The organism is Bradyrhizobium sp. CCGUVB23, from assembly GCF_024199885.1.
In the GTDB taxonomy this organism is placed as follows: domain Bacteria; phylum Pseudomonadota; class Alphaproteobacteria; order Rhizobiales; family Xanthobacteraceae; genus Bradyrhizobium.
The window spans coordinates 1-57,671 of sequence record NZ_JANADQ010000002.1 but is presented as its reverse complement, the minus strand read 5'-3'; the positions used below and the strand labels follow the sequence as shown (position 1 = coordinate 57,671).

The following is a 57,671-nucleotide window of genomic DNA, read 5'->3' as shown; positions in this document are numbered from 1 at the left end:
TCTGTTTGCGCTCGAGCAGGCACCTGCGCTTTACGACGCCTACCACGAGAAGGCATCTGCCTGCGACGCCCGGATCGAAGCCGTGTTGAAGGAACTGAGCATCCATCGCGGTCATGGCCATGGATCAGCGCCGCGGGCCTCGCGGCGTCGGAACCGAACCGATCAGGCGAACGCTCTAGCTTTCGACGTCCGCGAGGCGCTGTTCGCGTTGCTCGGAAAGGACATCACCACGATCGACGGCCTCGGTCCTTACCTCTCGCTGAAGCTGATCGCTGAATGCGGCGACGACCTCTCCTCGTGGCCAAGTGCAAAGCATTTTACCTCCTGGCTGGGACTGGCGCCGAGTAACAAGGTCTCCGGCGGCAAAATGCTCTCGTCCCGAACGCACCGATCCGGCGGCCGGGCGACGGCACTTCTGCGCCTTGCTGCCGTGACCGTGGGTCGTACGGACACCGCGCTCGGCGCCTTTTATAGACGGCTGTCAGCGCGCATCGGCAAGGCCAAGGCCGTGACCGCCACGGCCCGCAAGATCGCAGTCCTGTTCTGCAATGCTGTGCGATACGGAATGGACTATGTCGATCCCGGGGCCTCGTCCTACGAGACGCGTTACCGAACGCGAGTAGTCAACAATTTGCATCGGCGTGCCAAGGCATTCGGCTTTGTTCTCCAGCCCTTGGAGCCGAAAGTCGGTGCTGCCGTTTCTTAGGAATCGTTCTCCAGCGTCAACTCGCCGATCTTGGCGTGCAGCGACTTCACGTCGATGGTGGGCTCGGCGAGCCGGCTCCCGCTGCCCGGACCGAACACATCTGCGGCGCCGGCCCTCGAGCTGCGCCTTCCACGATGTGATCTGATTGGGGTGAACGTCGAACTGCTCCGCCAGTTGCGCCAGCGTGCGGTCACCCTTGACGGCGGCCAGCGCCACCTTCGCCTTGAAAGCCGCAGTGTGGTTCCGCCGTACTCGTCTGCTCATCGTCTCTCCTGATTCGCGGGGCAATCTTGCCCGCCGTCAGGCAGAAACTCCACTTATCGCCCTGTTCAGATTTGCGGGGCCGGCTCAAGCACAGCGAGCCCGCTGCGCGTCACGATTGCCTGTACCACCTTCCGCGGGATGCACGATCATCTTGACGCCCCCCGAGCGAGTGCAGGAATAATCACCCTAGGCAGCCCGTCGATACCACAAGCCAAGCATCGGCCGTTCTGGCCAATCTAGACCGAACGTTGTCGAGATGTCCATCAACATGCAGTCTGGGCGCCTGAATCGCGAAGATCGCAGAAGGCAAGGCGTTCGCGATCTGGCGCGTTGATTCCCAGTATTTCGAACAGGATGGCGAAAGCGCGCTCCGCTTCATGTGGTGCTGTCCAGCTCTCCCCGGCATTGGCAACCATAAGCGCCAAATCGACGTAGCGGTCTGCGCCGCACCTGTGGAACTCGTCGGCTTCATGTAGAAGTGCGGACATCCGTGTCTGCAACTCTGCAACCAGCCACAGTAGAAGGTCCTAAATGACCATGATAGGCTCGAGCGCAATATGTTTGAACCGTTTGGAAAAGCTCCGAGGCCGAATGATGCCGGGGCAGACGGAAACGCTCACCGAGCGATCCAGGCCTGCCTCTGACCCCGCCACGTGGGGTTAACCTCCTTTAGCCGGTTCGCCGCGCGCTCAGCGTCCAAACTGGCTGCTTCGCCATGACGCTGTTTGATCTCCTCCATGAGCCTTGCCATCTCTTCGACGCGCTTTATTGTCATTCCGGTCCGCGGCGCCGCTGGAGACGCCCCTTCAACCGCCTTTTGGAATGCCTTTGTTGGCCCTTTTAGTTCTGTGATGGCCTCGCGAAGGACCTCAAGCTGGTCGCTCAAGCTAACCGCCTGGAATGTTTCCTTTTCAGTGTCCGAAATTTTGAGAAGATTCGGTGCAATGTCCTGAGTTACTGACTCGCTGAGTGGCGCAAAGAATGGAAAACTCAACCAAGAGAACCAATTTGGGTTGGTGTTTGACATCGATATCCTCTCCACCTATCGCCTTCACGCTGCACGAGGTTGGCAAATCGATCGAGCGGAAGGGCGTGATGCTGCAGGGTTGCATCGCGACGCGCTAACCAGAAAAACATGGCTTGCGGCAGGGGCCTTTGGCTGGGCGCAAGCTCAAGCAATCTCACCACCATCTGTGAGTGGCCCCTTTATTGCAGGGTTGTGCGGCAAGGCGCGGAGCGATTCCCGCCGAGGCAAATTTAATGGCTTCTCGATCTTAGGAACTGAAAAAGGAGATGATTATGCCACAGCTCAACACGAGCAACGAGGTGATAACCCGACGTGCTGACAACTGGGTGGAAGTTCGAGCCCACCAGCGAGGTCCGAGCATGAATGACAAGACTGCCGATTTGGCTAAGGAGTCACTGATCATCGCTCCCTTAGATCTTGACGCGATTATCATCGACAACCATGGCGAGATTTCAATCACCCATACCAACTTGCAAAAGGCTCTGATGACCTCCTTTCTGGCGACGCCAACATGCCACGAAGCCAATATTGGGTGGCGCGGAAGATTCCCGCTCTCAAGTTGCCGGTAGGCAACTCGTCGGGGTGCCGTCGTGAGGTTGGTAGGAATTTACGTTGGCGTAGTCTCCGGGGTGTTCAACCTCGAAACGCCCAGCGCTAGCTTCTGGGAACGTTTGTCCCGGTCGGGTTGGCCATGCCGCGCGATTGAACACCCCCGACGGCGCTACGGCCGAATGGAAGAGCAAGACGTTGAAGGCCTATGAGCACCGCGCTATCACAGCGGATGCGGTGATCGCCGCCACCTATCCGGCTGCGACCAGCACGCGGCGAGTTCGACGGGCTCTGACGGCGCTGTTTCGTGGTCTGGTGAGCAAGGATACGGCGAGCCGAACCTGGCGCAAGGTAAAGACCGACTGGGAACGCCCGCTCGCTCGCCGACGAGCCGATCGTACGGCTCATCCTCGATGGAACGGTGGTTCGCGTCAGGCTCGACCGCAAAGCCACTGCGATTTCGCTGTTTGTCGTCTTGAGGGTGCGCGCCGACGGACAAAAGTTCTGCTCGCGATCAGGAACATGGGCGATGAAAGCGCTGAGATCTGGCGCAGTGTGCTCGACGATCTCACCAGGCGCGGTTCAGCGGCCGGAGCGCCTCATCGTCGATTGCTGCCCTCCGCCGACACGGCAGCGATGTTGTTCTGGGCCTTGCTATCCTCCGGCCAGATCAACATACGCAAAGTCGACGGCTAGAAAATGCTCGCCGAAAAACCCATCGCCCAGTCGATCGACCTCGCTGCCTGACAAGCTATGCGTCAAATTTCCCGGGGGCTGCCACCGCCAATTCCAAACACTTTTCTGACGGCACCCCTGGTCAGCGTCTTCGGAGACTAAACTTGAGCGGACAATCAGAGATTCTGAGCGCGATCGATCCGCGCGTATTTGAGCTTTTTCTGCTACCTACCGAGAAATGTAACTTTAGATGCACCTACTGTTATGAGAACTTCTCGATAGGCAAAATGAAGAAGCCCGTAATTGACGGAATAAAGGCCCTACTCACGAGAAAGGCACAAAGGATAGAATTGTTGAAGGTGAGCTGGTTTGGTGGCGAGCCGCTTCTTGCTCCGGAAATCATCGAAGAAATCTCGCATCACATCACATCACTTACTCGAATTTCAACCAATTTTCAGTATTGTGGGAGCATGACTACAAATGGATATCTACTCGAACCGTTAGTGTTGAGACGACTCGTAGACATCGGGATCACTGGCTTCCAAATATCCCTCGATGGTGACGAAGATGCGCACAATTCAAGACGAAAAATGCTGAATGGGTGCAACAGCTTCGGCCAAATCTGGCAAAATCTCATGTCCATTCGCGAATCCGAATGCAACGTAGATGTCTTGCTAAGGATTCATCTTACGCCAGATAATCTAGTATCAGCGGAGATGCTGCTCGAAAAGATTCTCTCGGAATTTGGCAACGACAGGAGGTTTACGGTCTTCCTAAAGCCAATCGCGAAATTGGGTGGCGTGAATGACTCATCAACTGCTGTCATTGCCGACAAAAACCAATCGGAAGTTGTTCGACAGCTTGGACGAATGGTCGCAAAACATATGCATGTGTTAAATTGTTCGCGGAAGCTTGAAGATAGGATTTGCTCCGCTTCAAAGCTAAACTCTTTGGTTGTTCGGGCAGATGGCTCCCTCGCGAAGTGCACCATAGCGCTATATGATGCTCGCAACAATATCGGTCAGATAAGACAGGACGGCACCTTGCACCTGAGGCGTGAGCATCTCTTGCCGTGGCTACAGGGACTACAGTCGCTTGATGCCGGGCACCTAGCCTGTCCGTACCGCGCACTTGCAATGTCATAGCCAAAAGAGCAGCTTTTGTGTGCTTCTCGCCAAAAACGTGTAAGTGAAGGACGATTGCCTTGACGCGGGCAGTGCGGTTAGTCCTCCGTTCTTTAATCGCGGGCACGGTGTCAGCCCTGATAGACAAAAGTGATCCGCTACCGGGTTCATGGTTCTTTCAGCGGTGATCTCTCTATGCAGGAGCGCCGCATGATAGCGTTCAGAGGTGGAGTGCATCGGCAAAGGCAAGGCCCGGGCACCTTACGAGTTAATGGCAAAGTCTCGATTGCCACGCCTGCCACCGCGCCCAAAGGCGGGCAGTTTGTGCTGCATGCCAAGGCCCTGCACGGCAATCCCTATGACGGCCACACGCTCGGTCCCGTCATCGCCGACCTCGAAAAGCTCACAGGTGTTGCAGCGCGCCGCATCCACGGCGACAAGGGCTACCGCGGCCACAACTATCCCGACCGGTTCAAGGTCTGGATCAGCTCTATGACGTGAAGCTGACGGTTCGGAAAGGCCGCGGTGAGGCTGTTCATGAAATCGAGAAACTCGACGCGGCGACGGCGTTTTGAATGCCTTGCGATGATCTTTCCGGTGGCGACTTCGAGCGCTGCAAACAATGTTGTGGTGCCATGCCGCTTGTAATCGTGGCTCTGGCCGGTCAAGGCGCGGCCATTGGGCAACTTCAGATAACCCTGCGCTCGCTCCAAAGCCTGGATCGAAGGCTTCTCGTCCACGCAGAGCACAATAGCCTTCGCCGGCGGGGCGACGTAAAGGCCAACAACATCGGCGGCTTTGGCCGTAAAGTTCGGGTCGTTGCTCTCGCACCAGGACTTGCGAGCTGCGAGGTCAAGCTTGTGGCTGCGCAGGAAGCGCCGGACATATTGGACGTCAACATCGCCCAGCGCCTCGGCCAGCAGAGGACCGGTCCAGCGCGCAAACCCTTGCGGGGGCGGCTTATCCAGCAGCTTCAGAATCCGCTTGTCGGTCGTCTTCGTATAGATCGGCTGCTTGCCAGGCCGCGGCTTATCTCGCAGCCCTTCAAGGCCATGGTCGGCATAGCGATGCCGCCAAAGGCTGACAACCCGCGGCTGGACCCCAACTTCCTTGGCGATCGAGCGGGTGCTGCGCCCGGCCGCCGCCAATAGAACTATCCGTGCCCGCTTCAAATCGCGCTGCAATGTCACCGGTGAGCGACAACACGCCTCAAGCACCTTGCGATCTTTCCTCGAAAGGTGGACTTCTCTTGCTTCGGGTATCATCCATATCTTGAATCACGACTCACGATCTAAGAAAAGTGGGTACTAGCCCAGACCTCAACCTGTCGAAAACGGCTTTGCCAAACGGCGAACGGCAATCCGGCGCAAGCCGCGGCGCGTACAGTCGACAGGCTTGCGCCGCTATCGCGCGCGCTCATCAATCTCTTCCGCTCCGCACGAATGCCTCAACTGCTTCATGACTGCGGCTACTAGAATGCGCCCGTTATTTTCCGGTTTTCCGACGAAGGGCGACACTGCCTATCCTTGAGCCCTCGAAAAACTGAAACCGACCGGATGCTCAAATGATCCGATAAGGCGCGAATGCTGAATCCGTGGGAGTTCAGCCGCCCTGCGGAGTTTTCCAGAGCCCTTGAGGGTCACGGCGAACTGAATGCTGTAGGGCTATTCGCGTGCGCCTGGAACCCAAGATCATTAATGCTCTATGTCATTTTGCCAGATAGCAATGTAGGTGGGCGCTAACCGGGGAAGCAGAATTAAAACGAAATCAACTGGATGCCTCGTTTGATCAACGGAGAATAGATTTCCATTGACCCCCGCCGGAAGCGACTGTATTAGTTCAATAGAGTCTAATTGTATCTGTTGATCTATTTCAATCCGTCAACACATCGAGCCGTGAGCCTAGTAACTCTATGGCGATTGAGGGTTTGGCGCAGCGGCCTCGGGTGACTTGGCGTGGTCGGGAGATATCGCATGGTTGAACAACGTACCATCGCGGTTATCGGCGGGGGCGTGGTCGGCGTGAGTTGCGCGCTCATGCTGGCGCGGGAGGGGCACCGCGTCACCGTGGTCGAGGAGGGAGACGTCGGCCATGGCTGTTCCTGGGGCAATGGTGCGCAATACAATGCGGGGTCGGCTCTTCCCATGGCTCATCCCGGTGTCGTGTGGCGTGCGCTGCGCTGGTTCACTGACGCTAATGGACCAGTACGCCTGGCGCCGCGTGAGTTGCCCCGCACCCTCCCGTGGCTGGTCCGCTTCGTGCGTGCTGGACGCCCGCAGGCTTGGGAGGCGGCGTATGCGGCGTTGCACGCTCTCAATCAGCAGTGTGCCGATCTCTATCGCGGGATGCTTGGCGACGCCGAGTGGAAACGATTATTCCGACCGAGCGGCGCCCTCCATGTATGGCGCGACGTATCGCCTGGCGCACTCGATGAACAGGTAGACAGTCAGCGGACGAAGCATCGCGTAGCTTTTGAGAAGCTGAACGCTGAGCAGCTGCGCGAGTTGGAGCCGGCTATATCCCGCGACTACAAGCGCGGAGTATATTTTCCAGGCAGCGGCCATGTGACGTCACCTCCGGCGCTGGTACAGGGCCTCATGGAGAGAGCCGCTGCGCTTGGCGTCTTGCTTCGGACGGCGCGGGTTGAGGCTATAGAGCCAGGCACAGAAGGTGTAACGCTGCAGACGAGCACCGGGCCTTACCGCTGTAACGCAGTAATTATCTCAGCGGGCATCGCTAGCCGCGATCTGGCCCGCTCCCTGGGAATTTCCCTGCCACTGGCGAGCGAGCGCGGGTACCATATCACCATTCCCGGTGGTTCCAGTGCCCTCAGCCGCCCAGTCACCGACGCAGCTTCGGCCTTTGTTGCCACGCCGCTCGACGAAGGGCTGCGCATTGTGGGCATCGCCGAATTCGACACGCCCGATGCGCCGCGGGACCCGAACCAAAACAAGAAGCTGCAGGCATACGCCCGCGCAATGCTGCCGGACATATCCATCGGCCGTGTGACCGACTGGATGGGCGTGAGACCATCAACGCCGGACAGCCTCCCGATCATCGGCGCCCATCCTAAGCATCCGGCCATCTTTTTCGCCACTGGCCACGGCCACATGGGCATCAGCGGAGCCCCAATGACTGCGGCAATTATCTGCGACCTCATCGCGGGCCGGGCACCCCGAATTTCAGGCGTGCCTTACCGGCTTCGATAAAGCTGGTCCACGGCGCAAGTTTGAGGTTGCGCTGCTCGGCAAAAATGATATGGATCAATCGTAAATTGACCTAGTTCAATAAGAGGAGACCTCAATGAGCCGTTTGGTGGGTGTGATTATCGCTGCTGTTATTGGTGCGGCCGCGTTGTTCGGGCCGGGCTCCATGCCGGCCCGAGCCGAAAACCCCTCTTTGGTGCTCGATCGCATCAAGTCGAGTGGGAAGTTGAAATTTCCCGTGATGGTCGCGGAGGAGCCCGGCTACATCAAGGATCCGCGCACCGGCGAATGGTCGGGATTCTTCGTCGATTGGGGCAAGGATATCGCCAATCTGCTTGGCGTTCAGATCGAATATTACGAGACGACCTGGGGCAATCTTGCAGCCGACTTCCAGGCCGGCAAGGTGGATCTCGCGGTAGCGTTGAACCCCAATCCTCGCCGCGGGCTCGTCATCGACTATGTGCCAGGGGCGATCGTCGAGGGCATCTGGGCGCTCGTCGCACGTCCCGGCTTCGCGCCCAAGACCTGGCGCGAGATGGACAAGAAGGAAGTGCGCGTCGCCGTGCAGAAGGGCGGCACTATGCAGGTGATCGCCGAATCCGTAATCCCCAACTCGACCATCGTCGTAGTGCCCACGCGCGACCAGGCAGTGTTGGAAATGCAGTCAGGCAAGGTCGACGCGATGATCGTCGCCGACCAGGACGCCGCGCTTCTCGACTCGAAGGGGGTCGGCAAGGCCGTGGTGCCCACGCCGGTGCTGCGCAACCCGGCCACGATCGGCATTCGCCGCGAAGCCGGAAATGAGGGGTTCTCCAACTTCCTGGCCAATTGGATGTCGCAGCAGAATTCGCTCGGCCTCGCCTGCTCACGCATCACGCACTACATGCTCGAGCGCGGCATTGACATGAAAGTGGTTCCCCAGTCCGGCAAGTATTGCTGACGCCATGCGTACGAGCCGTCTCTTCACTGTCATCGACAGCCACACCGCAGGGCATCCCACCCGAACGGTCATGGCGGGCATCCCTCCGCTGCGCGGGCAGAGCGTGCGCGAGCAGCGAGATGATTTCCGCAACAACCATGACGGCTTGAGAACGCTGCTGCTCCATGAACCGCGCGGGCATGCCGCCATGGTGGCGGCGGTGCCCGTGCCCTCCCGCGAGGCGGACCAGGGGTTATTCTTCATCTTCTCCTACGTTTACGCCGACATGTGCGGCCATGCCACGATCGGTTACATCGCCAGTCTCGCGGCTACGGGAGCCCTCCCGCAGGGCTTTGAGCAAAACGGCATGTCCATAGAGACCCCGGCGGGGATCATCCATGTGACAGGCACGTTCGAGGCCGGGCGGCTAACGTCTGTCCTGTTACGCAACGTGCCCTCCGTCGTTCTCGCCTCCGACATCGTCTCGGAGGTCGAAGGTCTCGGCGCGGTGACCTGCGACATTGCTTATAGCGGGATCACATATGCGCTAATCGACGCTGACCAGGTCGATCTTCCATTCGACATCGACCATGCCAGCCGCTGGTGCCGCGCGGGCATGGCGATCAAGGAAGCGCTAAACGCCCGCAGCGGAGCGCCGCAGGTCGGCAGCGTGCTGTTCTATCACTCCATCGAGGGCGGCGCCCAACATCTGGTCATTTTGGCCAGCAACAAGTTCGACCGTTCGCCCTGTGGCACCGGTACCTCCGCCCGGTTGGCCCAACTCTACGCCCGCGGGCAGTTGGCGATAGGCGCCGCATACCGGGCCGAGAACATTCTCGGTGTCCCCTTCGAAGCCAAAATAGCGGAGTTGGCTAAGGCCAGCGACGGCAGGCCGGCAGTGATTCCGGAGGTGCGTGGCATGGCTCATATCACCGCATTTTCCACTCTCGTTCTGGAAACAGACGATCCGCTACCTGCCGGCTTTCTTCCGAACTGACGGAGAGCGCCATGAAATTCGATCCGTCCATCGTCTTTGCGAATTGGGACATCCTTGCCTACGGTCTGCTCGTCACTCTGAAATACACGATCTACACCTGCGCCATCGGACTCGCGATCGGCCTCCTCGTGGCGCTGCTTCAGCTCACTCCATGGCCACTGGTGCGATGGACCGGGCGAGTCTGGGTCGAGTTCTTCCGCAACATCCCGCTGCTGGTGTTGCTGATGTGGACCTATTATGCGCTGCCAATCTTTCTTCAGATCCAGATCGGCAAGGAAACGGCCGGTGTTCTGGGTCTCGGGTTCTACGCCAGCGGTTTCTATGCCGAGATCCTGCGCGCCGGCGTCCAATCGATCGACCGTGGCCAGACCGACGCCGCCATCGCTTTGGGCATGGGGTACGTGCAGCGCATGAGGCGCATCATCCTGCCGCAGGCACTCCGCCGCATGGTGCCGCCGCTGATGGGCCAGACCATCATGCAGCTCAAGAACACGACGCTTCTTTCGGTGCTGACCATCCCCGATCTGCTTTATCAGGCGGGCTACATCGCCAGTTTCACTTACCGGCCGATGGAGGTCTACACCGTCATCGGTGCCGTCTTCATCCTCTTGCTGTTCCCCCTCAGCGCTCTTTCTCGCCGATTCGAACGCAAGGAGGCCGCGTGATGACGGTAACATCCACCGAAGTCGTACTGAGCGTACGCGGCATCGAGAAGTCTTACGGGAAGAATCATGTCCTTCGTGGCGTCGATCTCGACGTCCATCGCGGAGAGGTGGTCTGCCTGATCGGTGCGAGCGGTTCGGGCAAGACCTCGCTGCTGCGCTGCATGAACCTGTTGATGGAGCCGGACCAAGGGGAGATTGTCATCGAGGGGGCGCCTCTGTTCCGCAGCATCGGTGACGAGCGGCTGAAGCTCTCCGGCAGACAGGTCAGTGCCGTGCGCACCAAGACCGGCATGGTGTTCCAGAGCTTCAACCTGTTCCCCCACCGCACCGCCCTGGAGAACATCATCGAAGCGCCGCTAGTGGTGAAGAAGGTGCCGCGCCCCGAAGCCGAAGCTCGAGCGCGCGAGCTCCTCGCCCGCATGGGCCTTCCCGACGCCGGGCACAAATACCCTTCGCAATTGTCGGGCGGCCAGCAGCAGCGCATCGCGATAGCCAGGGCGCTCGCCATGCAGCCCACCATCATGCTTTTCGACGAGCCGACTTCGGCGCTGGATCCGGAACTGGTGGGCGAAGTGCTCGCCGCTATCCGCCAGCTCGCCGCCGAAGGAATGACCATGGTCATCGTCACCCACGAGATCGGCTTCGCCTATGAGCTGGCCGACCGGGTGGTCTTCATGGACCAAGGAGTCGTCGCAGCCAGCGGAGCTCCACGCGAACTCCTGCTCTCGAGCGCAAACCCGAGGCTCGCGGCCTTCGTCGGACGGTTCACGGAACAGGCCCGTCTTCTCGGCCCCCTCACTTCGCCGGCGGCCGCACCTTCAACCGCATCTTCCAACAAAGGATAATTGATCATGACCAATATGAACTGGGGCGGCATCTTCCCCGTGCTCGTCACTCCTTTCGGAGCCGACGGCTCCATCAACGAGACCCGATACAAGGCACTCATCGACGACGCGATCGCCAATGGTGCGCAGGGCGTCGTCGCGGCCGGCAGCACCGGAGAATTCTATGCGCTCACCAAGGCCGAGCGCGCGCGCCTCTACAAGTTGACCGTCGACCATGTGGGCGGCCGAGTCCCCGTCCTGGCAGGCGTCGCCGACTTGCGTGTCGAGGATGTGCTGGAAGCGTGCCAGTCGGCCGTGGCGGCGGGCTGCGCGGGCGGCATGATCCTGCCGCCGATCTACGCCATGCCGAGCCCGCGCGAGATCGTGGCCTTCTTCGAGCACATCTCCCGGAACACGTCGCTGCCGCTGATGCTCTACAACAGCCCGCGTCGCGCCGGCATCGATATCACTCCGGCCCTCGTGGAGCAGCTCTCGGCGCTGCCGACCGTCGTCGCTATCAAGGATAGCTCCGGCGTGATCACTCAGGTGACAGAGCTCGTGCAGCGCGTGGGGAACAGACTTCGTGTCTTCGTCGGCTACGAGACCATGATCGTGCCGGCCCGCGCCGTTGGCGCTCACGGAGTGGTCGCGATGGCGCATCAAATCGCCGGGCCTTTGATCCGCGACTACTGGGACAAGGCCCTGAGTGGAGACAAGACATTGGATGACCTCGGCCGCGACGTCTTCGCCTTCTATCGTTGCTTCCAGTCCGGATCCTATTACGCGGCCATCAAGGAGACTATGAGCCAGCTCGGTCGGGGCGCGGGTGGCCCGCGCCTGCCGCTGCTGCCGTTGGCAGACGAACAGAAGGCGGCCATCGCGAAGATCATCGCTGAAGCCGGTCTTGCTCGCTGGGGGAAGGCTTAAGGGGAGGCATCAGTCATCCGCCATCAGAATCGGTCGCGTCCCCCACTAACTTGCGCGAGCAAAAATGGTTCTTCATCGGAGCCGCATCGACACAGGAACTCGATCCAATCGGGATCTCGTCCACTCGCGTCTAAGCGCATCATATCCGTCCAAGGAATAGAATATGTACACGAAACTGGCACTCCTCATCGATGGCGAATGGATCGAGGAAACCAATGCTGGAAGCGAAACCGTTCTCAACCCGGCCACGGAGCAGCCTCTCGGCAAGCTGCCGCACGCCGGAGCGGCAGAACTCGACCGCGCACTTGCGGCCGCCAGTCGAGCCTTCGAGAGCTGGAAGCGCACCTCGCCTTATGAGCGTGGGCAGATCTTGCGCCGCGCGGCCGGCCTGATGCGAGAGCGTCTGGACCACATCGCGACGGTACTGACCCTGGAGGAAGGTAAGACCCTCGCTGAAGCAAAGGGCGAGATCACCGCCGCGGCGGAGTTCTTCGACTGGTTCGCGGAAGAGGGGCGGCGCAGCTATGGGCGTGTCATCCCGGCGCGCCTGCCCGACATGCGCCAGACGGTCATGCAGGAGCCGGTTGGCCCCGTCGCCTGCTTCACGCCCTGGAACTTCCCGGCAGTCACGCCCGCGCGTAAAATCGCCCCCGCTCTTGCCGCCGGATGTACTTGCATCATCAAGCCGGCCGAAGAGACGCCGGGTACCACGCTGGAAATAGCGCGGGCACTCACCGACGCAGGGCTACCCAAAGGCGTGCTGAACGTGGTCTTCGGCGTACCGGCGAAAGTCTCCGAATATCTACTGCGCTCGCCGATCATCCGCAAAATCTCGTTCACGGGATCAACACCCGTGGGACGACACCTCGCTCGGCTCGCTGGAGAGACCCTGACCCTCGCCACCATGGAGCTGGGCGGCCATGCACCGGTGATCGTCGCGAAGGACGCCGACGTGCAGCGCGCCGCGGAGCTCTCCATGGCCATCAAGCTGCGCAACACTGGCCAGGTCTGCACTTCGCCGACACGCTTTTTCGTGGAGCAGCCGGTTTACGAAGAGTACCTCGAACACGCGCGTGCCTACGTCGAGAAGCAGGTGGTGGGCGACGGCCTGCAAACAGGCACCACGGTGGGGCCCGTCGCCAACACACGCCGCGTCGCAGCGATGGACGACCTGATCTCCGACGCCTTGTCCCATTCGGCGCGCCTTGTGGTCGGAGGTGAACGACTGAAGGGAACAGGTCTGATGTATCGGCCCACGATCCTGGCGGATATGCCCGACCGGGCCAGGGCTATGAAAGAGGAGCCGTTCGGCCCCCTTGCGCTAGTACAACCTGTTGATGATCTAGAACAGGCCATCGCACGGGCGAATGCATTGCCTTACGGTCTGGCCGGATATGCCTTCACTCGCTCTGCCGCAACGGCCAACCGGATAGCGGAGGAGATGGAGGTCGGCGTCATCGGCATCAACCAGATGGTGGTGACGATACCCGAAACGCCGTTCGGTGGAATCGGCGACAGTGGCTGGGGCCGCGAAGGCGGCATCGAGGGTCTGGAGTCCTACACTGTCAGAAAGTATGTCGGCCATCTTCATGTCTAGCAGGCGATGAGCCCGAAAGAAAAAGGAGCGCGGGACATGAGCCTGGATGGACCAATTTCGGGCTGGCGACCTCGGCAACTCGCCTCTGAGGGGCCGCGCTACCTCGCCCTGGTCAACGCTCTGGAGCAGGACATCGCCGATGGCCGGCTATCGGACGGCGATCGCCTGCCGCCTCACCGCGACCTGGCACGGGAGCTTGGTCTGTCCGTCGGGACCGTGAGCAAAGCCTATCAGGAGGCCGAACAGCGCGGCGTTGTCAGCGGCCATGTCGGGCAGGGCACCTTCGTCCGGCGCCGCTCCGCCGCCCGAGCCGAGCCGACGGCAAGACATGAACCGATCAATCTGGCGTTGAACGTACCCGTCGAGGGAGGCGAAACGCAAAGCCTGTCAGCGATGTTCGGTGAGGTGGTGCGCGAGTCTGATCTTGCGCCGTTGCTGCGCTACCACCCTCATGGGGGCATCTGGAAGCACCGCGAAATCATCGCTGCGTCGCTGTCTGACAACAGCTTCACCGTCGAGCCGGCAAGGGTCTTTCTTTGCAACGGCGCCCAGCACGCCATCGACATCGCCCTGCGCCTGGTGGCAAAGCCCGACAATAGCATCTTAGTCGACACCTTCACCTATTCCGGCTTCAAAGCTATCGCCGCTGCCGGCCATCTCAACTTGGTGCCTGTGGAGATGGACGACGAGGGAATAAATCCGGAGGCGCTAAGACAGGCGTGTCGCGCGTCCGGGGCGCGGGTGCTGTATTGCATGCCGACCTTGCAGAGTCCGACGGCCCGCACCATGGGCCTTGCTCGCCGGCGGCGCATCGCTGAACTGGCCGAGGAGCTTGATCTCGCCGTCGTAGAGGATGACGTTTACAGCTTCTTCTTCTCCGAGCGTCCGGCGCCAATCGCCTCGTTGGCGCCAAGCCGCACCTTCTACATCACGTCCTACTCCAAATGCCTTGCGCCAGCTTTCCGACTTGGCACGTTGTTTGTCCCGACAGACTACGTTGCTCAAGCGGAGCTTCTCCTGCACGCCTCCGCCTGGTTTGTGGCTCCAATGGTAAGCGAGGTGGTGGTGCGGCTGATCGAGAGCGGCAAGTTTGAAGAACTTCTGCGTGAGCGGCGCCTGCAGGCGCTCGAGCGTTACCGAGTGTTCCGGGACATCTTTCCCAAAGCCGCAAAGCTTCAGTTCCCGCCCTTCTACGGATGGTTGCCATTGCCACCAGAGTGGTCCGCAGATGAATTTGCCGCCGCCGCCCGAGGTCGCGGCATACTTGTGACCACACGCCTGGCATTCGCCGTTGGCGAGGCGGATCCCGGCGCAACCCGCATCTGCCTCGGCGCACCTAGAGATATTGTCGCGCTCTCTGATGTGCTCCAGACTCTGCGTGACATCCTTGCTCGCCACCCAATAAACGTCGTTTCTGTCGCCTAACCATCGCTGTGCTTTCGATGCGCTCAGCGTTGATCGCCACCACACACTAGGTCGTGTTGATGGTTTTTGACAGCGGAATCGAGTTTTGATTCAAGACTGCCTTTCTGTGATGGGGTGGACGCCCCTCTCGACGGCATCAATGTGCCAAGATGGTGGTGTTGAACAGCCACCGCAGAGAAAGGAGCGTCCGCCATGGAAGTTAGCACGATCGGACTGGATTTGGCGAAGAATGTATTTCAGGCGCATGGGGCGAATGCTGCAGGTGTCACTATTTTCCGCAAACAGCTGCGGCGTAACAAGGTGCTGGAGTTCTTCGCCAAGCAGCCGGCGTGCTTGGTCGCGATGGAAGCCTGTGCGGGCGCGCACCATTGGGCGCGCGAGATCGGCAAACTCGGCCACACAATTCACCTCATCCCGCCTGCCTACGTGAAACCTTTCGTGAAACGGCAGAAGAACGATACGGCCGATGCCGAAGCGATCTGTGAGGCCGCTCAACGGCCAACGATGCGCTTTGTCGCCGTCAAGAGTGCGGAGCAGCAGGCTAGCGCGGTCGTGTTTCGGGCGCGCGACCTCCTGGTGCGACAGCGCACGCAGGTGATCAATGCTCTACGCGGCCACCTTGCCGAGTACGGCGTGATCGTTCCCCAGGGGCCATCTCACGTCGTCAAGCTCATTGAACAGCTGGAGGATCCGAGCAGCGAGTTGCCAGAAGCCGCCCGACTGGCACTCGAGCTGCTGGTTGATACGCTGCGGTTGCTGGATCACAGGATCAAACATCTTGACGTCGAGATCGCACGCCGTGCCCGGGAAGACAAAACCGCGCGGCGGCTGGCAACCATACCAGGTGTGGGCCCGATAACAGCAACAGCATTCGTCGCTCTGGCCCCCGCGGCCACGACATTTAAGAAAGGCCGCGACTTCGCTGCCTGGCTGGGACTGACACCGCTGCAACGCTCGACCGGCGGAAAACAAAAGCTTGGCGCAACGTCGAAGATGGGTGAGCGAACCTTGCGGCGCTTGCTCATCATCGGTGCTTGCGCCGTCGTGCGGCATGCTCGCCGCCGCGGCACTTCTCCACAAGGATCGTGGTTGGCGAGGATGCTCTCCCGCAAGCCGCCCATGCTCGTGATCGTCGCCCTTGCCAACAAGATGGCCCGCACTGTCTGGGCGCTTTTGGCAAAAGGCGGCGTCTACCAAGCTCCGGCCGCAGCGGCATAGCCGTCCAGCCAGAGGTCGTCGAGAGTGTAGGAAGGTCAGACGGAAAGGTATGGCGCAACAGTCGATGAGACGGGATCGGGAAAGCCAGTTCCTCCCACAGTGCCCCAAGTTCGAGCACGCTTCTGTGATTTGGCCTCCGATCCGCGAACTCCCATACGGGCCCGCGAACGCATGACCGGTCGCATCAGAGGCCGGACAGATGTCAGCACCCGACTACGCGCAGCACCTCACGAAAGATTCTACTTGCACTCACGGGGGCGTCCACAGATGGGAGGCAGGATTGAGTCGGGCCGATCTGACGGAGACACAATGGCAAATACTCGATCCGCTATTGCCCGATCGCGGCGAGCGTGGCCCGCCAATTCTAGACAAGCGGCGTACGGTCAACGGCATTCTATGGATTCTGCGCACTGGCGCGCCGTGGCGCGACATGCCGGAACGATACGGCAAGTGGAACTCGGTCTTCATTCGCTTCACCCGCTGGAGCAAATCTGGTGTGTAGGATGCGGCATTCGAGACTTTGGCGAGTCTCGGGCCTCCCGCCGACGAGGAGCACGCCATCGATTCCACCATCATCCGGGCGCACCAGCATGCGGCTGGAGTAAAAGGGGGAATCAAAATCGGGAAGCGCTCGGCCGCTCGCGCGGTGGCTTCTCGACGAAGGTCCACGTCCGCACCAATGCCGAAGGCAACCCGCTGACCTTCGACGTCACTGGCGGCGAGGTCCACGAAGTTAATGCCTACGAAGCATTGATGGAGCTTCACGACGTCAATCCCAGAAAGCTTCTCGGCGATAAAGGCTACGACAGCGACGCTATTCGCGCTGACCTTGTAGAGCGTGGCATCGAGGCTGTGATCCCGCCGCGATCGAACCGCACGATCCAAATCAAATACGATCGTGAGGCCTATAAGCATCGCAATCGCGTCGAACGCTGTGTCAATCGCATCAAACAGTTCCGTCGCGTTGCTACCCGTTACGAAAAACTGCCAGAGCGTACCTGTCGATGCTAAGCATCGCCGCAGATCACTCTGGGTTAGAACCGTCAACACGACCTAGATGCCGTAATGGGCCGGCCTTCGTGAGCCTAGCCAAGTTAGGTGGCTGTCCCTCAGAATGATGATGTTGAAACGGAGTCCGAGTGATCGGCTCCAGGCATCAAGTGGGGAACAGCCATGGACTATTATGCGGGGATCGACGTGTCTTTGAAAGAGAGCAGCATCTGCGTTGTTGACGGAACTGGCAAGGTCGTCCGCGAGGTTAAGGTCGCCAGCGAACCTGAGGTGCTTATTGGCTATTTCGACGAGCTGGAATTACCTGTCAGCCGCATTGGGCTCGAGGCCGGGCCGTTGTCGCAGTGGCTGCATGCCGCCCTTGTGGCCGCCGGACGCGATGCGGTTTTGCTTGAGACACGGCATGTGAAAGCAGCACTCTCAGCCATGACCGTCAAGACCGACCGGAAGGATGCCCGCGGGATCGCTCAGTTGCTACGGATGGGCTGGTACCGTCCGGTTCACGCGAAATCGGTGCCTTGCAAGGATACCCGGGCTCTTCTTGTTGGACGAAAACTTCTGCAGGGCAAGCTTCTCGACGTCGAGCTGAGCATCCGCGGTATCTTGCGTGGCTACGGGCTGAAGGTCGGCGAAGTGAGCCGTGGACGGTTTGAAGCGCGCATTCGGGAATTGACAGCGGAGCATGTGACCCTGGAAATGGTGATTGGCGCGATGCTCGCTGCGAGGACGGCGTTGTGGAACGAGTTCACTAGGTTGCATCGTGAGATGCTGAAGATCGCGCGAGCCGACAAGGTTTTCCGGCGATTGATGAGCACGCCTGGCGTCGGCGCTTTAGTCGCCCTGACATATCGCTCGGCGGTGGATGACCCGACGCGGTTTGGAAAATCAAGTACGATCGGCGCCTACTTCGGGCTCACGCCGAAAAAATATCAGTCGGGTGAGACCGACCGGGACGGAGGCGTCAGCAAGGTCGGCGACGCCATGGTGCGGACCGCGCTCTTTGAAGCGGCGCATATCATGCTGACGCGTGCGACACGCTTCTCGAGCCTGAAGCGCTGGGCACTCGAGGTTGCGCGACGGCGGGGCATGAAGCGCGCCAAAGTGGCCCTTGCTCGCAAGTTGGGCGTTGTGCTGCATCGCATGTGGGTGGACGCGACCGAGTTCCGCTGGAGTCAGGCCGCGGCGACCGCATAGGAGGTAGAGCAGGTTTGGGGAGCGGGTCGAAAACGGCATCGCTTCTACAGAGGTCCCGTCGCCGGGACGAGGGCTTGGCAAGGTCGGGAGTAGTGCTGTGAATGCTGCGGCAGATCACGCGTCCTAGATTGACCTGCCGGCTCTGGATCTGATGGCATGGTGTGGCGGTCTTTGTGCTGACCACGGACAGAAGCATGATCCTGGCGATGAGATTTGTTCAGAGGGACTTGACGAACAAAGGCCCATTACAGAAGCATTACAGTTGGTGCGCCGGGAGACCGGCAAGGAGTAGGTGGTGGAAGTCCACTGCGATGAAGGAATAGCGATCCACATCGGCCCCGAGCCGTGCGCAGGCGTCCGCGAGGATGTCGGCGAAGCGTCGGCAGGGGAGCGCATAGGCCAGCCATGGAGCCGCGAAAGAATGTTTTCCCGAGAGCCGACGCTGTCAACTGAGCGGAAGGCAATACGAAAGGGTGCGATATCGCGAGCGCCCAGTCGCGGCGTGGTCACAGACCCTGGCATGTGCAGAAGCTTCTTGTACGGGAACCGGGAGGTCTCTTGGTCGGCCAGATGCTCATGGAAGCAGTCTGGTCCGCGGCGGGAAGGCGAGGAGCTGTAGCCGCCGATGAACGATCAGGAGAAGTCTGACTCCGCCATAGTAGCAATGAAGTCGCCGAACAAAGCCGGAGGTACGGTGGCGGAGGCGATGGAGCGAAGGGCGGGGACCAAGGGAAACGCGAGACAGCAAAGCACACTCCGGACACAGGGCCGGGATCGTGTGATCCAGGAGCTCGATCGCGTACGGCAAGCCGCAAGGCAGAGGAAGAAGGAGCGGTTCACAGCGCTTCTCCACCATATCAACACCGACACGCTCCGGATGGCTTTCTACGCGCTCAAGCGCAAAGCAGCCCCCGGCGTGGATGGCGTGACATGGCAGGACTTCGAGACAGATCTGGAGCCTCGGCTTGCGGATCTGCACCGACGGGTCCACGGAGGAGCGTATCGTCCCCAACCGTCACGCCGGACGTATATCCCGAAGGCTGACGGTCGGGAGAGAGCGTTGGCGATCGCGACCTTGGAAGACAAAATCGTCCAAGGCGCGACCTCATGGTGCTCAACGCCATCTACGAAGGCGACTTCGTCGGCTTCTCCTACGGGTTTCGACCCGGTAGGGGCCCACATGATGGGTTGGACGCCCTGGCGGTAGCGATCACCGCGCGGAAGGTGAACTGGATACTTGACGCCGACGTGCAAAACTTTTTCGGAAGTGTGAACCAAGACTGGCTGGTCCGGTTTCTGGAACACCGCATCGGCGACAAGCGCATCATCCGCCTGATCCCTTGATGACATAGAACAGCGCGACCAGGGCAGTGTTGGAATTGCATTCAGGCAAGGTCGACGGGATCATCATCGCCGACCAGGACGCAGCGGTTCTCGACTGCAAGGGGGCAGCAAGGCCGTGGTGCCCACGCCGGTGCTGCGCAACCCGGCGACGATCGACATTCGCCACGAAGCCGGAAGCAAGAGGTTCTCCAACTTCCTGTGTCGACTAGCAGATCGCTGCAGAATTCGCTCGGCCTCGCCTGCTCGCGCATCACTCGTTACATGCTTGAGCGCGGGATCGACATGCAAGTGTTCCCCATTTCCGGCAAAAATTGCTGACGCCATGCGTACGAGCGGCCTCTTCACTGTCGTCTGCAGCCACACCGCAGGGCACCCCACCCGAACGGTCATGGCGGGCATCCCTTCGCTGCGAGGATGGAGCGGGCGCGAGCGACACGCCGCTATCCGCCAGTCCGCACCCCGAACGAACAACCATAGTCATCGTCACCCACGAGATCGGCCGAAGCGGTGGTTTTCTCCCGAAATGCTTCGGCTTGTGACCGCCGATCTGGTCCCGAGCAACGCTGCCGGTCTCATTGGTCCCGCATCAAGCAGCCAATGGCCGTGCTGATCGCGCCCCCAAAACTGCTTGGCCTGATTGCGGACATCCCGCACTTGACCGCAGCCACGCTCCGATGGCGTAGATCCAGAGTATAAGGTTGGTCATCCGTGCTGGCCTGCGTCCGGTCATCAACAAGCTGATCTGAACATCGTATGTCAATTCAATCTTGCCTACCTAGCTTTAATAGGTCACGTTTGTTCCCAAGCCGCGCTGCTCTGCGATATCGAGTATTGCGGAACCTATAGCGATATCATGCAACGCAAGGCCGACATTGAAAACTACGATGCGATCCGCATTGCAAACTCTGCCGGAGATCCTTCCCACGATGACGTCGCTGACAGACCCGGAAACTCGGGAAATATCGGAATAAGGAGAGCCTGTAGCAACGATGTAGCTCTTAAATTGCTCAACGTCGTCACTCAACAATAAATCTGAAGCCGTCGTTGTATCCTGTGACCATCCCCGGACATGGATTGGCAGAACCAAGCTGCCCTCCTTGACCCATCCGAACCGGAAGATCACGTCCTGCAATCGACTTGTTGCGGTCACTACGACGTCAGCGGTGCGGATCGCGGCCTCAGCCTCTGTCACGCGAACTATCCTTGCTTCGCAGCAGCTCTGTTCAATCAACCGGTTTACGGCACTCTCATGGATGTCCACGATTTGGAATTCTGCGGCTGGGTAAATCAACGACAGCATTTTCACATGGTAGAGGCCCTGAAGACCGGCACCGATTATGGCAATCCTATCCACGCGATCCGGCGCCAAGTACTTGCAGGTGATAGCCGATGCTGCCGCTGTCCGAACTGCGGTCAGGTAGGCTGCATCCATCACGCAGACTGGTAGACCCGTATCCGGATTGTTTAATACTAATAGCCCAGAGAAACTGGGCAAGCCAATCTTCGGATTGCATGAGTAACTGGCAACCCATTTTAGACCGGCTCGCCGTTGCTTTGGAAGCCAGCCAGCCATTGCGTGAATGAATGCGTCACGCGTTGGGTGGATGCCGATCTTGGGTGGGTTCTCGAATGCGCCACTGCCGTGATCACGAAGAGTCTCTTCGATAAACTCTAGTGTTGAGGCGAGTGGCAGATCCGTCCGCGCAACGTCGTTTCGACTTAGCCATCTTACGGTAGACGTTGTCATATTCCGTCGTCTCCTGGTGTTGATGTCGGCGTTAGATCCACCCGATGACGCGGTTTGGAATGTCGGCGGACTCGAATAGTTGTAAAACTCGAAAAATGATCTACCGCGAAGTTCTGCCAATCATCACGTGAATCGCACACCTCACGTCGGGTCCAGAGCCGCACCTCGGCGAAGTACACGCTGCTGTTGCCGGCTCCGGTGCTCAGGCCTGACGGACGCTGGTCACTCGGTTTTGGTTCTGGATGGCTAAGCGGAGAGGTGGATCTGCACCGTTCGGAGTGTTGCCTCTATGTCGGAAAACAAGAGAGGCAATTTCGGAGCGAGATCCCTATTGTTGTCTTCGATGAACCGAAGGAATTCTTTGCTATACATGCTAACATAGTTAAGGTTTTTGGCACTTGCATCCGACAGCGTCGGGATCGACGAAAGATCCACTATGGTGCGCGGCTCCAACCGCAGAAGCCCCTTCCGAAGGATCGCCTCGTATTCCTGGTTGACCTCTGCCGTTGCGATAACGACGAACGAACGTGGTTCAGGCTCTTGTCCAATCTCCTCAGGGCGCATGAGCGTGACTTCTAAATCAGCGTAAGGGCGAAGACGTTTGCGAAGAGTCTTAGGATTTCGCGTTACGACTGTCGTAGAACGAAATCGCTCTCCCACCCCACTGCCGATCAGTCCGCGACCCAGCATGCCTGCCCCGATGATGTAAAGTCGGTCGGGTGGCTCTCCGTTCTGAAATCGATGAGCTATGATGTCTCGGACGATCTGATCATAGTTGAACGATGCGATGAATTTCTGTCGCTCGCGCGCGGCACGACCCATATCGAGGCCAAACCGTGCGACCTGGAAAATCGGCAGGTTGGGATCTACAAGTTCGATAGAGTTCGCGAGCTGATGGCTGACATAACTCTCACCGAGGATCTGGGAATGAGCACTGGATGCAATCTGCGCGAGACGTCGGGCAATCGCGACCGCACCTTCAATGCGTTCATATGAAAAGCCAGAAAGCATCGTACGATCGATGCTTCTGAGCGAGGACTCCTCACCATAGGCTTCAACTCGTACGCAGGTTGTGAGCAGGAGAACTCCAGTTCTCGCAAGGTCTGTCGCAAATGGTTTGATCTTTGCCGAGAGCTGCGCCATTGCGAAAGGCGTTGTCATCTGGTGATCAATATAAACGCCATGAAGCGCGGTCATCATTTCCTTCCGAAGTTCATTGAAGCTCAGGCGGCAGTTGGCGATGAGCGCCCTCGAATGCGAGGTCCTGCGCCGACATAGCGCGAGACGCAGTCCGGCACCCACGCCCTGCGTATTTGGGTTCGCTCGGGTGGAGTGGGCTTTGTGGTCGCTCGCAGCCGACATGAGGATATTCCGCCAGAGGCGACGCACTCGCCTTTGGAGCGAGTCGATTTGCCGATAGCTCATTTCCCATTGAATTCGACCTGATGAAGACCTGACACCTTGATTGCTTGGAACATGGAGCAGGCGATTTCGGCTGGCCCGCTCCGATTGCCTGCAACAAGAGGCCTCCAAGAATCGTGCCAAGTGCGCAGAAAGAGCTTTAGATTAAACCTTTCATATTAGAAGGATAGCGAGGCTCGCGGAAGGAGGGTGTTGGGGAATGCAGTTGCGTCGCCGGTTCGACAAACCTGACACTGTCAGCTGCCCTACGCGATCCGAGAGATGGCGGCAGGAAAACGATCGCTTCGCCGCATTGTCCGCTGTCGGACATGCAACATCGCAGTAGAGAAGTTGTCCTAACGCTTTTAAACGGTCTCTAAGTTGGCTCGGTAAATGCAGGGTTGTCAGCGAACGCGTTACGGGGCTGGAAAGAAATGACCAATGATTACGCTCGTTGACAAAGCTGCAAAGGCCGCGCTTCCGCGAGTCGCCGAGCCAGGAAAGGAGTTGCACAGCTGCTCCGGCTTCAAACACTCGATGATGTTGGGATTGCCGTCGCCCGAGCACTGGCCATGCAGATCGCGTGATTGCGTTTTCGATAAGCTGACCTCGTCACGCGGTCCTATGAGCTCGCCGACCGGGTGGTCTTCATGGACCAAGGAGTCGTCGCAGCCAGCGGAACTCCGCGTGAACTCCTGCTCTCGAGCGCAAACCCGAGGCTCGCGGCCTTCGTCGGACGGTTTACCGAACAGGCCCGTCTTCTCGGCCCCCTCACTTCCACTTCGCCGGCGGCCGCTCCTTCAACCGCATCTTCCAACAAAGGATAGTAGATCATGACCAATGTGAACTGGGGCGGCATCTTCCCCGTGCTCGTCACTCCCTTCGGAGCCGACGGCTCGATCAACGAGGCCCGATACAAGGCACTCGTCGACGACGCGATCGCCAACGGCGCGCAGGGCGTCGTAGCGGCCGGCAGCACCGGAGAGTTCTATGCGCTTACCAAGGCCGAGCGCGCGCGCCTCTACAAGTTGACCGTCGACCATGTGGGCGGCCGCGTCCCCATCCTGGCGGGCGTCGCCGACTTGCGTGTCGAAGATGTGCTGGAAGCGTGCCAGTCGGCGGTGGCGGCGGGCTGCGCCGGCGGCATGGTCCTGCCGCCGATCTACGCCATGCCGAGCCCGCGCGAGATCGTGGCCTTCTTCGAGTACATCTCCCGAAACACGTCATTGCCGCTGATGCTCTACAACAGCCCGCGTCGCGCCGGCATCGATATCACCCCGGCCCTCGTGGAGCAGCTTTCGACGCTGCCGACCGTCGTCGCTATCAAGGATAGCTCCGGCGTGATCACTCAGGTGACAGAGCTCGTGCAGCGCGTGGGGAACAGACTTCGTGTCTTCGTCGGCTACGAGACAATGATCGTTCCGGCTCGCGCCGTTGGTGCTCACGGAGTGGTCGCTATGGCGCATCAAATCGCCGGGCCTTTGATCCGAGACTACTGGGACAAGGCTCTGAGTGGTGACAAGGCATTGGATGATCTCGGCCGCGACGTCTTCGCCTTCTATCGTTGCTTCCAGTCCGGATCCTATTACGCGGCCATCAAAGAGACCATGAGTCAGCTCGGTCGGGGCGCGGGTGGTCCGCGCCTGCCGCTGCTGCCATTGGCAGATGAACAGAAAACAGCCATCGCGAAAATCATCTCCGATGCCGGTCTTATTCGCTGGGCCAAGGGTTGAGCAAGCCAAACTTCTAACCGTCGTGGTTCCCTTATCCGATGTCGGTAGGTGCCTCACTCGCATGGGAAGGCCCTCCAAAAATGAAATATGTATATGAAAACTGGACATGGAGCAGGACGTAGCACGAGCGGATGCATTTCCCAGCGATTTGGCTGGATTTAGCTTCAGCTGCGCACGAAACAGATGGTGATGACGAGACCCGAAATGCCATTCGGAGGAATCTTTGACGGCAGTTGTGGCCGCGAAGGTGACCTCGAAGTTTATAATCCTACCCTGTACGAAAGTATGGCGACCATCTCGGGGTCTAGCAAGCCAGGAGGTCGAAAGGAAAAGGCGCGCGGGACATGAGCTTGGATGGATCATCATCAGTCTGACGTCCTCGGCAGCTCGCCTTCCGAGGCGCCGCGCTATCTTGCATTGATCAAAGCTCTCGAGCAGGACATTACCGACGGCCGGCTGGCCTACTTTGGGCCTTGATGGGTGCATGCCAGAGCTTGACATCGGTCGGAAAGGTGATGGCGTTCAGTTGCACCGTGGTGTCGATACTGATGCGCTTGAGGTACTGACTGCGCAATGCGCCGGCCTCGTGCGCCAGCCCAGGCTCTCGGCCAGCAGCAGTTCCAGCTTTTCGCCCAGCCGCTTGCGCCAATGGCTCAGGTCGGAACGCTCGTGCGGGAAAGCGGGCTGGAAGAACTCTTCGCCGGTGACGAACTGGAAACACGGGGCGTGGACCTAGCGCTCGCACACCCCATATCGGACAGCCCGCAAATGTGCTTGAGCAGCACCACTCATGAAGCAGGTCTCGATTCCGGGGCGGCCGTTCTTGCTGTAAAGCGGAGCGATCTCGCGGTCGATCCAATCCCAATTGATCTTGCCGGCCAGCGGAACCAGTTCGTGCTTCATGTTGATGATCTGGTCCAGTCGCGCGCGGAACATGTCATTCGATCCCGTAGTCGTGCTTCGGCCGGAATCGTCCCCCTCCGATGCGACACAGAAGCATGCCCCGTCGCAATAGAGAATTCGAACGCGAATGTGCAGCGTTTGGAGCCACAAGCTCCAAATTCCCGCAATCTCAAACGGCCATGAATCGGGAAATAGTCTCCTGCTCAACCGCTTAGAACCTTGTTCACGAGCGACGCAGTAATGCTCCAAACTGTCGATGCGCGGCATGCGTTCGACGACATTCCCTCCATGCTGTCGATCACAGCACGACTGGCGAAGTCGATCTGGCCTGCGAGATCGGCCCTTCAGCTTCCGCATGGTCACATCAGTCGAAAATGTTGCGACTTTGCCTTTGTTCGCAAAGACCGGGTCGCATAGCGTGGCGTTAGACTTCCTTGCCGATTCACTTATGTCTTCGTGGTTTGTAGAAGCGTGGCTATGCCGCCCGGCCAAAGAGGTATCTGACCTTGCGACGTGAAGCGACATCGCTTGCAGTCATTGTCCCCCTCCCGACAAAGCCAGATATGTTGTCCGGTTCAAAACACATCAGTCAATCTCGTATAGCGACTTTTCAAAGCGCAGTCAGCAGCTTAAGCGCAACGCTAAGGCTGGCACGGCGGTTGCTGTAGAATGCTGCAACACTGAGTGATGCTGGCGATCTTGAATTCGTGGAGCCGAGCCGGCCGTGTCGAACGGGCGGCCTATGTCAACGGGTTTCTGAGGTGTCCCGCTTCATAGTGAAGGCAGGGTAGCGCTCTCGACGTGATCGACACTCTGACATGCAGCTGGTCGCTGTTCGGTTATTTAGCCAGGAGAAAGTGATGAGATTGCTCATCCTAATAAACAGTCTCGATTGCTTAGGCGAAAATGATGCTGCTCTTAGCAGCGCGTTTCGTCGCTTCGGCTGTCAGGTAGTTCTTGGCGAGATCAATGCTATTGCGGCAGATGATTACCGCTATTTCACACGGGGCGTGCTCGTACCACAAAACGCCGAGCCGTACGCTCCTGGTGCCGTGGCACCTTGGAGTCGAGAGACATATTTTCTAGACGAATGCCAGCTTATCTGGGTCCTAGGTTCGCCCCAAGCGGGCGTGTACCGTGATGTCTGGCGAATGCTGTGGCTCGCTTCTCAACAAACGCCCTTCGTCAACAGCATTGAAGGGCTGGTGTTTCTAAATAGCAAACATGCGATGGGCTATCTCGTCCCAAAAGAACACCGCGTATTTTCTTATATATCGAATGATTTCGCCACACTCTGGGAACGCTACCAGCAAGCGCCCGATCAACGTTGGGTGGCCAAGCCGCCAAATTCCGGGTGCGGGCAAAACGTCTTCTTACTTCCCGAAAACGGACCAAACGTTCGAACAATCCTCCAATGCCTTACGGGAAACACAGTCGCGCAAAGCGAGATGGATTATGGCGGGCTAGGTGGCTTCAAAGCTGAATATGCAGTTCTTCAGAAGTTTATCCCGGAGGTCGCTCAAGGCGAAAAGCGCATCATCGTAACTTGTGGCGAGGTTGTTGCCTGGCATGGTCGGCAAGGTCATCCAAATGATCACAGATCAAACATAACACAAGGCGGAAAGGCGATTCCAGTCGATCTGAATTCCGATGAGGTCAAACTTGCTGGGGTGATCGGTAAAAAGCTGATGGCGCACGGGATCAACTTCGCAGCCATGGACATGGCTTATCCCTATATTATTGAATTCGATCTTGGTTTCCCCGGAGGACTATACGACGCGAAACTAATTTCTGGAGTGGATCGCTCGGATCGGGCTGCGGAGCTAATCATTGCTCGGTTCAAAAAGCATTGGTCTTCAGATTAGGCGTTGAACCATAGCAAACTCGTTCAACTGGATGGACCGAGCAATGGTGTTGGGAGAGCTAGCCCAGCTGCTTAGGTCAGATGGTTGCGTCGCAGTTGTTAACCATGGCGGGATGTCATGTGGAGCGCGGTCGAGGATTTCTGAGGAGGAGGTTTGCCAACCGAGCGACCGTTCGGCCTTCATTGAAAGTCTCTGATCCGTGCGCGCGAGATCCGAGCGGGAACGTCTCGATCGATCTTCGGAGGCTCGTGGGGGTGAGATGACGGAAATATTCAAATCCCGAACGATCAGAACCAATCAATTCATCGCTCCTTTGCGGTTTATGGCATTTCGTCGCATTTGGGTTGCGAGCTTGCTCTCGAACCTCGGCATTCTGATGCAGGGTGTGGGCGCCGCCTGGGCAATGACCCAGATGGCCTCATCAGACGACCAGGTGGCGCTGGTGCAGACCGCGACAACGCTTCCGATCATGTTGATTGCAATACCGGCGGGCGCGCTCGCCGACATGCATGATCGCCGGATAGTGGCGCTGGTCTCGCTGGGTATCACTCTCGCCGGCGGCACCGCGCTGACGACACTCGCCTGGCTAAGCATGGTGACACCGAACATTTTGCTCGCGCTCTGCTTTGTTGTCGGAAGCGGCATGGCCCTAATGGCGCCGGCATGGCAGTCTTCAGTCAGCGAACTGGTGCCTTCGGAGGCACTGCCTGCGGCGGTCGGGCTTAACTGGATCAGCTACAACATCGCACGTACCGTGGGACCTGCAATCGCTGGCATCATCGTTGCTATGTCGGGCGCAGTAGCTGCTTTCGCGCTCAGCGCGCTCCTCTATTTGCCGTTAGTCGCGGCGCTGCTTCTTTGGAAGCGCGATGTAGCGAAGCCGCGTCTTCCAGCTGAAAACCTCAATCGGGCTATCGTATCTGGCGTACGCTATATCATCAACTCGCCTTCAATTAAGATCGTGCTGACGCGCTGCATGTTCACAGGCGTGGTCGGCGGGGCGGTCGTTGCCTTGTTGCCGCTTGTTGCCCGAGATCTTCTACGTGGCGACGCCCAGACATATGGCATCATTCTCAGCGCCTTTGGCGTTGGCGCAGTGATCGGTACCGTCAACATGACCAATGTACGAAATCGCATGAGTAGTGAAGCGGCTATTCGGGCTTGCGGGCTGTTGATGGGCGGCACGTTTGCCGTGGTCGGACTTAGCGGTCACGCCGTTCTAACCGCCGCTGCTCTTCTTGTGGCGGGCGCAGCGTGGATGCTCTCTTGGTTATTGTTCAGCATTGATGTGCAGCTTTTGGCGCCAAAGTGGGTGGCAGGGCGCTCGCTCGCCGCTTATCACGCTATAAGCTCAGGGGGTATCGCCGTCGGGAGCTGGGGGTGGGGCTATCTGACCGATGTTGCTGGCGCCGGCACGGCACTTCTGGTTTCGGCAGCCTTGATGTTCCTGTCGCCCCTGCTTGGATTTTGGCTGCCAATGCTGCATGTCGCGGAGCCGTGCGAGGAGGCCGAAATGCTTGCTGACCCGGAGGTGAGGCTGACGTTGACATCGCGTAGCGGGCCACTTGTGGTAGAAATTGAATATCGGGTGGCGCAGGAAAATACGCTTGCTTTTTATGGTCTGATGCAGAAAGTCCGGCAATCTCGACAACGAAATGGCGCATGTGGCTGGTCGATTTCTTGCGACATTGCCGACCCAGAATTATGGACCGAGCGTTACCACTGTCCAACATGGCTCGATTATTTGCGTCAACGAAATCGCTCAACACGGTCGGAGCGCGAACTGGATCGGCAGGCCGTGTCTTTCCACATCGGTCCTGAACCCGTCCGGGTCCGGCGCAAGCTGGACCGATCGTTCGGCTCTATTCGACAAGAAGGGGGAGGCCGGCGGAGAGGAGCCTGATCGAATCGCGGACGGTTATGCCGCGAATATGAGGATTCAAAAGAAATACGGATCGTCGCTTGAGCCGGACACCGGCTAATTTCCACCACCCGAACGAAGACTTGATGTACATTGTGGATCTCTTGACCAAACGATAGCACGAACTTGGATAGCGCGACGCATACGACTGCCGTCGCGCGTTGCGTGAACAGCGCTGCCACAGTCAGATCTGCAGCGCTATCTGATTGGATGGCGCGGCTACTGCGGCTTCTGCCAAACCCCGTCGAGATTGCGCGATCTTGACCAATGGCTCAGGCGGCGGTTGCGCGCCATCGCCTGGAAACAATGGAAGCGCGGAAGCACTCGTTTTGCGGAGCTGCGACGCCGCGGCGTCGGCCGGAATCGGGCGGCAAAAACCGCCGCAAGCCCACATGGCCCCTGGCGGCTCGCGAACAGTCCCGCGTGTGTTTCGGCGTGGGGTCTCGACCATGATCGGCGTAGGGGTCCCGTCATCTCAAATCAATGAAATCAACGGCCTGAAAGGGTCTCGACGACGCCGATGGGGGTCAATGTTCGATCAGCATTCACAATTATGCCGCCAACCGTTACGGAGAATCGCATATCGGCATTGATCCTTCAGTCATTGCGGTTAGCAAACAGAAAACACAGCCTGAGGTAATGGCCTTGGATTGCCAGTCGTTTTCTTTTTTGTATTCCTTTTTCTCAGGTGCAGTTCATGAGGTATCCGGCCCCCTCAGCCCGCAGGCTCCGTGTCTACGCTTTCGACCCGCAGACGGCGAGCAGGCTCGGCTCGGTCAACTATGCTTACGCGACGATCTCGTTGCCATGGAAGCAAGTCGGGGAAGAGGATCTTCAAGCCGGTCCCGTCAATGAATATGTCGAAGTCATCGACGTCGACCCGGCGAGCAACCAGTTCTACGATCCAGTGGATCTCAACGATTCATATCTGCTTGCGCAGGACGGGCTCACGCCATCGGAAGGAAATCCGCAATTCCACCAGCAGATGGTTTTCGCAGTGGCGATGAAGATCATCTACATCTTCGAGCGAGCGCTGGGGCGTAAGGTGATCTGGGCGCCCCACTGGAATCGGCACCTCAACAAGTACGAGCCGGTCGACAAGCTGCGCATTTACCCCCATGCGCTGCGCGAGGCCAACGCCTACTACAGCATGGAAAAACGGGCCCTCCTGTTCGGATATTTCCGCAGCACCAACGCCTCGGCGGGCGCGACTTGGATTTTTACCGCATTGTCGCACGACATCGTCGCTCATGAGACCACGCATGCGGTGCTCGACGGGCTGCACCGGCGGTACGCGGAGGCCACGAGCGTCGACAGCCTCGCGTTTCACGAAGCTTTCGCCGATATCGTGGCGCTGATGTCGCATTTCACCCTTTCCGAGGCCGTGTCAGCGCATATCCAGCAGAAGGGAGGATCGCTCGATGAAGCCGGCCTTCTGAGCGGGCTTGCAGAGCAATTCGCCCGCGGCACGGTTGGACGAGCGTCGCTGCGCCAATATGTGGGTCATAAACCCGATCCGGAGCTGCTCGCTGTGACCACTGAGTGTCACGACAGGGGCGCCATTCTCGTTGCGGCCGTGTTCGACGCGTTCCTGACGATCTACAAGGCGCGCACGGACGACCTCCTGCGAATCGGAAACCTAACGCGCGGGGAGGACAAGAGACTCAATACCGACCTCGTCGCCCGGCTGACGAGAGAAGCGGTGAAATCGGCGGACCACGTTCTTCGGATGTGCATCCGGGCCTTGGATTATTTGCCGCCCGTCGATGTCCGGTTCGGGGAATTCCTGCGCGCGATCATCACCGCCGACAACGATCTCGTGCCCGATGATCCTCACAATTATCGGATTGCGTTCGCGGAAGCCTTCCGCGCGCGGGGCATTCTGGTCGAGGACTGCCTCTCGATGTCGCCGGAGAACCTGCTTTGGGAAAGTCCGGAGCAGATGTTCGGAAAGAATCCCCTGGAGGTCGACGACCTGAACGATATCGACCTCGACCTTCAGGCGCACTACAAACGTGCGGAGATTCTCAAGAGCTCGGAGGAAAATCGCACGCAGGTCTGGAAGTGGCTCAGGACGCCGGATGAGCACCTCTCTGTCGATCTCGCCTGGGAAAATGCGCTAGGCATTTACTTCATTTTCCGGGACAAGACACCTTACGGCATCTTCTCCAAGGGCGGCTTTCCAAGTGTCGAGGTGCATAGCGTGCGGACGACACGGCGGGCTGGACCTGACGGGCAAGACCTGCGGCAACTAGTGCTCGAGGTCACGCAGCGGCGGCGTGGTTATTTCGATCTCGATGAGCAGGAAAAGGCGGATGCCACTAAGGGAACGCCCGCGAAGGCCCACGACTTCATTTTTCGTGGCGGCGCAACATTGATCATCGACCTCAGGGATCAGCACCTGCGCTACGTGATACGCAAGCGCGTCGACGACAACATACGCCTCGACGAGCAGCGACGGCTTCTGTCGAACCCAGAGGGTTTTGGCTTCACGTATCATCCGGAGAGCGGCGAACGCGAGCCGTTTGCCATGATCCACCGCGGCCATTAAGGGGGCGAACGTGGCGGCGAAGGCTAAGACTATCAAAAAGAAGACGGTAAAGAAGAGCAAAAAGAACACTTCATCGGCGTCCGCCTCTGCGTCGGGAAAGCGGAGGCGCTCTGCCCCCGACACGAAACCCACAGGCGGGGAGACGGCGACGAACGCGCGTGCCGCGACTGCTGCTTCGTCCGCAACGGCTGCGGGCACCGTATCGATCCGGATGTATCGCGGATTGCTCGGCGATTTCTTCCTGGTCAGGCACGCGATCGGCAGCCGCGTCTTCAAGATGCTGATCGACTGCGGCGTTTTGCAGTGTATCGGCCCGGAGACGGCGAAGCCCTCTACGGCCCAAGGCAAGGAGCGAATTGTTGCCAACGTGGCGGACTTCATCAAGGAAACCGGCGGACACGTCGATCTGGTCGTCGCAACGCACCAGCACTACGATCATCTTTCCGGCTTCATCCTGGCACGGGAGAAATTCGAGACATTCACGATCGACAAGGTCTGGATGGCCTGGAGCGAAGACCGGACCGACAAGGTCGCGAACGGCTATCGCAACAAGATGAAGAAAGCTCTCGCAGCGCTCGCGGGCCTGGCGCTCAATCCGAGGCTCGCAGCGCGCAGCGACTCGATGCAGACGGTGAACGATTTGCTTCAGTTCTATGGCGGGCTCGAAAGTATCCGTGAAGATGCCCTAGGCCTCGCAAAACCGGCGGACGATGGAAAGCTCGGCGGCAACGCAAGCTGCGAGGCCGTGTTGGCTTGGCTGAGGAAACGTGCCGGCGCCGGCAACGTGTCGTTCCTCAAGCCGGGCGACGTGGTCCGCTGGGGGCTCGACGATGTGTTCCGGGCCTACGTGCTTGGTCCGCCTCGCGACGACGTGTTGCTCCGCAAGCTCGCCCCGTCCAAAAGCAACAGCGAAGTCTATCTCGCGCGCAGCGAGGACGTGGCAACCGTCATGGGCTTAGCTGCGATTCACGGCGAAACCGGCTCAGAGTCCGATGGAAAGGAGCAACCCTTCACACGGCTGCACCAGCGCCGTTACAATCGCGGCGACAAGACCGACAAGGCAGAGCCAGCGAAAACCGAGTCAGAACTGGCCCGCGAACAGATCATCAAGCTTTACGAGACGAAGGCGCAGAACTTCGATCGCTGGATCGATGATGAATGGCTTGGAAGCGCGGAGAGTCTCGCACTCAAGATCGACGGCGATGTCAACAACACCTCGCTGGCTCTCGCGCTGGAGCTTACCGACAAGAGAGTGCTGCTGTTTCCCGGCGACGCGCAGGTCGGCAACTGGCTTTCATGGGGTCGCCAGAATTATCCGGCTGACGACAAGCCGGGCGGAGCGGTTCTGAGGATCGAGGACATTCTGGCGCGCGCCATCTTCTACAAGGTCGGGCACCACGCCAGCCACAATGCGACTCTGCGCGAGCGGGGTCTCGAACTGATGACCAATTCCAGTCTGGTGGCGATGATTCCCGTGGTTGAAGAGACGGCTCGCGAACAGAAGACAAAGAAATCACCCAAGGGCTGGGCCATGCCCTATGACAATCTTTACGGGCGGCTGAACGAGCGCACGGGTGGCAGGATCATCCGCGGGGACGGTGACACGACGACCGAACAGGACAAGTTGAAGGGAGCCGTTTTCGAGCTGTCCTACGGAGCAGATTTCAAAGACAAGGATCCGTTGTGGGCTGAGCTCCGGCTTGAAATCGGCTGACGCGTCGATTTCATGATCTTGGGGCTGCGCCCGCCGGCGGCCGATCAATCCCGGGTTGCCGTGGGCAGTCCTGCCCGGTCATCAATGGCACCATATCGGCATGCCGATTTTCAGAGCTCGCCAGCGATCGTAACAGCTTCGATCCGGAAACTGACGGAGTTCAATTTTCTTGCCTTGGGTGCGATTAATAGTGTCTTCGGCAACCCGATTTCCATAGTCCCAATACCGCTCGCGCCCCTCGATTGCGCGACGTTCCACCAATGACTTCACGAGAATCTCCACATTTGTGGAGGAGCGTTCGAATGCATTCATTCTTCAGGCGACATACAGCATGGGCAATTGGAGTGACCGGAATAGTGTCAGGCCTTATTGGGTCCTCACAATCAGACGCGCAGGTGACAGCGCTGCCGGCCTTTAACGCCGATATCAAAGAAACGTCAGTATCTGGCCTGTCTTCCGGCGGCTTCATGGCGGTTCAATTTGACGTGGCTTATTCCTCGATTCTGAAAGGGGCCGGGATCATCGCAGGCGGTCCCTACTTTTGTGCGCAGTTCAACCTGAACACAGCGACGACCGTCTGCAGTTGCACATTGAACCCATTCTTTTGTCAGGTTGCCCCGGTGCGACGATAGCGTCGGAATGTGAGAAGGGCAGAAGGACGGGTAAGGGAACACGGTCTTAGAGACGGGATTTGGATAACCAGAATATGTCCAGGAGCTTTGAGCTCGCCAGGCCGATTTGGACCTAATCCGCGTATCGCCATACAGGCCCGCGGCGTGCGAATGCCGCAACTTATGAGGCCGGACACACGACCGCACCTGATCGCATGTTCTCAAGTTCGTCGATAAAAACTTCTTGCATTCCCGGGGGCATCCACACACGGACATATGGACGCAAGCGATCTGATCAAAACAATGCAAAAAGACCCTTGCGAGGAGAGGGCCGTCCACATATGGGGTCTCGACCATGATCGGCGTAGGGGTCCCGTCATTTCAATTCAATGAAATCAATGGCCTGAAGGGGTCCCGACGACGCTCATGGGGGTCATTTTTCGATCAGCATTCACAGTCACACGGCGTGAGAAATCCGGGCTAGACCTTCGGAAGCCAACTGCGCCGCAGCGAAGCCATTCGTGCGGTTCGGATATGCACGAGCAGCGCGCCTGCGGCATGCTGAACAGCGGCGGCATTTGACGAGGAAACCGGACGGTTATGAACCGCGAAATCGCCGCCGGTGGCCGCCCGAAAGAAAGCCGCTTCGAGCTGCTCGACACGAGGTCCGTCCAGGCCCACGACTAATTTCGCTAGACTGACCCGGATGCTCGCAAGGCGCACGATCCCAGAGCTCAGGCGAGCCTGTAGAACAGGTACCTTTGGGTCAGTTTGTTCGAGCAACCAGTACTCGCTAGCGAGATCAGCCAAGCGCATGACCTCGCTGCAGAGATCGTCAATTCGCTTTTCGGCATGGTCCAAGCTCGCCTTCCAGCGACTTACCCAAATTCCGCTTAGTCCGGCCGAAAGAAACGCTGCAATCAGAAGCTTGGCTAGATCGAAAAACGCGCTCGCGCCGCCAGCCTGCGACATTACGCAGCACTGGCCTTAAGCTGCTTCAGGGCATCAGCCAAATAGCTCTGAGCGTCTCGCCGAAAGCTAGCGTAGATCGGATTTTCGGCCGAAATTTCAAGCTGCCTCGTAAGGACTTCGGGAGCGAATTTTTTCACCCGCACTACGCCCCCAAAAACTTCCTCTAGGAAGGAGGACGAGTAACTGTATGCACCGTCAAGGTTGACGGTGACCTTCTCTCCCGAACCAGTTGCGGCCTGGAGCGCCGGAATAAGGAACTCCTCGCGGAAACGCTGCCCGTTGAACGGCCCGTCCGCGGGCGTGCGGCCGGCCGGCGAGGGCGAAAAATCTGACGCAATGGAGATCGTAGTCATGATTGACCTCGGTGAGCGGACGGCAACGCCTCAAGCTCAAGGTAGGTTCCGAGCAATGGGACTTGATGTGTTCTTACAACTTTTGTGCCATTCGCGCCATAGATGCATTCGCCAGACCGGCTTACTACTCTCAGCTTCCCAGACGGGCAGGAGCGGATGATCTCAAGGATTTTTGGCAATCCTTTGCCCCTGTAGGGCAAGCCGGTCGACGAAGCTGCGAGCTGCATGGCCATGTCGATGGCCTGTCCATCGTAGGTGGGGTCAGAGGCGTCAAAATTCAACGTGAACAGGTCCCGAAACCTCTGCATCAACAGGTTAATATCCCATTTCAGGGGCAGGGCCTTGGGAATAGAAATTCCCTGATCGTAAATGGCGAGGGTAACTAAGCCGGTGCTTTGGTCGACAGCCCCGGTGAACCACCAGAGGGGCACGCTCGTCATCGGGTTGAACCATTCACGGGGGTAAGCGTGGCCCCGGACATTTTCGACCGCATCAGTCACCGCGCTCGCCAGCTGAACTCGCAAACCCAGATCTCCGCGTCCTTTTTGGAAGACAGCCGCAATCGCGCTGTTTACGGGGGTCATGTCGACGTCGCTCCCGCTGACCATCGGCTCGATCAACAAACCGCGATCGGACGGCTGCGCATCGACCTTGAGGCCGAGCAGCTTGAAAAAGCCAAGGCCAGCAAGAGTGGCCTTGACGTCCGGGTCCCAGCGGTCGATGTCGATCGTTGTGGGAGGAGCCCCTGAGAGCCGCCTAACGCGATCATATTCGGCGGCCAGCATGAGTGCAGCGCCAGCCGAGATCGACTTAAGCGGCGTGAAGTCGCGATAATTTCTGATCCATCTGATCCTCCCGCCGCGGCGACCTGTCGGATGGAGGAGGCGCCCTTGTATGGGAGATCTTGTCCTGGACCGCAGGTCCGTGATGATGGCGATGCTTTCGTCATAGTTGCGGTCAAGGCACATGGTCGCCGGCAGGGAGCTGTTACCGATGAGCCTCACCTGTCGCGTCATCTCCGAGCCGACTATAAGAACGGCCGTTCGCCCCTTCGGTGAGCGGCGCTTCATTCCCGCCGCCGCGCGATGGCGCATCCAACGCCGATAGCGCTCAGTTAGCTTTCGCAAAATCAATCTCAACCACTAACGAGGCTCCACCTCAGACCGACGAGGTGTATCGGATGAGGCGGTTGGTGTAAGAGGACTCCAGTCGAGCCTGCAGGGACATGCCTTGGTCATTGAGAACTCGAAGCTCGTGGGTCCGAGGACCCGTGGACGACCGGAGCCCACGATGAGCGTAGCACGATCGGTGGCGGAAGTCTTGCGTGACCATGTGGTGCTGGAGGTCGAGGCGATCGACCGGATGTACTTGAACGTCTGCGTCCCACATTTGCAGTCGGTTGGTGCTGTTGTGGGCTGTTATGCGGCCAGGCTCATTCGCATGAGACGCCTTCGTTGATGTGCCCATGTTTGTCGGCGGCGACCACCGGTTCGATCAGAGTGGGGCGCATTTATGTGGCTTGGTCACGCCTGGTCGAAGTGCGTCTCGCCGAGGCACGAAGGGACCGATATCCGCCGCCCCGCTATGGACCTATGGCCGCAGCTTTTCGATCTCCGAACGCAACTGCGCATGTTTCTCAGGATTTTGCGTTTTCAGTTTTGCGATATTGAGCAGCTTCCACCGAACCGCCGGCAATTGCGCGGCTTGCGGCAAGCCGATGGCCTCGAAGTCCGGCTCGCCATCGTGGAGCGTTAGCAGAAAACGCATCGCTGCGTCGTCGAGCCGCGCAAGCAGATCAGACAGTAGGCGCGCCCGCGCTTGCTTGAGCTCGTCGAGGCGGACGGGGGTCACCGTCATCGAACTCCTTGGCAAAGGTGTCATCAAGTTCTGACAATGACGGACGGATGAGTTCGTGCGGAGGACGCCCCGAACTTGCGACGTAGACGAGGAACGTGCGGTAGAGCACGTCAGTCAGTCCTTCATTGTCATACAGAAATTTCACGTCGAACAGGTCGCGCGGATGCGGTCGGTCGACCGCGGCATGGAGCTTGCCGCCGAACAGATCTTCAAATGCCACCACTTGCATCTCCGCAAATCCGAAGGCTTCGGCGACCGGATCGCTGACGACGCGAAGCTTGGGAGCGTGAACCGTGCCGCACGCGACAGGTGACGTCTCGACTTTGATTTCGGTGCCCGCCTGCCGGACGAGGAGTCGCGTGTCGTTATTGCCGCCGCCGGCGATGCGCTGAACACTGGCGCCGCGGAGATTACGCTGAATATCCTCGCGAATGCGATCAAGAGCGGCGACGATCCCTGCGAGGGTCGCGTCGCGCTCCTGGATCGGCAAGTAGACGAGGTCAATATCGACCGACAGTCGGGGCATGTCGCGATAAAAGAGGTTGATCGCGGTGCCACCTTTCAAAGCGAAGCTGTCCTGACGCGCGATGTAGGGGCAATGTCCAGACCAGCAGCTCCACCTGGCGCATGTCTCAACCTAAACGTCAAGGCCAAGCTGGTCCGCGTCGAGAACCCCTCCGAGAAGGGGCCGCACTTCCGCATCTACGCGGGCAATACTGTGGAGCTGGGCGCGGCCTGGCAGAAGACCACCAAGGACACCGAGCGCGACTACCTCTCGGTCAAGCTGGACAACCCGAGCTTCCCCGCCCCGATCTACGCCACTCTGATCGAGGTCGAAGGCGAGGGAGGCCTGCAGCTGATCTGGTCCCGACCGAACCGGGACTGAAGCTCCCGCCAGAGGGCTCCGCCGTGAGGCGGGGCCTTCTTCACTTCATGCGGAGACACGCTCATGACCGTCGTCGACACGATCGAAGAGCTGCGGGCCGAGCTGCGCGACTGCCTGTTCACGCCCGCGGAGCGCAAAGCGCTCGAGGCCGAACTCACAGAACTCATTCGCCAGCGCGATGCGGCGCTCGCCGCCGAGGAGGGGACGTAAGTCCCTTCTCTTGCTTGCCTTACTGTGTGGCGCCGGCCGTGTCTGTTCCGTTGAGGGCGTCCTTGACTGCCTTGGCTGGCGTGAAGGTAAGTTTCCGGGAGGCCGCGATCGTCATTGTCGCGCCAGTCGCGGGATTGCGACCCTCGCGGGCAGGCGATTCCTTGACTTTGAATTTCCCGAATCCGGCCAGGCTCGTCTCGGCTCCGCTCACGGCCGCCTCTGTGATCGCCTTGAACACGCCGTCGACGATGGCTTTCGCCTGGGCCTTAGTCATGCTGTACTCGTCTGCGATCTTGTCGGCAATTTCATTCGCGGTCGTCATGGAACGTTCCTTTTTGCGATGATTTCGTTCCATCTGACACCAAGATTGCCGCACGGGTAGGGCCGATATTGCGAGCTGAGCCGTAATCCCCGGAAAACTCCTGAATTATCGCGTTTTCTCCTCCGCACCGACGTATCCGCGCCGGCGCTTGACGCACTCCAGCCGTCCGAACGCCTCGCCAGCCTCAGTGCCGTTGTCGAAGGTCTGCACCATCACCTGGCCGTTCGTGCCGATCCGGCCCCAGTTGCGGACGAGCGACATCCCGCCGAACAAGGTCGGCTGGATGGATAGCGTGTAGAACCGCCGCATATTGCGGCTGGCATCGATGCGGCGAAGATGAAGCGGCTCATGCTTGGGGTTCGACATGGACGAATTCTCGCCTCCTTCGGAAGCGGCGTCCAATGAGTTTTATGAATCGACCGGGCGGATGGATTCATTTTATCGATGCATCAATTGCACCACGGCGCACCTCATTCGCTTCCTTCCGGTGGAACCTGTTCTTGCCGACACACGCCCGCATGTAGGCACGGCGGAACCAGATGGCACGTCCGCAGCGCAGCGGCGGATTGCCCGCGGTGAAGATGATCTGTTCGTCGGTGCGCATGCGCAGCACCTCATGCGGAAGGATCAATGGCCGGCGCGTGAGCTGTTTGGAACGCGTCCGCGACGAGCCCGACATTTGCGATGAGCGGCTGAGCTGGTCAACCTCGACCGTCGTGTCGCCGCAGCGCTTCGAAATGTAGTCGGCGGTCTCCGGATCATTAATCGCGGCGAAAGAGATCCATGACGCGCTCTCGAACCATTTGCTGGTGGCGTCGCGGCCGCCATAGGCCTCGCGTATCTGCCCGATCGACTGATAGAGCGTCAAGAGCGTGATGCCGTACTTACGCCCGGCATCGCGCGCCGTCTCGAGGATGCGCAGATAGCCGAGACGGGCGACCTCATCGAGCAAGAACAGGGTGCGCTCGCCAACCTCCCCATTGCGGTTGTAGATCGCGTTGAGGAGCGCGCCGATGATGACGCGGGCGAGGCCGGCATGGTTTTGGAGCGTCTTCAGGTCGAGGTTGATGAAGATGTCGGTTCGGCCTTCGGCGAGCTCGCCTGTCGTGAAGCTCGACCCCGATACCAGGGCGGCATAGTTGGCATAGGAAAGCCAGTGGGTTTCTTTCACCGCGTTGGCGTAGACGCCGCTGAAGGTCTCCGGCGTCATGGCGATGAACGGCGCGACGTTCTCCTTCACGAACTCCGATTCCGAATTGTCGTAGATCGTCTGAAGCCGCTGGCGCAGCTTCGGCTCCGACGATGTGCGCCTCCGACGTCATGGGCACGCTCGATCAGGCACTCGCAGCGTCCGGCCTCGACCACATCACCGTGACACAGCGACCTCGGCTTCTGAGCGACAATGGGTCGAGTTACGTGGCAGACGATCTGGCCATGTGGCTCGAACAGAAAGGCATGCAGCATGTCCGTGGCGCTCCGTATCATCCCCAGACCCAGGGGAAGATCGAGCGCTGGCATCAGACCCTGAAGAACCGCATTCTGCTCGACAATTACTACCTTCCTGGCGATCTCGAACGACAAGTAGGAGCCTTTGTCGAACACTACAATCACGTTCGCTACCACGAGAGCATCGACAACCTCACACCAGCCGACGTCTACTTCGGCAGGGCCGAGGCGATCCTTGCAGAACGCAACCGCATCAAGCGCGACACCATCGCAAACCGACGCTTGCAGCATCGGCTGCAGGCCGCTTAAACTCTAATCCGCGTGAACCAGAGCCTCCCTTCTCAAACCGCCTGATCAGTCTCAAATTATCTGACGACGGACAACCTTGAGCCCAAAACGCTTCGCGTGCTCAGTCGTCGCGAGCTGAAGCTGGGAGAAGAGCCCGACCCTGTTCGTTCCTTCGGCGCAAGGAGGCTGCCCAAGGGGTCCTTGCATCCTACGATCAGAGAAGACGTTTGGTTACATTATCACGGGAGAAAATTCGATATGGCCGTGTTCGAAGCGATGAACGCGGTTGAGGTCGCCGTGTGGGATGCCGCGAAACTCCCAGCAAGGGACAGGCCGCCGAATGATCGTGCCAGCAAAGCTTGCGAAATTCGCTTGCGCCAGTTCTGGATGCCTATACGCTTCACGCGCGGTGCGTAGGCCGTCCGCACCAAGTCCGTGGCCCTCTCGTACCGTTTACAGTCGATTCGATAGGAGAGGGTTTGTCGCGGGCAGGGATCTTCCCAGGTAGTTGCTTGTTTCGGTGATCGTCGCCTTGTCGGGGGTGTTATTGTTTGAGCTGTGTCTGGTTCAGGACATCGATGTCTCAAGTCGAACAGTAAAACTCATCTATGGCGGCTATAGGCGCGTTGTTCTTTGAGGAACTCTCGCGCAATATCGTTGGCACGTCGGTTGCTTAAGATGCGTAGAACTCTGTGACGATCATCTCGCTTCGCGAGGCGCGGCCAAAGAGTTCGGATTAGACGTTCTCAACTGGTCCAAATGTAGCATCGGATGCGGAGCGAACGCGATCAGAACTTGAGGGGCTTATGTTTGCATCGCGATGGGAAAATAGCCGATCCACCACCATTGGCGATTTCGGAAAAAATGCGGAAATGCGAAGAGCGCAAAACAGAGCTCTTCCGTGCTTAAGCGGATGTGGCCCAGGCATAACGCTGACTTGTTGGAGTAGATGATTCCGAAGAACCTGGTCGCTGCTACGGATTAAACTGCTGAAGGTGTATCTGCCGCTCGCGGGGCGACGTTGATTTGGTCTGATTATCCATTGTGAAGAGGGTGCTATGCAGGAGACCGTCGACAGCAAGATCGGACTAGATGCTACTTCGGGCGACAATCGGAAAGCCGAGAGTTCGTTTTTGAAGTTCCGCGGGATAGATCATATTGCCATTGCAGTACTCGATCTTGAGGCGTCAATTCTGTTCTTTCAGGACGTGCTGGGCTTTGAATTGAAGGGCCGTTCTCACGTTAAGGGACGGTCGACAGGGATGCTTTATGCTAACCTCGAGAGCGGCGGCATCAGGTTTGTTCTGTGTCAGGGTACTGAGCCAACCTCTCAGGTCTCAGAGCTGGTGCGGCGTAACGGTGTCGGAGTTGCTCACATTGCTCTTAAGGTCGACAATGTAGATGCTGCCGTGCAGACCCTAAAGTCTCGTGGTCTGGGATTTGATACGACCGTCGTTCGTTGTCCTGGACTGGCGCAGGCCTTCTCGAGTCGCTCCATTGAAACGGGCCTTAGCTTCGAATTCATTCACCGAGATGGAGAGAGTGGCCTCCTCGAATCGAACGTTCAGCAGCTCTTTGGTCAGCTTGAACAGTCGGGCAAATATTGACGGAAGAGGTGGGACCTCCATTCGTGCGCGTCCTCCAACATCTTCATCGCCCAGCCGCGCTTCAAGGCCGTCTAATAGGTGCCCGGCCGCAAAGTTCAGCGATCAAGTGCTTGAGCCTGCTGTCGCGACCCTTTTCCTTAGCTTTCACACTTGCGTCTGGTGGTCCGATTCGCCGGTCGGCTCGGCTGGAGGAAGATATTGCATCGATCTTCTCCGCTGCACGCCGACACGCGTCTTGGGCGCGCGCCCAGGGGCGCTACAGGTAGGTACCTAAATCGCGAATTGTCGCGGATCTCGGGGGGGGGGCTCGCGCGGATCTTGTGGAGTGCGGCAGTCCATCGCAGGACTGCTGAAAGCTGCGCACCCCCGCGAGTTACACAGGTGGAGAGTATATCATGGGCGTGGCGTACGTACATCACGACACATGTGTGTTGGCCTCATCAAGTTGCGAACTCCGCGAAAGGGATGGGCAACGAGCTGCAACGTCAGCAATGGGTTCTACGGTCTTTGTTGCCGGTGGGAGGCTAGCCGCAAGGTGCGCCCAGGTAGCGAGCGATATGGGCGACGTTATTCGCGCGGCCTTGTGTGCAGATCCCATTTTGGGGGATTGGGCTCGTCGCGGTAAGATCCGGCGTGTCGCAAGTGTTGAAGAGCTATCGACCTTGCTGAATGCTCAAGTGGTGGACTGGATATTTTCGGGTTGTAATCCATTCGCATTGGCAGCGGATGTGTTGGGGCGAGTTCGTCAAGGCGCTTCCAAGTGTCGCGAAGGCCCGTTAGCGCGGTGTGCGGGAACTGCGGGAACTTCTTCGGTGCTGTTGGTCCAAGATGCCGAATGTGCCGTCAGGTGGCATCGCATCTATGGTGGTGCGGACACCGGTCACCGGGTTGTTCAATCCCACGTGTTGATCACGCCAACCGATACGGCGTCAACTCTTGACCTCAAATGCTGCGAGGCCGGAGTCAAGGTATTCCGCGAAGGTCTGACCGTTTTGGCGAGTGGAGAGGAGCTCAGTGCCTGTCCGCAGGCGCTAGATACGCCGACGCGAGTTTCCCGAACGTCGACGTCCGGATGTGGCGGGCTGCACTGCGATGGGATCGACCCGCGCCAGATCTCTCGGGGACAGCGACCGCCTGGACTTTAGGTCGTATCATTCCAATCGTTCTATGTGTGAAGGCTGTTGTCGCAACCAGGTGCTTGGAGGTGTCGTCTAACCGCTCGGGCTTATCGGCGGGCTCTCTCTCCTTAAAATCACCCGGCAATTGACATGTGGCGACAGGTACGAGGATGTTGATGTTTGGTTCGACGGCTAAGATGGTCGGCCGGTGGATGCGCAGCCACTGGCGAGGAATTCCGGCATGGATATAGGCAACCGCCTACCGATCTTAAGCGAAGCTGAGGCGCGGAGCACAACAGTTGCCCATGAATTGTTGGCATCTCGTGAAGAGTTCTGGCGACACCGACTAGAGCAGTTCAAGATAGTTCAGCTTCCGTTTTCGTCGTTAGAAGGCAAGACTCCGGCGACATGGCAATCGACCGCTTGGCTCATGCCGGGTGCGTTGGCTGAGCTATCTCCCAGTGATCGCGCGGAATTCTTGCTAACTGCTTGGGTGGTCTATCTCGCCCGCATCACGGGGGAAGCAGAGCTTCAACTGGGATGGACTCCCGTGCCGAATGGATCGCGAGCCGGCGTGAATGCGCTCGAGGTGCTTGTCGCGTCTGTCGTGCCGATGGCAATTACCATCGACCTCGATAACAATTTCGCAGAGGCGCGCACGGCGGTCGCGGCCGAATTCGCTCAGCTGAACGCGCAGGATACCTTTGCGCGGGATCTTATTGCGCGATGCCCGACGTTGAGCGGTGTGGAGGCGCTACGATTGCGCCGTCCCTGGCCGGTTGGCGTTACGGTTACGGGAGAGAGCTGTTCTGCTGCTGAAGAGTCGGTTTCGAGCTCCAGTTCTGATATAGCTCGCTCCGGTGAGTTGGTAACGCTCGAGATTTGCGCTCTGGATGGGAGCTTCCGATGGCACTTTGATGCAAGTCGCCTCGAGCCCAATCAGATCGAGCGTATGACACAGCATTTGCAGAATTTGTTGTGTGCTGTGATGACCGATGCGCAGCAGTCGTTGGGGTGCATCGGGCTGCTGTCGTCCGATGAGCGCACCTACCTCTTGGAGGAGCTGAACCGGACGGCGACGCCTTATCCTTCGGACCGGTGTATCCATGAGCTGTTCGAGGCGCAGGTGCGCAAGACGCCGGATGCGGTAGCCGTGGTCCATGCTGACGCGCGCTTAAAATATGGCGAGCTCAATACTCGGGCGAACCGGCTCGCATATCATCTCATCGCGCTTGGGGTGAAGCCGGGCGACCGCGTTGCGATAGTGCTTGATCGAGGCATTGCTCTTGTTGTCGCACAACTGGCAGTTCTGAAGGCGGGCGGGCTCTATGTACCGATTGATCGGGGCGGTCCAGTTGGGCGACAAAGCTGGATTATGACCGACTGTGCTGTGCGCCTCATCCTTGTAGGTGACGAGAATGAGGGCGGGCTTGAGATTCCGATTCCTATTCTGGCCATTGAGCCGATCATGGCTGGAACAGGGTGTAGTACCGATCCTGGCCTGGCATTGACCGCCGAGGCTCCGGCCTACGTGATGTACACCTCCGGGTCGACCGGCCTTCCGAAGGCCGTGGTTGTTCCTCATCGTGCTGTCAACCGTCTCGTCATCAACAACGGCTATGCGGAGTTCACCTCGAGTGATCGCGTGGCCTGGGTAGGCAATCCCGCCTTTAGCATCAGTACGCTGGAAGTTTGGGCGCCACTGCTGCACGGTTCCAGCCTAATTGTGATTCCACACACAGCTGTACTGCAGCCCGAGGTGTTGCGCACTCTGGTTCGGCGGCACCGCATCACCGTCCTGCATTTGACTGCCGGGTTGTTCAGCCGGAGCGTTGATGAGTTAGGCCCGGTGCTGGCGAGTTTGCGATTTCTACTAGTTGGTGGTGGCGCGGTTGATGCGGCGGCCGTGGCGCGGGTTTTGAGCCAAAGCCGACCGCAACATCTCTTGCACTGCTACGGTTCAACTGAGACGTCGACCTTTGCGACGGTCTGCGAGATCACCGCCATTGATCAGACAGTCCGACGACTCCCCATCGGCCGTCCGATCGCGAACACGCGGGTGTATCTGCTTGATGGACACGGTGCGCCGGTTCCGTTTGGCGCGGTGGGCGGACTCTGCATCGGCGGGGCGGGGGTGGCGCGAGGCTATCTGAACCGGCCCGAGCTGACCGCGGAGCGGTTCATCGCCAGTCCTTTTGTCGAGGGCGACCGGCTGTACCGCACTGGCGATCTGGCGCGCTACCTACCGGACGGCAATCTGGAGTTTTTGGGCCGCAACGACGACCAGGTGAAGATCCGCGGCTTCCGGATCGAGCCGGGCGAGATTGCGACGCGGCTCATCGAGCATGCCTGGGTGCGCGATGCGGTGGTGGTGGCGCAGCAGGACGGTGCCGGCGAGAAGCAGCTGGTGGCCTATGTGGTGTGTGCGCCTGAAGCAGCTTCGAACGGGTTGGATGGAAGCGAACTTGCCGGCGCCTTGCGCGCGCACATAAGTGCGCACCTGCCGGACTACATGGTGCCGGCTGCGTTCGTACGGCTTGCGGCGCTGCCGCTGACGGTGAACGGCAAGCTGGACCGCAAGGCGCTGCCGGCTCCGGACGATGAGGCGTATCCGCGGGCAACGTATGAGGCACCGCAGGGCGAGATCGAGACGGCGCTAGCGCAGATCTGGGCGGAGCTTCTGGGGCTGACGCGGGTGGGACGCCACGATAACTTCTTTGCGCTGGGCGGCCACTCGCTCTTGGCCGTGCAGCTGATGGAGCGTCTGCGGCGGCTGTCGCTTGGGATCGAGGTGCGGACCTTGTTCGCCAAGCCGGTGCTGGCGGATCTGGCGGTGAGCCTCGGCAGCCATCACGAGGTGGCGGTCCCGGCCAACCTGATCACAGAACGAAGCACGGCGATCACGCCGCAGATGCTGCCGCTGATCGAGCTGGCGCAGGGCGAGATCGACCGGATTGTCGCCACGGTGCCCGGTGGCGTCGACAACATCCAGGATATTTATACCTTGTCGCCGCTGCAGGACGGCATCCTGTTCCATCATCTGTTGGCCAGCCGCGGTGATCCGTACCTGCTGGTCTCGCTGATGGCGTTTGCCGACCGGGCACTGCTCGACCGCTATCTGGCTGCGGTTCAGCGGGTGGTGGATCGGCACGACATTCTGCGCACGTCGTTTGTCTGGGAGGGCCTGTCGGGCCCGGCCCAGGTGGTGTGGCGGAGAGCGCTGCTGGAGGTGACCGAGGTCGAGCTGGATGGGTCCGGTGGTCCTGGCCACGAGCAGCTCCGGCGTCTGTTTGATCCGCGCCAGCACCGGATCGATCTTGGCCGGGCGCCCTTGTTGCGGTTTGTGATCGCGCGCGAGCCCGGCGGCGGGCGCTGGCTGCTCTTGGAGCTGCAGCACCATCTGATCGGGGATCACACCACGCTGGACGTGATGCATGCCGAGGTCCGGGCCGTGCTGGAGGGACGCGCCCATGAACTTGCAGCCCCGCAGCCGTTCCGCAACCTGGTGGCGCAGGCGCGCCTGGGCGTTGATGCAAAGGCGCATGAAGAGTTCTTCCGCTCGCTGCTCGCCGACATCGACGCACCGACCACGCCGTTTGACTTGAGCGAGGTGCGCGGCGACGGCAGCGGGGCTCGTGAGGCGCGGCGGATGCTGCCGCAGGCGCTGCAGGATCGGCTGCGCCGCCAGGCACGGCGGCTGGGTGTCAGCCTGGCGAGCCTGTGCCACCTGGCGTGGGGCCAGGTGGTGGCGCGCAGCAGCGGGCGCGAGCAGGTGGTGTTCGGCACGGTGCTGTTCGGCCGCATGCAGGGCGGCGCTGGCGCCGACCGCGCGATGGGCCTGTTCATGAACACCCTGCCGCTGCGGTTGGACTTGGACGGGACCGGGGTCGAGGCGAGCGTGCGGATTACCCATGCCCGGCTCGCCGAGCTGCTGGCGCATGAGCACACCTCGCTGGCTTTGGCGCAACGCTGCAGCGCCGTTGCGGCGCCGGCGCCGCTGTTCAGCGCGCTGTTGAACCACCGCCACGACACGCCGGCGACCAACCCCGGACCGCACGATGTGCTGTCCGGGGTGGAATGGTTAAGCGGCGAGGAGCGCACCAATTATCCGCTGACGTTGTCAGTGGAGGATTTTGGCGAAGCGCTGGGGCTGACGGCGGACGCGGCGGAGCCGTTATGTCCAGACCGGGTCTGCGGCTACATGCAGCGCGCGCTTGCGCAACTGGCTGAGGCGCTGGAGCGGACGCCGAACATGCCGGTGCGAGAGCTGGACATCCTGCCGGCCGACGAGCGCGCGTACTTGCTGGAGGAGCTCAACCGGACGGCGGCGGCGTATCCTGCGGACAAGTGCATCCATGAGCTGTTCGAGGCGCAGGTCGCCAAGGCGGCGGACGCGGTTGCGGTGGTCCATGAGGACGAGCGCGTAAGCTATGGCGAGCTCAATGCGCGGGCCAACCGCCTGGCGCATCGCCTGATCGGGCTCGGGGTGAAGCCGGGCGATTGCATAGCCACTGTGATTGACCGTTCCGTGAGTCTTGTAGCGGCGCAGCTTGGGATCCTGAAGGCGGGGGGGGTGTATGTGCCGATTGATCGCACTCTTCCATCTGCGCGACAACGCTGCCTGATAGCCGACTGTGCTGCGCGCCTAGTGCTCACCGAGAGTGACGATGATGATCTGGTTGCGGTGACAAGTCGTGTGCTGATCATTGAGCCGCTGATGGTTGGAACAGGCTCTAGTGCCGATCCTGGCCTTGCATTGAGCGCCGAGGCGGCCGCTTACGTGATGTACACCTCCGGGTCGACCGGCGTTCCCAAGGGAGTTGTTGTTCCGCATCGTGCGGTCAACCGGCTCGTGATCAACAATGGGTATGCGAAGATCGGGGCCGGAGATCGTGTCGCCTTCGCCGCCAATCCCGCCTTCGACGCCAGCACATTTGAAGTCTGGGCGCCGCTGCTTAACGGTGGCTGCATTGTTGCAATGGATGCCACCACCGTCATAGACGCTTCAACTTTTGCTAGGGCGCTCAAACAGCAACGGGTGACATCACTGTTTCTAACAACAGCATTGTTCAACCAATATGCATCAGTGATTGCCTCGACGTTAGCACAACTTAAGTACCTCCTCTGTGGAGGCGAGCGCAATGACCTTCCCTCATTTCTGAGATTGCTGAGAGAAGAAGGTCCTGTACGTCTCATTCACTGTTACGGTCCGACCGAGACGACTACCTTCGCGACAGTCTGCGAGATTACCGCAATTTATGAGACATTCGGCCGGCTGCCGATTGGCCGACCGATCGCGAACACTAAAATCTACCTGCTTGATGGTCATGGAGCACCTGTTCCGTTCGGGACGGTGGGCGAGCTCTACATTGGCGGGGCCGGTGTTGCGCGCGGCTACCTGAACCGTCCCGAGCTGACGGCGGAGCGGTTCATCGCCAGTCCGTTTGTGGCAGGCGACCGGCTGTACCGGACCGGCGACCTGGCGCGGTATCTGCCGGACGGCAATCTGGAGTTTTTGGGCCGCAACGACGACCAGGTGAAGATCCGCGGCTTCCGCATCGAGCCGGGCGAGATCGCCGCGCGGCTCCTTGAGCACGCCTGGGTGCGCGAGGCGGCGGTGGTGGCGCAACAGGATGGCACGGGCGAGAAGCGCCTGGTCGCCTATGTGGTTGCGGCTGCGTCGCATGCCGACGAAGCTGAGGCGGCCGACCTTGCCGGCACCTTGCGCGCACATTTAAGTGCGCGGTTGCCGGAGTACATGGTGCCGGCTGCGTTCGTGCGGCTTGCGGCGCTGCCGCTGACGGTGAATGGCAAGCTCGATCGCAAGGCGCTGCCGGCGCCGGACGATGAGGCGTATGCGCGTCGCGCCTATGAAGCGCCACGGGGGCCTATTGAGGAGAAGCTGGCGCAGATCTGGGCGGAGCTTCTGGGCCTGGAGCGGGTCGGACGGCACGACAGCTTCTTCGAACTGGGCGGCCACTCGCTCTTGGCCGTGCAGCTGATGGAGCGTCTGCGGCGGCTGTCGCTTGGGATCGAGGTGCGGACCTTGTTTGCCAAGCCGGTGCTGGCGGATCTGGCGGCAAGCCTGGGCAGTCATCATGAGGTGACAGTCCTGGCCAACCTGATCACGGAGAGAGGCACGGCAATTGCGCCGCAGATGCTGCCGCTGATCGAGCTGGCGCAGGGCGAGATCGACCGGATTGTCGCCACGGTGCCCGGTGGTCTCAGTAACGTCCAGGATATTTATGCTTTGTCCCCGCTGCAGGACGGCATCCTGTTCCATCATCTGCTGGCCTGCCGCGGTGATCCGTACCTGCTGGTCTCGCAGATGGCTTTTGCCGACCGGGCCCTGTTGGAGCGCTATCTTGGTGCAGTTCAGCGGGTGGTGGATCGGCACGACATTCTGCGCACATCGTTTGTGTGGAAGGGCCTGTCGAGTGCGGCGCAGGTGGTGTGGCGAAACGCGCCGCTGGATGTGACCGAGGTCGAGCTGGATGGGTCCGGTGGTCCTGGCCACGAGCAGCTCCGGCGTCTGTTTGATCCGCGCCAGCACCGGATCGATCTTGGCCGGGCGCCCTTGTTGCGGTTTGTGATCGCGCGCGAGCCCGGCGGCGGGCGCTGGCTGCTCTTGGAGCTGCAGCACCATCTGATCGGGGATCACACCACGCTGGACGTGATGCATGCCGAGGTCCGGGCCGTGCTGGAGGGACGCGAGCATGAGCTTGCAGCCCCGCAGCCGTTCCGCAACCTGGTGGCGCAGGCGCGCCTGGGCGTTGACGCAGAGGCGCATGAAGAGTTCTTCCGCTCGCTGCTCGCCGACATCGACGCACCGACCACGCCGTTTGGCTTGAGCGAGGTGCGCGGCGACGGAAGTGGGGTCGGCGAGGCGCGCCGGATGCTGCCGCAGGAGCTCAACGATCGATTGCGGACGCATGCGCGGCGGCTGGGTGTGAGCCTTGCGAGCCTGTGCCATCTGGCGTGGGGCCAGGTGGTGGCGCGCAGCAGCGGGCGCGAGCAGGTGGTGTTCGGCACGGTGCTGTTCGGCCGCATGCAGGGCGGCGCCGGCGCCGACCGCACCATGGGCCTGTTCATCAACACCCTGCCGCTGCGGTTGGACTTGGACGGGACCGGGATCGAGGCGAGCGTGCGGATTACCCACGCCCGGCTCGCCGAGCTGCTGGCGCATGAGCACGCCTCGCTGGCTTTGGCGCAACGCTGCAGCGCCGTTGCGGCGCCGGCGCCGCTGTTCAGCGCGCTGTTGAACTACCGCCACAACACGCCGGCGGCCAACCCCGGACCGCACGATGTGCTGTCCGGGGTGGAATGGTTAAGCGGCGAGGAGCGTACCAATTATCCGCTGACGTTGTCAGTGGAGGATTTTGGCGAAGCGCTCGGTCTGACAGCGCAGGTGGCGGAGCCTGTCTCAGCGGATCGGGTCTGCGGCTACATGCAGCGCGCGCTCGAGCAGCTGGCTGAGGCGCTGGAGCGGGCGCCGCACACGCCGGTGCGAGAGCTGGACATCCTGCCGGCTGACGAACAGGCGTACTTGCTGGAGGAGCTGAACCGGACGGCGGTGACGTATCCTGAGCAGCAGTGCATCCATGAGCTGTTTGAGGCCCAGGTGCGCCGTGCGCCGGATGCAGTGGCGGTGGTCTACCAGGACCAGCGCGTAAGCTATGGCGAGCTCAATGCGCGGGCCAACCAGCTGGCGCATCATCTGATCGGGCTCGGGGTGAGGCCGGACCAGCCGGTGGCGATCTGCGGTGCGCGCAGCGTGGCGATGGTGGTCGGGCTTTTGGCGATCCTGAAGGCGGGTGGCGCCTATCTGCCGCTGGATCCAGCCTATCCGTCGGCGCGGCTGCACCAGGTGCTTGCGGATGCGGCGCCCCAGCTGTTGCTGGCCGATGCGGCGGGACGATCGGCGCTGGGCGAGGATGCGCTACTCGATCTGACGGTGGTGGATCTGGCGGCGGCGGCGCCGGAATGGGCCAATCTGCCGGCGTCCGATCCGGACCCGCGCGCGCTCGGCCTGACCTCACGCCATCTCGCCTATGTGATCTACACCTCCGGATCCACCGGCACGCCCAAGGGGGCACAGAATGAGCATCGGGCTATCGTCAATCGCTTGATTTGGATGCAAAACGCCTATGGTCTCAAGGCAACTGATGTCGTGTTGCAGAAGACGCCATTTGGCTTCGATGTCTCGGCCTGGGAGTTCTTCTGGACGTTGCTTGAAGGGGCGACGCTGGTACTGGCGCCCCCCGGTGCGCACAGAGATCCCGATGCACTGGTCGACTTGATCGTCAGCCACCGCATCACGACGGTTCACTTCGTGCCATCCATGCTGGTCAGCTTTCTGGATACGAAGAGTGTTGACCGCTGCAGATCGCTGCGGCGGGTTCTATGCAGCGGCGAGGCGCTTTCTGCCGCCAGTGTGCATAGGGTTCGGCGCGTGTTGCCCTGGACGGCCCTGCACAATCTCTACGGTCCCACTGAGGCCGCGATCGACGTTACATCCTGGAGCTGCCCGGATGAGTTTGATGGCGCCATTGTCCCGATCGGCCGTCCGATCGCGAACACGCGGGTGTATCTGCTTGACGGACACGGTGCGCCGGTTCCGTTCGGCGCGGCGGGTGAGCTTTACATTGGCGGGGCGGGGGTGGCGCGCGGCTATCTGAACCGGCCCGAGCTGACCGCGGAGCGGTTCATCGCCAGTCCCTTTGTGGACGGCGACCGGCTGTACCGCACTGGCGACCTGGCGCGCTATCTGCCGGACGGCAATCTGGAGTTTTTGGGCCGCAACGACGACCAGGTGAAGATCCGCGGCTTCCGCATCGAGCCCGGTGAGATCGCGGCGCGGGTTGCCGAGCACCCGTTCGTGCGCGAGGCGGTGGTGGTGGTGCACGAGGGCCCCGGCGGCGAGCAGCGGCTGGTGGCCTATGTGGTGTGTGCGCCTGAAGCAGCTTCGAACGGGTTGGATGGAAGCGAGCTTGCCGGCGCCTTGCGCGCGCACATAAGTGCGCACCTGCCGGACTACATGGTGCCGGCTGCGTTCGTACGGCTTGCGGCGCTGCCGCTGACGGTGAACGGCAAGCTGGACCGCAAGGCGCTGCCGGCGCCGGACGATGAGGCGTATGCGCATCGCGCCTATGAGGCGCCGCAAGGCGAGGTCGAGATCACGCTGGCACAGATCTGGGCCGAGCTTCTCGGTGTGGAGCGGGTCGGACGCCACGACCACTTCTTTGCGCTCGGCGGGCACTCGCTATTGGCGGTGCAGCTGTTGAGCCGGGTCTCGCTGGCTATTGGCTTCACACTGCCGCTGACCACGCTGTTTGCCAAACCGGTGCTGGCCGATCTGGCCGCGAGTATCATGGATGAGTTGAGCCGCTCCGGCGCGCAAGACCTGCCAGCCATTGTGCCGGTATCGCGTGAAGCGCCGCTTGTGCTGTCGTTTGCGCAGCAGCGGCTGTGGTTTTTGGCGCAGCTGGATCAGAGCAGTACGAACTATCACATTCCGCTCGGGTGGCGGCTCAAGGGTGGGCTCGACCGCAGCGCCTGGCAGCGCAGCCTTGACCGTGTGTTGGCGCGTCATGAGGCGCTGCGCAGCGTGTTTGTCGCGCCGGAGGGCAAGCCCTGGGTGGAGCTGCTGCCGGAGGATGCGGGGCTGCCGGTTGTGGAGCACGATCTGCGGGACAGGCCGGATGCGGACGAGGCGCTATTGGGTCTGTGCAGGGAAGAGGCGCGCACGCCGTTCGATCTGGCGCGTGGCCCGCTGATCCGCGGCCGGCTGATCCGGATCTCGGATGAGGAGCACGTCTTGCTGCTAACGCAGCACCACATTGTCTCGGATGGCTGGTCGCTGGGCGTGTTGGTGCGTGAACTCAGTCAGCTGTACCGGGCCTTCGTGGCCGGAGAAGGCGATCCGCTGCCGCCGCTTGCAATCCAGTATCCGGACTATGCCGCCTGGCAACGGCAGTGGCTGTCGGGCGAGCGGCTGCAGAGCCAGGCGCAGTATTGGCGCAACAATCTATCTGGCGCGCCGGCCCGTCTGGCGCTGCCCACAGATCGGCCTCGGCCGGCCGAGCAGTCGTTTGCCGGGGCCAGTGTGACGGTCGTGATCGATGCGGATCTGACGCGGGATCTGAAGCGGCTGAGCCGGCAGCATGGCACGACCTTGTTCATGACGGTGCTGGCGGCCTGGGCGGCGCTGCTGTCGCGTCTGTCAGGGCAGGACGACCTAATGATCGGCGTGCCGAGCGCCAATCGCGGTCGGTGCGAGGTCGAAGAGCTGATCGGCTGCTTCGTCAACACCCTGGCGCTGCGGCTTGACCTGTCGGGCGAGCCGAGCGTGGCGGAGCTGTTGGCGCGGACGCGGCGCTCGGCCTTGGGAGCGCAGGAGCATCAGGACTTGCCGTTTGAGCAGGTGGTGGAGATCGTGCAGCCGCCACGGCGTCTTGATCACACGCCGTTGTTCCAGGTGATGCTGGCCTGGCAGAACAACGCCGCTGGGACGTTCGACCTTCCTGGGCTGCGTGTGGAGGCGGCGGCAGACGGCTTCGATCAGGTCAAGTTCGATCTGGAGCTGAACTTTTGCGAGCATGGTGAGGTCATCGCCGGGACGCTGGGCTATGCCACGGCGCTGTTCGATCAAGCGACCATCGAGCGGCAACGAGGCTATCTGCTGGCGCTGCTGCAGGCGATGGTTGCCGATGCGCAGCAAGCGGTCGGGCGGATTGAGCTGCTGGCGGCCGACGAGCGGGCGTATCTGCTGGAGGAGCTGAACCGGACGGCGGTGACGTATCCTGAGCAGCAGTGCATCCATGAGCTGTTTGAGGCCCAGGTGCGCCGTGCGCCGGATGCAGTGGCGGTGGTCTACCAGGACCAGCGCGTAAGCTATGGCGAGCTCAATGCGCGGGCCAACCAGCTGGCGCATCATCTGATCGGGCTCGGGGTGAGGCCGGACCAGCCGGTGGCGATCTGCGGTGCGCGCAGCGTGGCGATGGTGGTCGGGCTTTTGGCGATCCTGAAGGCGGGTGGCGCCTATCTGCCGCTGGATCCAGCCTATCCGTCGGCGCGGCTGCACCAGGTGCTTGCGGATGCGGCGCCCCAGCTGTTGCTGGCCGATGCGGCGGGACGATCGGCGCTGGGCGAGGATGCGCTACTCGATCTGACGGTGGTGGATCTGGCGGCGGCGGCGCCGGAATGGGCCAATCTGCCGGCGTCCGATCCGGACCCGCGCGCGCTCGGCCTGACCTCACGCCATCTCGCCTATGTGATCTACACCTCCGGATCCACCGGCACGCCCAAGGGCGTCATGATTGAGCATGCGAGCACGGTGAACCTGCTGCATTGGAGCAGCGACGTGTTTGCGGCATCAGAGATCAGCCGCACGCTGTTTTCCACCTCGATCAGTTTCGATTTGTCCGTCTATGAGTGCTTCGTTCCGCTTTCGCAAGGAAGCACGCTCTACCTTGTCGAGAATGCGCTGGCGCTGGCCGGGAGGTCTTTGGATATCTCTTTGATCAACACAGTGCCCTCGGCGATCGCCGCCCTGGTTGACAAGAAAGCCGTGCCGGTTTCCGCAAGCGTGATCAATTCGTGCGGCGAGCGGCTGAAGGCGGGCCTCATAGAGAAGGCCTTCGAGAGTAGTCGCGTAGAGAAGATTTATAACCTGTATGCGCCTTCTGAAACCACCACGTACTCAACCTGGATCTGCCTGCTAAGGGGAGAGGCTGTCGTCGAGACGATCGGCCATCCGATCGCGAACACGCGGGTGTATCTGCTTGACGCACACGGTGCGCCGGTTCCGTTCGGCGCGGCGGGTGAGCTTTACATTGGCGGGGCGGGGGTGGCGCGCGGCTATCTGAACCGGCCCGAGCTGACCGCGGAGCGGTTCATGGCCAGTCCCTTTGTCGAGGGCGACCGGCTTTACCGCACTGGCGATCTGGCGCGCTATCTGCCGGACGGCAATCTGGAGTTTTTGGGCCGCAACGACGATCAGGTGAAGATCCGCGGCTTCCGCATCGAGCCGGCTGAGATCGTCGCGCGGCTTTGCGAGCACGCCTGGGTGCGCGAGGCGGTGGTGGTGGCGGGCCAGAACGGCGCCGGCGACAAGCATCTTATCGCCTATGTGGTCTGCGCGCCCGAGGCCGGCTCGGACGAGGGCGATGGAGGCGGGCTTGCGGGCGCCTTGCGGGCGCACTTAAGTGCGCGGCTGCCGGACTACATGGTGCCGAGCGCGTTTGTGCGGCTGGCGGCGCTTCCGCTCACGGTTAACGGCAAGCTCGATCCCAAGGCGCTGCCGGCGCCGGCCGATCAGGCCTATGCGCTGTCGGCCTATGAGGCGCCGCAAGGCGCGATCGAGACCGCGCTGGCGCAGATCTGGGCCGAGCTCCTTGGTGTCGAGCGCATCGGGCGCAGCGACCACTTCTTCGAACTGGGCGGCCACTCGCTCTTGGCCGTGCAGATGTCGAGCCGGCTGTCACAGGCGGTTGGGGTCGACCTGCCGCTGTCGACGCTGTTCGCAAGGCCAGTGCTGACTGACCTGGCGGCGAGCACCGTTGAGCTGTTGCGCTGCTCCGGTCCGCAAGAGCTGCCGTCGATTGCAGCCGTGTCGCGTCATGAGCCGCTTGTGCTGTCGTTTGCGCAGCAGCGGCTATGGTTTTTGGCGCAGCTGAACGAAGGCAGCACGAACTATCACATTCCGCTGGCCTTGCGACTGCGCGGGATGCTCGACCACAGCGCCTGGCAGCGCAGCCTTGACCGTCTGTTTGCGCGCCATGAAGCGCTGCGCAGTGTGTTTGTCGCGAGGCAGGGCAAGCCCCGGGTTGAGGTTCTGCCGCCGGATGCGGGACTGCCGATAGTTGAGCACGATCTGCGGGAGAGATCGGATGCGGAAGCGGCATTTTTGGACCTGTGTCATGAAGAGGGGCGCACGCCATTCGATCTTGCGCGCGGTCCGCTGATCCGCGGACGATTGGTGCGGATGTCGGACGAGGAACACGTCTTCCTGCTGACCCAGCATCACATCGTCTCGGACGGCTGGTCGATGGGCGTGCTGCTGCGTGAACTTAGCCAGCTCTACCGGGCATTCGAGGCTGGGCACGACGATCCTCTGCCGCCGCTTGCGATCCAGTATCCGGATTACGCCGCCTGGCAACGCCAATGGCTGTCGGGGGAACAGCTGCAGAAGCAGGCGCAATATTGGCGCAGCGCCCTGGCAGGCACAGCCCGTCTTATCTTGCCGACGGACCGTGCGCGGCCTGCCCAGCAGTCGTTTGCCGCGGCCACGGTCCCGATTATCGTCAATGCGGATTTGACGCGGGAGCTGAAGCGGCTGAGCCTGCAGCATGGCACGACGTTGTTCATGACGGTACTGGCGGCCTGGGCGGCGGTGCTGTCTCGTCTGTCGGGGCAGGACGATCTTGTGATTGGCGTGCCGAGCGCCAATCGGGGGCACCGCGAGATCGAAGGGCTGATCGGGTTCTTCGTCAACACGCTGGCGCTTCGGCTGGACCTGTCGGGCAAGCCGCGCGTGTCGGAGCTTCTGGAGCGGACACGGCGCACGGTGCTGGCTGCGCAGGAGCATCAGGACCTGCCGTTCGAGCAGGTGGTGGAGATCGTGCAGCCGCCCCGGGCTCTTGATCACACGCCATTATTCCAGGTGATGCTGGCCTGGGAGAACAACGCGGTTACGTCATTGGACCTGCCGGGGCTGAGCGTCGAAACTACCGGGGAGGCGTTCGATCAGGTCAAGTTCGATCTGGAGCTGAGCCTTGGCGAGCATGGCGAGGAGATCGCCGGAACGCTGGGTTATGCAACGGCGCTGTTTGATCAGGCGACGATCGAGCGGCAGCGTGGTTATCTCCTGGCGCTGCTGCGGGCGATGGCTGTCGATGCTCAGCAAGTGGTCCACCGGATTGAGCTGCTGTCGACTGCCGAGCGCACGTATCTGCTGGAGGAGCTGAACCGGACGGCGGCGCGATATCCTGCGGAGCGGTGCATCCACGAGCTGTTCGAGGCGCAGGTGCACAAGTCGCCGGATGCGGTGGCGCTGGTCTGCGAAGACGAGCGGCTGAGCTATGGTGAGCTCAATGCGCGGGCCAACCGCCTGGCACATCACCTGATCGCTCTTGGGGTCAGGCCGGACCAGCCGGTTGCGATCTGCCTGCAGCGCAGTCCGATGATGGTGGTGGGGCTTTTGGCGATCCTGAAGGCGGGTGGTGCCTATCTGCCGCTGGACCCGGCCTATCCGTTGGCGCGGCTGCATCAGGTGCTCGACGATGCGGCCCCGCCGCTGCTGCTGGCCGATGTGGCCGGCCGTGCCGCCTTCGGCGCGGATGTGCCGGCCAATGTGAGCGTGGTGGAGCTCGATGCTGCAGCGCCGGCCTGGACCAGCCTCCCGGAAGCGGATGCTGACCCGCGCGTGCTCAGCCTGACCTCCCGCAATCTCGGTTATGTGATCTACACCTCGGGATCCACGGGCACGCCCAAA

Annotated in this window: 33 protein-coding genes and 12 pseudogenes (1 of these 45 running past the window's edge); 30 read left to right on the top strand and 15 right to left on the bottom strand. The window is 60.4% G+C overall.

All coding sequences use genetic code 11. The features are described 5' to 3' along the window. Positions 1-706 carry the 3' portion of an IS110 family transposase gene (locus NLN62_RS48340; protein ID WP_254113921.1) on the top strand. The gene continues 677 nt to the left of window position 1, outside the view, so only the last 706 of its 1,383 coding nucleotides appear in the window; its start codon lies off the left edge, out of view; its stop codon occupies positions 704-706. A 2-nt stretch (positions 707-708) separates the two neighbouring features. Here NLN62_RS48340 and NLN62_RS48335 read toward each other — a convergent pair. From NLN62_RS48335 to NLN62_RS48325, 3 genes and pseudogenes are all read right to left on the bottom strand, one after another. Beyond that, a pseudogene (locus tag NLN62_RS48335) lies at positions 709-970 on the bottom strand (transposase); the annotation flags it as partial. A gap of 263 nt (positions 971-1,233) precedes the next feature. Continuing rightward, a pseudogene (locus tag NLN62_RS48330) lies at positions 1,234-1,413 on the bottom strand (hypothetical protein); the annotation flags it as partial. A 173-nt stretch (positions 1,414-1,586) separates the two neighbouring features. Next, the gene (locus NLN62_RS48325) at positions 1,587-1,997 is read right to left on the bottom strand and encodes a hypothetical protein (RefSeq protein ID WP_254113920.1); all 411 of its coding nucleotides are present in this window, start codon (positions 1,995-1,997) and stop codon (positions 1,587-1,589) included. Between NLN62_RS48325 and NLN62_RS48320 the strand changes: the two genes are divergently transcribed. The 5 genes and pseudogenes from NLN62_RS48320 to NLN62_RS48300 all read left to right on the top strand — a co-directional run. Next, positions 1,984-2,316, top strand: a complete 333-nt coding sequence (locus NLN62_RS48320; protein ID WP_254113919.1) for a hypothetical protein — start codon at positions 1,984-1,986, stop codon at positions 2,314-2,316. The genes NLN62_RS48325 and NLN62_RS48320 overlap by 14 nt on opposite strands. Positions 2,317-2,356: 40 nt before the next feature. After that, positions 2,357-2,566, top strand: a complete 210-nt coding sequence (locus NLN62_RS48315) for a hypothetical protein (RefSeq protein WP_254114265.1) — start codon at positions 2,357-2,359, stop codon at positions 2,564-2,566. A 127-nt stretch (positions 2,567-2,693) separates the two neighbouring features. Continuing rightward, positions 2,694-3,242: pseudogene (locus NLN62_RS48310) on the top strand (transposase); the annotation flags it as partial. Positions 3,243-3,385: 143 nt separating this feature from the next. Next, positions 3,386-4,366, top strand: a complete 981-nt coding sequence (locus NLN62_RS48305) for a radical SAM protein (protein WP_254113918.1) — start codon at positions 3,386-3,388, stop codon at positions 4,364-4,366. A gap of 202 nt (positions 4,367-4,568) precedes the next feature. Further along, positions 4,569-4,834: pseudogene (locus NLN62_RS48300) on the top strand (IS5/IS1182 family transposase); the annotation flags it as partial. A 2-nt stretch (positions 4,835-4,836) separates the two neighbouring features. On the opposite strand, the pseudogene NLN62_RS48295 reads toward NLN62_RS48300, so the two are convergent. Continuing rightward, a pseudogene (locus NLN62_RS48295) lies at positions 4,837-5,610 on the bottom strand (IS630 family transposase); the annotation flags it as partial. A 708-nt stretch (positions 5,611-6,318) separates the two neighbouring features. On the opposite strand from NLN62_RS48295, the gene NLN62_RS48290 reads away from it, so the two are divergent. The 12 genes and pseudogenes from NLN62_RS48290 to NLN62_RS48235 all read left to right on the top strand — a co-directional run. Continuing rightward, positions 6,319-7,554, top strand: coding sequence for an FAD-binding oxidoreductase (locus NLN62_RS48290; protein WP_254113917.1), 1,236 nt, complete (start codon positions 6,319-6,321; stop codon positions 7,552-7,554). A 94-nt stretch (positions 7,555-7,648) separates the two neighbouring features. Continuing rightward, entirely contained in the window at positions 7,649-8,491 is an 843-nt protein-coding gene (locus NLN62_RS48285) for a transporter substrate-binding domain-containing protein (RefSeq protein WP_254113916.1), read from the top strand. 4 nt (positions 8,492-8,495) lie between these two features. Next, on the top strand, positions 8,496-9,467 hold the full coding sequence (locus NLN62_RS48280) for a proline racemase family protein (RefSeq protein WP_254113915.1): 972 nt from the start codon (positions 8,496-8,498) through the stop codon (positions 9,465-9,467). 11 nt (positions 9,468-9,478) lie between these two features. Then, the gene (locus NLN62_RS48275) at positions 9,479-10,132 is read left to right on the top strand and encodes an amino acid ABC transporter permease (RefSeq protein WP_254113914.1); all 654 of its coding nucleotides are present in this window, start codon (positions 9,479-9,481) and stop codon (positions 10,130-10,132) included. Beyond that, entirely contained in the window at positions 10,132-10,977 is an 846-nt protein-coding gene (locus NLN62_RS48270; protein WP_254113913.1) for an amino acid ABC transporter ATP-binding protein, read from the top strand. The genes NLN62_RS48275 and NLN62_RS48270 overlap by 1 nt, the downstream gene beginning before the upstream one ends. Before the next feature lie 6 nt (positions 10,978-10,983). Further along, complete coding sequence (locus NLN62_RS48265; protein ID WP_254113912.1) at positions 10,984-11,883, top strand: dihydrodipicolinate synthase family protein; 900 nt, start codon at positions 10,984-10,986, stop codon at positions 11,881-11,883. A gap of 163 nt (positions 11,884-12,046) precedes the next feature. After that, a complete protein-coding gene (locus NLN62_RS48260; protein WP_254113911.1) occupies positions 12,047-13,480 on the top strand; it encodes an NAD-dependent succinate-semialdehyde dehydrogenase in 1,434 nt (477 codons plus the stop codon). Between the two features lie 36 nt (positions 13,481-13,516). Further along, positions 13,517-14,905, top strand: a complete 1,389-nt coding sequence (locus NLN62_RS48255; protein ID WP_254113910.1) for a PLP-dependent aminotransferase family protein — start codon at positions 13,517-13,519, stop codon at positions 14,903-14,905. Between the two features lie 192 nt (positions 14,906-15,097). Next, positions 15,098-16,123: an IS110 family transposase gene (locus tag NLN62_RS48250; protein WP_254113909.1), complete on the top strand. Its 1,026-nt coding sequence runs from the start codon at positions 15,098-15,100 to the stop codon at positions 16,121-16,123. A gap of 280 nt (positions 16,124-16,403) precedes the next feature. Continuing rightward, positions 16,404-17,134 (top strand): annotated as a pseudogene (locus tag NLN62_RS48245) (IS5 family transposase). Positions 17,135-17,296: 162 nt separating this feature from the next. Beyond that, positions 17,297-18,328, top strand: coding sequence for an IS110 family transposase (locus NLN62_RS48240; protein WP_254113908.1), 1,032 nt, complete (start codon positions 17,297-17,299; stop codon positions 18,326-18,328). Between the two features lie 625 nt (positions 18,329-18,953). Continuing rightward, positions 18,954-19,666 (top strand): annotated as a pseudogene (locus tag NLN62_RS48235) (reverse transcriptase domain-containing protein); the annotation flags it as partial. 787 nt (positions 19,667-20,453) lie between these two features. On the opposite strand, the gene NLN62_RS48230 reads toward NLN62_RS48235, so the two are convergent. Together NLN62_RS48230 and NLN62_RS48225 are read right to left on the bottom strand one after the other, a co-directional pair. Beyond that, the gene (locus NLN62_RS48230; protein WP_254113907.1) at positions 20,454-21,419 is read right to left on the bottom strand and encodes an ornithine cyclodeaminase family protein; all 966 of its coding nucleotides are present in this window, start codon (positions 21,417-21,419) and stop codon (positions 20,454-20,456) included. A gap of 246 nt (positions 21,420-21,665) precedes the next feature. Continuing rightward, a complete protein-coding gene (locus tag NLN62_RS48225; protein ID WP_371933152.1) occupies positions 21,666-22,781 on the bottom strand; it encodes a hypothetical protein in 1,116 nt (371 codons plus the stop codon). 872 nt (positions 22,782-23,653) lie between these two features. On the opposite strand from NLN62_RS48225, the gene NLN62_RS48220 reads away from it, so the two are divergent. Further along, positions 23,654-24,553 (top strand): dihydrodipicolinate synthase family protein, encoded by a 900-nt coding sequence (locus tag NLN62_RS48220; RefSeq protein ID WP_254113906.1) that lies wholly within the window; start codon positions 23,654-23,656, stop codon positions 24,551-24,553. Positions 24,554-25,001: 448 nt separating this feature from the next. Here the strand turns inward: NLN62_RS48220 and NLN62_RS48215 are convergent. Then, a pseudogene (locus tag NLN62_RS48215) lies at positions 25,002-25,489 on the bottom strand (transposase); the annotation flags it as partial. Between the two features lie 827 nt (positions 25,490-26,316). Between NLN62_RS48215 and NLN62_RS48210 the strand changes: the two are divergent. From NLN62_RS48210 to NLN62_RS48190, 5 genes are all read left to right on the top strand, one after another. Next, positions 26,317-27,321, top strand: a complete 1,005-nt coding sequence (locus tag NLN62_RS48210; protein ID WP_254113905.1) for a RimK family alpha-L-glutamate ligase — start codon at positions 26,317-26,319, stop codon at positions 27,319-27,321. 259 nt (positions 27,322-27,580) lie between these two features. Then, positions 27,581-29,224 carry an MFS transporter gene (locus NLN62_RS48205; RefSeq protein WP_254113904.1) on the top strand — a complete coding sequence of 548 codons (1,644 nt, stop codon included), beginning with the start codon at positions 27,581-27,583 and terminating at the stop codon, positions 29,222-29,224. Positions 29,225-29,417: 193 nt separating this feature from the next. Then, the gene (locus NLN62_RS48200; RefSeq protein WP_371933179.1) at positions 29,418-29,729 is read left to right on the top strand and encodes a group II intron maturase-specific domain-containing protein; all 312 of its coding nucleotides are present in this window, start codon (positions 29,418-29,420) and stop codon (positions 29,727-29,729) included. A 210-nt stretch (positions 29,730-29,939) separates the two neighbouring features. Then, positions 29,940-31,793, top strand: coding sequence for a hypothetical protein (locus NLN62_RS48195; RefSeq protein WP_254113903.1), 1,854 nt, complete (start codon positions 29,940-29,942; stop codon positions 31,791-31,793). A gap of 211 nt (positions 31,794-32,004) precedes the next feature. Continuing rightward, positions 32,005-33,507, top strand: coding sequence for a hypothetical protein (locus NLN62_RS48190; RefSeq protein ID WP_254113902.1), 1,503 nt, complete (start codon positions 32,005-32,007; stop codon positions 33,505-33,507). Positions 33,508-33,588: 81 nt separating this feature from the next. Here the strand turns inward: NLN62_RS48190 and NLN62_RS48185 are convergent, their stop codons facing one another. After that, positions 33,589-33,777, bottom strand: a complete 189-nt coding sequence (locus tag NLN62_RS48185) for a hypothetical protein (protein ID WP_254113901.1) — start codon at positions 33,775-33,777, stop codon at positions 33,589-33,591. A gap of 98 nt (positions 33,778-33,875) precedes the next feature. On the opposite strand from NLN62_RS48185, the pseudogene NLN62_RS48180 reads away from it, so the two are divergent. Next, a pseudogene (locus tag NLN62_RS48180) lies at positions 33,876-34,106 on the top strand (hypothetical protein); the annotation flags it as partial. Positions 34,107-34,598: 492 nt separating this feature from the next. Here the strand turns inward: NLN62_RS48180 and NLN62_RS48175 are convergent. From NLN62_RS48175 to NLN62_RS48160, 4 genes and pseudogenes are all read right to left on the bottom strand, one after another. Then, positions 34,599-35,090: a hypothetical protein gene (locus tag NLN62_RS48175; RefSeq protein WP_254113900.1), complete on the bottom strand. Its 492-nt coding sequence runs from the start codon at positions 35,088-35,090 to the stop codon at positions 34,599-34,601. After that, positions 35,090-35,443, bottom strand: a complete 354-nt coding sequence (locus tag NLN62_RS48170; RefSeq protein WP_254113899.1) for an STAS-like domain-containing protein — start codon at positions 35,441-35,443, stop codon at positions 35,090-35,092. Before NLN62_RS48170 ends, NLN62_RS48175 begins: the two co-directional genes overlap by 1 nt. Next, positions 35,440-36,513: a hypothetical protein gene (locus NLN62_RS48165; protein WP_254113898.1), complete on the bottom strand. Its 1,074-nt coding sequence runs from the start codon at positions 36,511-36,513 to the stop codon at positions 35,440-35,442. The genes NLN62_RS48170 and NLN62_RS48165 overlap by 4 nt, the downstream gene beginning before the upstream one ends. Before the next feature lie 520 nt (positions 36,514-37,033). Next, a pseudogene (locus tag NLN62_RS48160) lies at positions 37,034-37,929 on the bottom strand (nucleotidyl transferase AbiEii/AbiGii toxin family protein). Between NLN62_RS48160 and NLN62_RS48155 the strand changes: the two are divergent. Continuing rightward, positions 37,899-38,186: a DUF736 domain-containing protein gene (locus NLN62_RS48155; protein WP_254113897.1), complete on the top strand. Its 288-nt coding sequence runs from the start codon at positions 37,899-37,901 to the stop codon at positions 38,184-38,186. The pseudogene NLN62_RS48160 and the gene NLN62_RS48155 sit on opposite strands and share 31 nt — an antisense overlap. Positions 38,187-38,249: 63 nt before the next feature. Next, a complete protein-coding gene (locus NLN62_RS48150) occupies positions 38,250-38,396 on the top strand; it encodes a hypothetical protein (RefSeq protein WP_254113896.1) in 147 nt (48 codons plus the stop codon). A gap of 19 nt (positions 38,397-38,415) precedes the next feature. Here the strand turns inward: NLN62_RS48150 and NLN62_RS48145 are convergent, their stop codons facing one another. From NLN62_RS48145 to NLN62_RS48135, 3 genes and pseudogenes are all read right to left on the bottom strand, one after another. Next, positions 38,416-38,718 (bottom strand): HU family DNA-binding protein, encoded by a 303-nt coding sequence (locus NLN62_RS48145; protein WP_254113895.1) that lies wholly within the window; start codon positions 38,716-38,718, stop codon positions 38,416-38,418. Between the two features lie 105 nt (positions 38,719-38,823). After that, on the bottom strand, positions 38,824-39,084 hold the full coding sequence (locus NLN62_RS48140; RefSeq protein ID WP_254113894.1) for a WGR domain-containing protein: 261 nt from the start codon (positions 39,082-39,084) through the stop codon (positions 38,824-38,826). A gap of 67 nt (positions 39,085-39,151) precedes the next feature. Beyond that, positions 39,152-40,018 (bottom strand): annotated as a pseudogene (locus tag NLN62_RS48135) (type IV secretory system conjugative DNA transfer family protein); the annotation flags it as partial. Here NLN62_RS48135 and NLN62_RS48130 point away from each other — a divergent pair. From NLN62_RS48130 to NLN62_RS48120, 3 genes and pseudogenes are all read left to right on the top strand, one after another. Further along, positions 40,018-40,473, top strand: a pseudogene (locus NLN62_RS48130) (transposase); the annotation flags it as partial. The pseudogenes NLN62_RS48135 and NLN62_RS48130 sit on opposite strands and share 1 nt — an antisense overlap. A 1,037-nt stretch (positions 40,474-41,510) precedes the next feature. Continuing rightward, positions 41,511-42,059 (top strand): VOC family protein, encoded by a 549-nt coding sequence (locus NLN62_RS48125; RefSeq protein ID WP_254113893.1) that lies wholly within the window; start codon positions 41,511-41,513, stop codon positions 42,057-42,059. Positions 42,060-44,165: 2,106 nt separating this feature from the next. Beyond that, positions 44,166-57,671 (top strand): non-ribosomal peptide synthetase (locus NLN62_RS48120; RefSeq protein ID WP_254113892.1); only part of this gene is annotated, 13,506 nt, incomplete at its 3' end.

Excerpts from the sequence above, each read along its gene's own strand:
- NLN62_RS48240 (WP_254113908.1), top strand. The coding sequence starts at position 17,297 with ATGGACTATTATGCGGGGATCGACGTGTCTTTGAAAGAGAGCAGCATC.
- NLN62_RS48315 (WP_254114265.1), top strand. The coding sequence starts at position 2,357 with ATGAATGACAAGACTGCCGATTTGGCTAAGGAGTCACTGATCATCGCT.
- NLN62_RS48285 (WP_254113916.1), top strand. The coding sequence starts at position 7,649 with ATGAGCCGTTTGGTGGGTGTGATTATCGCTGCTGTTATTGGTGCGGCC.
- NLN62_RS48195 (WP_254113903.1), top strand. The coding sequence starts at position 29,940 with ATGAGGTATCCGGCCCCCTCAGCCCGCAGGCTCCGTGTCTACGCTTTC.
- NLN62_RS48290 (WP_254113917.1), top strand. The coding sequence starts at position 6,319 with ATGGTTGAACAACGTACCATCGCGGTTATCGGCGGGGGCGTGGTCGGC.
- NLN62_RS48270 (WP_254113913.1), top strand. The coding sequence starts at position 10,132 with ATGACGGTAACATCCACCGAAGTCGTACTGAGCGTACGCGGCATCGAG.
- NLN62_RS48275 (WP_254113914.1), top strand. The coding sequence starts at position 9,479 with ATGAAATTCGATCCGTCCATCGTCTTTGCGAATTGGGACATCCTTGCC.
- NLN62_RS48170 (WP_254113899.1), bottom strand. The coding sequence starts at position 35,443 with ATGACTACGATCTCCATTGCGTCAGATTTTTCGCCCTCGCCGGCCGGC.
- NLN62_RS48125 (WP_254113893.1), top strand. The coding sequence starts at position 41,511 with ATGCAGGAGACCGTCGACAGCAAGATCGGACTAGATGCTACTTCGGGC.
- NLN62_RS48220 (WP_254113906.1), top strand. The coding sequence starts at position 23,654 with ATGACCAATGTGAACTGGGGCGGCATCTTCCCCGTGCTCGTCACTCCC.
- NLN62_RS48225 (WP_371933152.1), bottom strand. The coding sequence starts at position 22,781 with ATGTCGGCTGCGAGCGACCACAAAGCCCACTCCACCCGAGCGAACCCA.
- NLN62_RS48150 (WP_254113896.1), top strand. The coding sequence starts at position 38,250 with ATGACCGTCGTCGACACGATCGAAGAGCTGCGGGCCGAGCTGCGCGAC.
- NLN62_RS48280 (WP_254113915.1), top strand. The coding sequence starts at position 8,496 with ATGCGTACGAGCCGTCTCTTCACTGTCATCGACAGCCACACCGCAGGG.
- NLN62_RS48260 (WP_254113911.1), top strand. The coding sequence starts at position 12,047 with ATGTACACGAAACTGGCACTCCTCATCGATGGCGAATGGATCGAGGAA.
- NLN62_RS48230 (WP_254113907.1), bottom strand. The coding sequence starts at position 21,419 with ATGACAACGTCTACCGTAAGATGGCTAAGTCGAAACGACGTTGCGCGG.
- NLN62_RS48265 (WP_254113912.1), top strand. The coding sequence starts at position 10,984 with ATGACCAATATGAACTGGGGCGGCATCTTCCCCGTGCTCGTCACTCCT.
- NLN62_RS48325 (WP_254113920.1), bottom strand. The coding sequence starts at position 1,997 with ATGTCAAACACCAACCCAAATTGGTTCTCTTGGTTGAGTTTTCCATTC.
- NLN62_RS48155 (WP_254113897.1), top strand. The coding sequence starts at position 37,899 with ATGTCCAGACCAGCAGCTCCACCTGGCGCATGTCTCAACCTAAACGTC.
- NLN62_RS48210 (WP_254113905.1), top strand. The coding sequence starts at position 26,317 with ATGAGATTGCTCATCCTAATAAACAGTCTCGATTGCTTAGGCGAAAAT.
- NLN62_RS48145 (WP_254113895.1), bottom strand. The coding sequence starts at position 38,718 with ATGACGACCGCGAATGAAATTGCCGACAAGATCGCAGACGAGTACAGC.
- NLN62_RS48190 (WP_254113902.1), top strand. The coding sequence starts at position 32,005 with ATGTATCGCGGATTGCTCGGCGATTTCTTCCTGGTCAGGCACGCGATC.
- NLN62_RS48255 (WP_254113910.1), top strand. The coding sequence starts at position 13,517 with ATGAGCCTGGATGGACCAATTTCGGGCTGGCGACCTCGGCAACTCGCC.
- NLN62_RS48165 (WP_254113898.1), bottom strand. The coding sequence starts at position 36,513 with ATGAAGCGCCGCTCACCGAAGGGGCGAACGGCCGTTCTTATAGTCGGC.
- NLN62_RS48205 (WP_254113904.1), top strand. The coding sequence starts at position 27,581 with ATGACGGAAATATTCAAATCCCGAACGATCAGAACCAATCAATTCATC.
- NLN62_RS48175 (WP_254113900.1), bottom strand. The coding sequence starts at position 35,090 with ATGTCGCAGGCTGGCGGCGCGAGCGCGTTTTTCGATCTAGCCAAGCTT.
- NLN62_RS48140 (WP_254113894.1), bottom strand. The coding sequence starts at position 39,084 with ATGTCGAACCCCAAGCATGAGCCGCTTCATCTTCGCCGCATCGATGCC.
- NLN62_RS48250 (WP_254113909.1), top strand. The coding sequence starts at position 15,098 with ATGGAAGTTAGCACGATCGGACTGGATTTGGCGAAGAATGTATTTCAG.